At 62.4% G+C, this 56,820-nt stretch carries 55 protein-coding genes and 1 tRNA gene (1 of these 56 only partly in view); 25 read left to right on the top strand and 31 right to left on the bottom strand.

Annotated elements, in window-relative coordinates:
- Positions 1-102: the final stretch of a hypothetical protein gene (locus tag V6M87_RS23490; protein ID WP_332879097.1), read on the top strand. 369 nt of this gene lie to the left of the window's left edge; the window shows 102 of its 471 coding nt (coding positions 370-471); its start codon lies beyond the left edge, outside the window; its stop codon occupies positions 100-102.
- Here the strand turns inward: V6M87_RS23490 and V6M87_RS23485 are convergent.
- Complete coding sequence (locus tag V6M87_RS23485; RefSeq protein ID WP_332879096.1) at positions 99-563, bottom strand: cupin domain-containing protein; 465 nt, start codon at positions 561-563, stop codon at positions 99-101. The two genes, V6M87_RS23490 and V6M87_RS23485, sit on opposite strands and share 4 nt — an antisense overlap.
- A gap of 152 nt (positions 564-715) precedes the next feature.
- Here V6M87_RS23485 and V6M87_RS23480 point away from each other — a divergent pair.
- Positions 716-800, top strand: a tRNA-Leu gene (locus V6M87_RS23480).
- A gap of 559 nt (positions 801-1,359) precedes the next feature.
- Here V6M87_RS23480 and V6M87_RS23475 read toward each other — a convergent pair.
- The 5 genes from V6M87_RS23475 to leuE all read right to left on the bottom strand — a co-directional run bounded on the left by V6M87_RS23475 (position 1,360) and on the right by leuE (position 3,861).
- A complete protein-coding gene (locus V6M87_RS23475; RefSeq protein WP_332879095.1) occupies positions 1,360-1,701 on the bottom strand; it encodes a hypothetical protein in 342 nt (113 codons plus the stop codon).
- Entirely contained in the window at positions 1,698-2,177 is a 480-nt protein-coding gene (locus tag V6M87_RS23470; RefSeq protein ID WP_332879094.1) for a hypothetical protein, read from the bottom strand. The genes V6M87_RS23475 and V6M87_RS23470 overlap by 4 nt, the downstream gene beginning before the upstream one ends.
- A 142-nt stretch (positions 2,178-2,319) precedes the next feature.
- Positions 2,320-2,682 (bottom strand): STY0301 family protein, encoded by a 363-nt coding sequence (locus tag V6M87_RS23465; RefSeq protein ID WP_332879093.1) that lies wholly within the window; start codon positions 2,680-2,682, stop codon positions 2,320-2,322.
- Complete coding sequence (locus tag V6M87_RS23460; protein ID WP_332879092.1) at positions 2,679-3,086, bottom strand: BPSL0067 family protein; 408 nt, start codon at positions 3,084-3,086, stop codon at positions 2,679-2,681. The genes V6M87_RS23465 and V6M87_RS23460 overlap by 4 nt, the downstream gene beginning before the upstream one ends.
- A gap of 109 nt (positions 3,087-3,195) precedes the next feature.
- The gene (gene leuE, locus V6M87_RS23455) at positions 3,196-3,861 is read right to left on the bottom strand and encodes a leucine efflux protein LeuE (RefSeq protein WP_332879091.1); all 666 of its coding nucleotides are present in this window, start codon (positions 3,859-3,861) and stop codon (positions 3,196-3,198) included.
- Between the two features lie 390 nt (positions 3,862-4,251).
- Between leuE and V6M87_RS23450 the strand changes: the two genes are divergently transcribed.
- The 4 genes from V6M87_RS23450 to V6M87_RS23435 all read left to right on the top strand — a co-directional run bounded on the left by V6M87_RS23450 (position 4,252) and on the right by V6M87_RS23435 (position 8,920).
- Positions 4,252-5,511, top strand: a complete 1,260-nt coding sequence (locus tag V6M87_RS23450) for a hybrid sensor histidine kinase/response regulator (RefSeq protein ID WP_332879090.1) — start codon at positions 4,252-4,254, stop codon at positions 5,509-5,511.
- A gap of 39 nt (positions 5,512-5,550) precedes the next feature.
- Positions 5,551-5,955 carry a hypothetical protein gene (locus tag V6M87_RS23445; protein ID WP_332879089.1) on the top strand — a complete coding sequence of 135 codons (405 nt, stop codon included), beginning with the start codon at positions 5,551-5,553 and terminating at the stop codon, positions 5,953-5,955.
- Positions 5,952-7,397 carry an ATPase domain-containing protein gene (locus V6M87_RS23440; protein WP_332879088.1) on the top strand — a complete coding sequence of 482 codons (1,446 nt, stop codon included), beginning with the start codon at positions 5,952-5,954 and terminating at the stop codon, positions 7,395-7,397. The genes V6M87_RS23445 and V6M87_RS23440 overlap by 4 nt, the downstream gene beginning before the upstream one ends.
- A 116-nt stretch (positions 7,398-7,513) precedes the next feature.
- Entirely contained in the window at positions 7,514-8,920 is a 1,407-nt protein-coding gene (locus tag V6M87_RS23435) for an HD-GYP domain-containing protein (protein WP_332879087.1), read from the top strand.
- Positions 8,921-8,923: 3 nt separating this feature from the next.
- Here V6M87_RS23435 and V6M87_RS23430 read toward each other — a convergent pair whose 3' ends face one another.
- The 5 genes from V6M87_RS23430 to V6M87_RS23410 all read right to left on the bottom strand — a co-directional run bounded on the left by V6M87_RS23430 (position 8,924) and on the right by V6M87_RS23410 (position 15,557).
- The gene (locus V6M87_RS23430; RefSeq protein WP_332879086.1) at positions 8,924-9,706 is read right to left on the bottom strand and encodes a substrate-binding periplasmic protein; all 783 of its coding nucleotides are present in this window, start codon (positions 9,704-9,706) and stop codon (positions 8,924-8,926) included.
- A 39-nt stretch (positions 9,707-9,745) separates the two neighbouring features.
- Positions 9,746-10,891, bottom strand: a complete 1,146-nt coding sequence (locus V6M87_RS23425) for a glycosyltransferase family 4 protein (RefSeq protein ID WP_332879121.1) — start codon at positions 10,889-10,891, stop codon at positions 9,746-9,748.
- A gap of 62 nt (positions 10,892-10,953) precedes the next feature.
- The gene (locus V6M87_RS23420) at positions 10,954-11,913 is read right to left on the bottom strand and encodes a GDP-mannose 4,6-dehydratase (RefSeq protein ID WP_332879085.1); all 960 of its coding nucleotides are present in this window, start codon (positions 11,911-11,913) and stop codon (positions 10,954-10,956) included.
- Position 11,914: 1 nt separating this feature from the next.
- A complete protein-coding gene (gene gmd / locus V6M87_RS23415; RefSeq protein ID WP_332879120.1) occupies positions 11,915-12,958 on the bottom strand; it encodes a GDP-mannose 4,6-dehydratase in 1,044 nt (347 codons plus the stop codon).
- A gap of 283 nt (positions 12,959-13,241) precedes the next feature.
- Complete coding sequence (locus V6M87_RS23410) at positions 13,242-15,557, bottom strand: NADP-dependent malic enzyme (protein ID WP_332879084.1); 2,316 nt, start codon at positions 15,555-15,557, stop codon at positions 13,242-13,244.
- A 121-nt stretch (positions 15,558-15,678) separates the two neighbouring features.
- Between V6M87_RS23410 and thiL the strand changes: the two genes are divergently transcribed.
- Positions 15,679-16,650, top strand: coding sequence for a thiamine-phosphate kinase (gene thiL, locus V6M87_RS23405; RefSeq protein WP_332879083.1), 972 nt, complete (start codon positions 15,679-15,681; stop codon positions 16,648-16,650).
- Here thiL and V6M87_RS23400 read toward each other — a convergent pair.
- Positions 16,647-19,235, bottom strand: coding sequence for an EAL domain-containing protein (locus V6M87_RS23400; protein ID WP_332879082.1), 2,589 nt, complete (start codon positions 19,233-19,235; stop codon positions 16,647-16,649). The two genes, thiL and V6M87_RS23400, sit on opposite strands and share 4 nt — an antisense overlap.
- Before the next feature lie 284 nt (positions 19,236-19,519).
- Between V6M87_RS23400 and V6M87_RS23395 the strand changes: the two genes are divergently transcribed.
- The 5 genes from V6M87_RS23395 to V6M87_RS23375 all read left to right on the top strand — a co-directional run bounded on the left by V6M87_RS23395 (position 19,520) and on the right by V6M87_RS23375 (position 23,112).
- Positions 19,520-20,017, top strand: a complete 498-nt coding sequence (locus V6M87_RS23395; protein ID WP_332879081.1) for a CinA family protein — start codon at positions 19,520-19,522, stop codon at positions 20,015-20,017.
- Between the two features lie 37 nt (positions 20,018-20,054).
- A complete protein-coding gene (locus tag V6M87_RS23390; protein ID WP_332879080.1) occupies positions 20,055-20,885 on the top strand; it encodes a metallophosphoesterase family protein in 831 nt (276 codons plus the stop codon).
- Positions 20,886-20,905: 20 nt separating this feature from the next.
- Entirely contained in the window at positions 20,906-21,634 is a 729-nt protein-coding gene (locus V6M87_RS23385; RefSeq protein WP_332879079.1) for a hypothetical protein, read from the top strand.
- A gap of 5 nt (positions 21,635-21,639) precedes the next feature.
- Positions 21,640-22,086: a hypothetical protein gene (locus V6M87_RS23380; protein ID WP_332879078.1), complete on the top strand. Its 447-nt coding sequence runs from the start codon at positions 21,640-21,642 to the stop codon at positions 22,084-22,086.
- Positions 22,087-22,164: 78 nt separating this feature from the next.
- Positions 22,165-23,112, top strand: coding sequence for a cation diffusion facilitator family transporter (locus tag V6M87_RS23375; RefSeq protein ID WP_332879077.1), 948 nt, complete (start codon positions 22,165-22,167; stop codon positions 23,110-23,112).
- A gap of 21 nt (positions 23,113-23,133) precedes the next feature.
- Here the strand turns inward: V6M87_RS23375 and cysK are convergent, their stop codons facing one another.
- Genes cysK through tcdA form a run of 3 tightly spaced genes read right to left on the bottom strand, consistent with a single transcriptional unit; the run spans position 23,134 to position 25,436 of the window.
- Positions 23,134-24,066, bottom strand: coding sequence for a cysteine synthase A (gene cysK, locus V6M87_RS23370; protein WP_332879076.1), 933 nt, complete (start codon positions 24,064-24,066; stop codon positions 23,134-23,136).
- A gap of 31 nt (positions 24,067-24,097) precedes the next feature.
- Positions 24,098-24,538, bottom strand: a complete 441-nt coding sequence (locus V6M87_RS23365) for an FKBP-type peptidyl-prolyl cis-trans isomerase (protein ID WP_332879075.1) — start codon at positions 24,536-24,538, stop codon at positions 24,098-24,100.
- Between the two features lie 28 nt (positions 24,539-24,566).
- The gene (tcdA, locus tag V6M87_RS23360; RefSeq protein WP_332879074.1) at positions 24,567-25,436 is read right to left on the bottom strand and encodes a tRNA cyclic N6-threonylcarbamoyladenosine(37) synthase TcdA; all 870 of its coding nucleotides are present in this window, start codon (positions 25,434-25,436) and stop codon (positions 24,567-24,569) included.
- 90 nt (positions 25,437-25,526) lie between these two features.
- Between tcdA and pdxH the strand changes: the two genes are divergently transcribed.
- Positions 25,527-26,711, top strand: coding sequence for a pyridoxamine 5'-phosphate oxidase (gene pdxH, locus V6M87_RS23355; protein WP_332879073.1), 1,185 nt, complete (start codon positions 25,527-25,529; stop codon positions 26,709-26,711).
- 51 nt (positions 26,712-26,762) lie between these two features.
- On the top strand, positions 26,763-27,959 hold the full coding sequence (locus V6M87_RS23350; protein ID WP_332879072.1) for a cyclopropane-fatty-acyl-phospholipid synthase family protein: 1,197 nt from the start codon (positions 26,763-26,765) through the stop codon (positions 27,957-27,959).
- A 4-nt stretch (positions 27,960-27,963) separates the two neighbouring features.
- Here the strand turns inward: V6M87_RS23350 and msrA are convergent, their stop codons facing one another.
- Positions 27,964-28,506, bottom strand: coding sequence for a peptide-methionine (S)-S-oxide reductase MsrA (gene msrA / locus V6M87_RS23345; protein ID WP_332879071.1), 543 nt, complete (start codon positions 28,504-28,506; stop codon positions 27,964-27,966).
- Positions 28,507-28,623: 117 nt separating this feature from the next.
- On the opposite strand from msrA, the gene V6M87_RS23340 reads away from it, so the two are divergent.
- The 4 genes from V6M87_RS23340 to V6M87_RS23325 all read left to right on the top strand — a co-directional run bounded on the left by V6M87_RS23340 (position 28,624) and on the right by V6M87_RS23325 (position 32,398).
- A complete protein-coding gene (locus tag V6M87_RS23340) occupies positions 28,624-29,133 on the top strand; it encodes a flavin reductase family protein (protein WP_332879070.1) in 510 nt (169 codons plus the stop codon).
- A gap of 26 nt (positions 29,134-29,159) precedes the next feature.
- A complete protein-coding gene (locus tag V6M87_RS23335; protein WP_332879069.1) occupies positions 29,160-30,344 on the top strand; it encodes an acyl-CoA dehydrogenase in 1,185 nt (394 codons plus the stop codon).
- On the top strand, positions 30,344-31,222 hold the full coding sequence (locus V6M87_RS23330; RefSeq protein ID WP_332879068.1) for a PEP-CTERM sorting domain-containing protein: 879 nt from the start codon (positions 30,344-30,346) through the stop codon (positions 31,220-31,222). Before V6M87_RS23335 ends, V6M87_RS23330 begins: the two co-directional genes overlap by 1 nt.
- Before the next feature lie 120 nt (positions 31,223-31,342).
- Complete coding sequence (locus V6M87_RS23325) at positions 31,343-32,398, top strand: DUF3667 domain-containing protein (protein ID WP_332879067.1); 1,056 nt, start codon at positions 31,343-31,345, stop codon at positions 32,396-32,398.
- A 39-nt stretch (positions 32,399-32,437) separates the two neighbouring features.
- On the opposite strand, the gene V6M87_RS23320 is transcribed toward V6M87_RS23325, so the two are convergent.
- The 12 genes from V6M87_RS23320 to V6M87_RS23265 all read right to left on the bottom strand — a co-directional run bounded on the left by V6M87_RS23320 (position 32,438) and on the right by V6M87_RS23265 (position 44,507).
- A complete protein-coding gene (locus V6M87_RS23320) occupies positions 32,438-33,274 on the bottom strand; it encodes a DUF4262 domain-containing protein (RefSeq protein WP_332879066.1) in 837 nt (278 codons plus the stop codon).
- An 89-nt stretch (positions 33,275-33,363) separates the two neighbouring features.
- Positions 33,364-34,047: an OmpW/AlkL family protein gene (locus V6M87_RS23315; protein ID WP_332879065.1), complete on the bottom strand. Its 684-nt coding sequence runs from the start codon at positions 34,045-34,047 to the stop codon at positions 33,364-33,366.
- Between the two features lie 64 nt (positions 34,048-34,111).
- Positions 34,112-35,452, bottom strand: coding sequence for an SGNH/GDSL hydrolase family protein (locus V6M87_RS23310; protein ID WP_332879064.1), 1,341 nt, complete (start codon positions 35,450-35,452; stop codon positions 34,112-34,114).
- A gap of 261 nt (positions 35,453-35,713) precedes the next feature.
- Positions 35,714-36,742 carry an L-threonylcarbamoyladenylate synthase gene (locus V6M87_RS23305; protein ID WP_442920635.1) on the bottom strand — a complete coding sequence of 343 codons (1,029 nt, stop codon included), beginning with the start codon at positions 36,740-36,742 and terminating at the stop codon, positions 35,714-35,716.
- A complete protein-coding gene (locus V6M87_RS23300) occupies positions 36,742-37,950 on the bottom strand; it encodes a 5-(carboxyamino)imidazole ribonucleotide synthase (RefSeq protein ID WP_332879062.1) in 1,209 nt (402 codons plus the stop codon). Before V6M87_RS23300 ends, V6M87_RS23305 begins: the two co-directional genes overlap by 1 nt.
- The gene (purE, locus tag V6M87_RS23295) at positions 37,947-38,447 is read right to left on the bottom strand and encodes a 5-(carboxyamino)imidazole ribonucleotide mutase (RefSeq protein WP_332879061.1); all 501 of its coding nucleotides are present in this window, start codon (positions 38,445-38,447) and stop codon (positions 37,947-37,949) included. Before purE ends, V6M87_RS23300 begins: the two co-directional genes overlap by 4 nt.
- Positions 38,444-39,340: a phosphoribosylaminoimidazolesuccinocarboxamide synthase gene (locus V6M87_RS23290; protein WP_332879060.1), complete on the bottom strand. Its 897-nt coding sequence runs from the start codon at positions 39,338-39,340 to the stop codon at positions 38,444-38,446. The genes purE and V6M87_RS23290 overlap by 4 nt, the downstream gene beginning before the upstream one ends.
- Positions 39,341-39,578: 238 nt before the next feature.
- Positions 39,579-40,646 carry a class II fructose-bisphosphate aldolase gene (gene fba, locus V6M87_RS23285; RefSeq protein WP_332879059.1) on the bottom strand — a complete coding sequence of 356 codons (1,068 nt, stop codon included), beginning with the start codon at positions 40,644-40,646 and terminating at the stop codon, positions 39,579-39,581.
- A 27-nt stretch (positions 40,647-40,673) separates the two neighbouring features.
- Entirely contained in the window at positions 40,674-42,134 is a 1,461-nt protein-coding gene (pyk, locus tag V6M87_RS23280; RefSeq protein ID WP_332879058.1) for a pyruvate kinase, read from the bottom strand.
- Positions 42,135-42,182: 48 nt separating this feature from the next.
- Positions 42,183-43,388: a phosphoglycerate kinase gene (locus V6M87_RS23275; RefSeq protein ID WP_332879057.1), complete on the bottom strand. Its 1,206-nt coding sequence runs from the start codon at positions 43,386-43,388 to the stop codon at positions 42,183-42,185.
- 41 nt (positions 43,389-43,429) lie between these two features.
- Positions 43,430-43,774, bottom strand: a complete 345-nt coding sequence (locus tag V6M87_RS23270) for an AzlD domain-containing protein (RefSeq protein ID WP_332879056.1) — start codon at positions 43,772-43,774, stop codon at positions 43,430-43,432.
- Positions 43,767-44,507 carry an AzlC family ABC transporter permease gene (locus tag V6M87_RS23265; RefSeq protein WP_332879055.1) on the bottom strand — a complete coding sequence of 247 codons (741 nt, stop codon included), beginning with the start codon at positions 44,505-44,507 and terminating at the stop codon, positions 43,767-43,769. The genes V6M87_RS23270 and V6M87_RS23265 overlap by 8 nt, the downstream gene beginning before the upstream one ends.
- A 181-nt stretch (positions 44,508-44,688) precedes the next feature.
- Here V6M87_RS23265 and V6M87_RS23260 point away from each other — a divergent pair, with 181 nt between their 5' ends.
- From V6M87_RS23260 to V6M87_RS23240, 5 genes are all read left to right on the top strand, one after another.
- Positions 44,689-45,834 carry an ABC transporter substrate-binding protein gene (locus V6M87_RS23260; RefSeq protein ID WP_332879054.1) on the top strand — a complete coding sequence of 382 codons (1,146 nt, stop codon included), beginning with the start codon at positions 44,689-44,691 and terminating at the stop codon, positions 45,832-45,834.
- 232 nt (positions 45,835-46,066) lie between these two features.
- Positions 46,067-47,224: an ABC transporter substrate-binding protein gene (locus tag V6M87_RS23255; RefSeq protein WP_332879053.1), complete on the top strand. Its 1,158-nt coding sequence runs from the start codon at positions 46,067-46,069 to the stop codon at positions 47,222-47,224.
- Between the two features lie 59 nt (positions 47,225-47,283).
- Complete coding sequence (locus V6M87_RS23250) at positions 47,284-47,478, top strand: zinc-finger domain-containing protein (protein WP_332879052.1); 195 nt, start codon at positions 47,284-47,286, stop codon at positions 47,476-47,478.
- A gap of 6 nt (positions 47,479-47,484) precedes the next feature.
- Complete coding sequence (locus V6M87_RS23245; RefSeq protein ID WP_442920634.1) at positions 47,485-48,477, top strand: YheT family hydrolase; 993 nt, start codon at positions 47,485-47,487, stop codon at positions 48,475-48,477.
- The gene (locus tag V6M87_RS23240) at positions 48,470-49,057 is read left to right on the top strand and encodes a DUF2946 family protein (RefSeq protein WP_332879051.1); all 588 of its coding nucleotides are present in this window, start codon (positions 48,470-48,472) and stop codon (positions 49,055-49,057) included. The genes V6M87_RS23245 and V6M87_RS23240 overlap by 8 nt, the downstream gene beginning before the upstream one ends.
- Here V6M87_RS23240 and V6M87_RS23235 read toward each other — a convergent pair.
- Positions 49,054-50,634, bottom strand: coding sequence for a M48 family metalloprotease (locus V6M87_RS23235; RefSeq protein WP_332879050.1), 1,581 nt, complete (start codon positions 50,632-50,634; stop codon positions 49,054-49,056). The genes V6M87_RS23240 and V6M87_RS23235 overlap by 4 nt on opposite strands.
- Positions 50,635-50,702: 68 nt before the next feature.
- Between V6M87_RS23235 and moaC the strand changes: the two genes are divergently transcribed.
- Complete coding sequence (gene moaC, locus V6M87_RS23230; RefSeq protein WP_332879049.1) at positions 50,703-51,197, top strand: cyclic pyranopterin monophosphate synthase MoaC; 495 nt, start codon at positions 50,703-50,705, stop codon at positions 51,195-51,197.
- On the opposite strand, the gene V6M87_RS23225 is transcribed toward moaC, so the two are convergent.
- Entirely contained in the window at positions 51,198-52,970 is a 1,773-nt protein-coding gene (locus V6M87_RS23225; protein ID WP_332879048.1) for a hypothetical protein, read from the bottom strand.
- A gap of 68 nt (positions 52,971-53,038) precedes the next feature.
- Between V6M87_RS23225 and V6M87_RS23220 the strand changes: the two genes are divergently transcribed.
- Positions 53,039-55,102 carry a S9 family peptidase gene (locus V6M87_RS23220; protein ID WP_332879047.1) on the top strand — a complete coding sequence of 688 codons (2,064 nt, stop codon included), beginning with the start codon at positions 53,039-53,041 and terminating at the stop codon, positions 55,100-55,102.
- Positions 55,103-55,230: 128 nt separating this feature from the next.
- On the opposite strand, the gene V6M87_RS23215 is transcribed toward V6M87_RS23220, so the two are convergent.
- Positions 55,231-56,700: an O-antigen ligase family protein gene (locus V6M87_RS23215; protein WP_332879046.1), complete on the bottom strand. Its 1,470-nt coding sequence runs from the start codon at positions 56,698-56,700 to the stop codon at positions 55,231-55,233.
- Between the last annotated feature and the right edge of the window lie 120 nt (positions 56,701-56,820).

The following is a 56,820-nucleotide window of genomic DNA, read 5'->3' as shown; positions in this document are numbered from 1 at the left end:
GGCGCGACAGCCGACATTGCCGTCACCCTGCATCCGCACGCGGCCGACGTTGCCGGCCCGCTCGGCACACTGCGCGCCCTGCAACGCCAACTGGCCTGCTAGTCTTGCGGCGGATACGGGGTGCCGTTGCGGTGCAAGTAACCGGCGACGCCCGGCTCGCACAGCAGGTCGATATCCGGATACACCACACGGTCCAGTTCGCTGCGACCGCCCACCTCCAGGCAGATGGCCATGCTGCCACTGCGGTTGATGAGGTGATGGCCGTTCGGCGTATTCGCCGGAAACGCCGCGCAATCGCCAGCTTTTAATATTGCTTCCCCGTCGTCGGTCACCAGCACGACCTCGCCCGCCAGCACGCAGACGAATTCATCTTCGACGCTGTGCCAGTGGCGTTGCGACGACCACGAGCCGGAGGGTAGCTCGAGGCGGTTCACGCCGAACTGGGTGAGGCCGCCGGCGTCGCCAAGGCGCTGGCGCATGCGGGGCCCCGGCTCGATGCCATAGTCGGCAGGATAATTGGTGCCGCGGCGTGCGGCGATGCTGGACAGGTCGAGTTTCGGCATGGTGCGAGTCGGTCGTTGGGAGAGACCAAAAGTCTACCCCGATCTGCCGGCCGCGCCGCAATTTTCCGGGCTCTCGTCACCCGCACGCGTCCAGCTGCAAAAAATCTCGTTTTCTTGGCGCGTGTCGTCTATAATGCTGTCCTTGCGTGCATGCCTTGGTGGTGGAACTGGTAGACACAGCAGACTCAAAATCTGCCGCTTCGCGGCGTGCCGGTTCGATTCCGGCCCGAGGCACCATTCACGCAACTGAATACGAAAAACCCGGTAGCGCTTCAGGCGCTACCGGGTTTTTTTACGTCGATTCAGCGCGGACCTTTTTGTTGCGAAGATGCTGAGTTGGGCACTTCACCAACTGCGACTCATTCGTGATGTCCTGACTGCTGCGCCTTGACCGAGCGCCGCACATCACCGCCACCGACCATATTTGACTGCGAAAGTTCAAAAATGTCGGATTGCCGGACCTGACACCCTGCTTCAAAAATGTCGAATTGCCGGACCTGACACCCTGCTTCACGTTCGTGATGTCCTGACTGCTGCGCCTTGACGAGCGCCGCACACCACCGCCGCAGACCAAATTTGACTGCGAAAGTTCAAAAATGTCGGATTGCCGGGCCTGACACCCTGCTTCACATATATTGGCAAATTGGCAAAAACGAGACACGTGAAATGCTGGCCTGCATGAAAGTCCAAGCCAAACCCCTTCTCCAGCACGGCGCCTCTGAGCAATTAGAGGCTCCGCACCATCCTGCTGATGGGTGATGGCGCAAATCTCTGGGCGGTGGCCGGCTGCAGGTGATCAGCACTCCCCGCCATCGATGCTCTTGCCCGTTCGAAGGTCAAAGCCGAAGTAACATTCATACCCGCTACCCGGCAGGTAAAAGCACCACACGGTTCCCTTCCTGCGCTCACGATCGCCATTCTCGGTCGTGCAGCCAGCCTTCAGATCAGGGCCAATGGAATCGAAAATATCTTTCGCCGACTGCCCGGTGACATTAATCGATATTTTTCGGTCAGTCTTCGTCGGCGGCTTCTGTTCGCCCAGGTCGCCGGAATAAATAACGTAGTCGGCTTTGAGCGGCTTCGGCGCCGCGCTGGCCTGGCTGATCGCCGCTGCCAACACAAGGAGGATCGTTTTCACGCGCGCACCTCGACATGGAAGTGATTATCATGATTCTGCAGCGGGAATACGCCTGGTATCCTGCGGTCGTTGAAAAATACTTTCTTGACCAGCGCGTGCGAATTGAAGATGGCAATCAGCCGCGCGGTTGCGTCGCGGTCGTAGTCGGCCTGATTCCACTGCACGCCGACATGCTTGCCATCGCTCCTTACTGCGCGCACGTCAACCTGCAGGCCGTCCTTGTGCTTGGCGTGCGGGCGAAATTTCACGCCCTCGGCGCGACTGATGTTGCCGACGCCGAACTTGCGCGGATCCGTGGCTTGCCAGCGCTGCTCGACCCACAGGATCAGCGACATCAACGATGGATGCGCGAACTGGCCCAGGTGGCCTGTGCCCGGCACATCGTCCACATTCCCGTACCCGTAGTAACCGGCGCCCTCCGGCGCCTGTGGCAGCATGAAGTAGCCGCGCCCATCTTTCGGTTGGAAGATTCCCATAATTGCCCCCAATTGTTGGACAGGCAATTCTGCTGCGAAGGCGCTGGCGCGCGTTGGCGGGGATCAATTGGTCGGCGATTTACTGGCCGTATGAAAGTCTCCGCGACGAAGCTGGAAGTAGTGGTGGCGGGGCGCCGGTGATTTACTTGCATGCCACTGCAGCACTGGCGCGGCGCACTTTAGCCACGCACTCAGTCGTGGCGTCAGGCAGCTTCCGCAATAGCCGCGCATTGAGTCCGTAGCTGCAGTACGCCCACTTGGTTAGCGGCTCGGCGTAATCATTCAGCCCGGCGAAGCGCACCTCGTAGCCCGCCTCAGTTTTTTTCTCTGCGCCGCGCAGGTCGCCACGATTCTCGAGAGGGCCGACGATCACGCCAGCATCGCGCACGCGACCTCCTGGTGCTGAGCCTTGCGCGCCCCAGCCTTCCGGCGCCCACCGTTCCGGGCATCGGATTTCGACAGCATGCAGAGGCGCCGCCAGCAGGAGTAGCGAGATGAACTTCAATTGACGACGTAAAACATCTCAGCATTGTCCGAATCGTCATAAGTTAAGCCTATGGACAGCGACCTTGCCTTGGGGTAGATGCTGCGCGCAGAGACTTGGCCTTTTCCCGTCCATTGATCCATCACGACAATATACGCTGGCTTGCCTGTTTTCATGCTCCTCGGTCCGGAATAAAGATAGAACGCTGCGTGGTTTCCGGTATGGCGATTCGGATATCGGCCATCCTCAAACGTGGCAATCACCGTTCCCGGGGCAATGTTTAGGCTGTCCATGACGCGTGCCTGTGGTCGCCACTGGCTTGTATGCCCAACATTGGTGAGCTTCTGGACCAGCGCGACGCAGTTGCCATCACCGATCAAGGCGTGCTTTTCAAGCGAATTCACTTCGTGGTAAACGTGTGCCATATTTTGCCTCCTTGTTGAAGAGGCGATTTTGCTACGGCGGTGCCGGCGTGCGTTGCCATGGGTCAATTGGCCGGCGCTCTAGCGCGCTACCGGGTTTTTTCGTTTGCCACTACAGCGTCGCCGTCGCCAGCTTCACGCCAAAGCCCATGAACATGGCGCCGACGCCGGCCGCCAGTCCATTCGACAGGCGGCGCTGGCGCCGGAACGCTGCCGCCAGCCGTGTGCCAAGGAAAATCAGCACGGTCAGGTACGTAAAACTGAGAACCTGACACACCAGCCCCAGCATGGCGAACGACAGCAGCGACGAATGAAAGTGCGGATCGACGAACTGCACGAAGAACGAAATGAAGAACAGGATCCCTTTCGGATTCATCAGGCTGACCGCCAGCGCCTTGTTGAACGGATGGCTGTCGCGCGCCACCGGCACCGCAGTCGCCACCGCATCGCGGCCCGCACGCAGGCGGCGCCAGCAACCGAGCAGCATTTGCAGGCCGATCCAGCCAAGATAGGCCGCCCCGACATATTTGACCGCCATGAACAGCATCGGACTGGCTTTCAGCACCGAGGCCGCGCCGCAGGCGGACAGCACCATTAATATAAAATCGCCGAGAAACACGCCGCAGGCGCCGAGATAACCCTGGCGCACGCCGCGCTGGGCCGCAATGCTGAGCACGTACAGCGAGTTTGGACCTGGCAGCAGCACGATGAACAGCGTGCCCAGGAAATAAGTCCAGAAGTCGACAACGCCAAAGCTGGCAAGCATGAAGGAATTCATCACGGTATCCGGTGCGGAGATGGGTACGGATCTTAGCAGACCAGCAAGGGGCCGCGGCAACATGCAACCCGCGCCCCGGTTACCTGGCCCGGTTAAAAGAATGTGACGCCGCCTGTTGGTTCACGTCACTTTGTTTTCTATCCACACCGTCAGAAGGGACATGCCCGTAGTATGATGATGACTACATTGCATGGAACGGCGACCTGCATCGGTCACCCTCATCCTGCGCAATAGGCCACTCCGCACGGCGTTCCTTGTGGAGAATCGTTGCTTGAACACGTCGTACCAGCGTTCCAGATATCCACGTTGCACCCATCAGTTTGAAGTGACGCTGGACCGTCGCCTCACGGGCACCGACGGTCTGGGCATTTTGCCAAGGATCCCACGCGTATGCCGATCAAGATTCCCGTGCCGGAGCGGCCGGCGGGCAGCGACCACGACACGCTGATCGAACAAAATGCCATCCTGCGCAGCGCCAATCAAAACTTGCTGCTGGCGACGTTTGGCGCGGAAGACCTGCGCGACCAGGCCGAGGCAGCGCACCGGCGCCAGAACGAATTTCTCGCCATGCTGGCGCACGAGCTGCGCAACCCGCTCGCGCCGATCGGCATGGCCAGCGCGCTGCTGGGCAAAATGCCCAATCCTTCGCCCGAACTGCTCAACATCAAGACCATCATCGACCGCCAGGTAAGCCAGCTCGCGCGCCTGCTCGACGACCTGCTCGATGCCGCCCGCATCAGCAGCGGCAAGATCGAACTGCACAAGCGCCCGCTGCGCGTTGCCGACCAGCTCAACAATGCGCTGGAAACCGTCCAGGCGCGCCTGCTGGAACGCGGCCAGCAACTGATCCTCAATTTGCCCGAGGAAGACCTCTGGATTTCGGGCGATGCCGTGCGCCTGGCCCAGGTGTTTTCCAATTTGCTGGTCAACGCATCCAAATTCACGCAGAACGGCGGGCGCATCGTGCTGTCCGCTTCGGTGCTGGGCGAGAACGTGATGATCAAGGTGATCGACAACGGCACTGGCATCGCCAGCGACGTGCTGCCGACTATTTTTGCCCTGTTCTCGCAGGGACCGCGCACGCTGGCGCGCTCCGAGGGCGGCCTGGGCGTTGGCCTGAACATTGTGCGCAACGTCACTGAAATGCACGGCGGCAGCGTCACGGCGTCCAGCCTGGGCCTCGGCCACGGCACCGTGTTCACGGTCATGCTGCCGCTGCACGACGCCGCCGAACTGGACGTTCCGGGGCCGGCAGACACCATCCCAGGCCATGGGCGCCACATCCTGCTGGTCGAGGACAACGTCGACGCCAGCGAAATGCTGAAAATGGTACTCTGCTCCGAAGGTCATACGGTGGTGGCTGCGTTCGATGGCGTCACCGGTCTGGCCCTGGCCTGCTCGGGCGCCTTCGACGTGCTACTGTGCGACATTGGCCTGCCCGGCATGAGCGGCTACGACCTGGTGCGCAATATGCGCGTCAGTACCGGACTGACGGCGCCGTTTTGCGTGGCCGTGTCCGGCTACGGCCAGGTCGAGGACCGCACGATGGCCATGGAGGCCGGTTTCGACCAGCACCTGGTGAAGCCGGTCGACCTGGCTACCCTGCTGGCGCTGGTCGCGTCGGCGCCCTTGATCGTGCCGCATGATTGAACCCAAGCACGCCAGTCGACCCATCGCCAGGAATTTCCCATGACGGCCCCTCCCTCATTTCAGCGCCACCACCTGCGCGACCGTGCCATGCGCACACTCAACCGGCGCCAGCAATCGAGCCTGGTGCTATGGCAGTCGCTGGCGCTGGCGCTCGGCAAGATCATCGGCGAGCTGGGTTTTGAATCGCTGTTTTTTCGCTGCGCCTACCAGAGCCAGGCGGCTTACCCCTGGCTTGCCAGCAATGTCGACGCAAAAGCGATCGACCACCTGGCCGCCGGCCTTGCCACACGCGACCCGGCCGAGGCGGAACAGGTCAGCCTGGAACTGCTCAATCTTTTCACCGACACGCTGATCCTGTTGATCGGTGAACTCGTAACCAATCGCATCCTCCTCACCGCATGGGGGACGCTCGCCGTCGATGATGTACCGGAGTCACCACAATGAACAAAGTAGATATTCAACTGCTGGCCACCGGCATTCCCGGCTTCGACGAATTGCTGGGCGGCGGGGTGCCCGAGTTTTCGTTCAATCTGTTGGCCGGCACGCCCGGCAGCGGCAAGACGACCATGGCGCACCAGATCATGTTCTCCCTGGCCAGCCCGACCCGGCGTGCGCTTTTCTTCACGGTGCTGGGCGAGCCGCCCCTCAAAATGCTGCGCTACCAGCAGCAGTTCCCGTTTTTCGACGCCGATAAAATTGGCGAGTCGGTCAAGTTCGTCAACCTGGCCGCCGAACTGCTGGACGGGAACTTCGACGGCGTGCTGGCCCGCATCACCGAAGAAGTGCGCGCCTTCGGCCCCAGTTTGGTGTTCGTCGATTCGTTCCGCTCGGTGGCGCAGTCGGGGCGCGTCAACGATACCGCGCCGGACGGCTTGCAGCACTTCGTCCAGCAACTCGGCATGCAGATGACCAGCTGGCTGGCGACCACCTTCCTGATCGGCGAATACCTGGCGCCGGAAGCCGAGTCGAGCCCCGTGTTCACCGTGGCCGACGGCATCATCTGGCTGTCCCAACTGGTCCACCGCGACGCCCTGGTGCGCAAGATTCAAGTGGTCAAATTGCGTGGCCATGCGCAGAGCCTGGGGGTGCATTCGTTCCGCATCAACGACCAGGGTATCCAGATTTTCCCGCGCGCGGTGGTGAAATCGGCGCTGAACGCGCCGGTGCGCTTCAAGCCGACCGACCGCCTCTCGCTGGGTACGCCGGAACTCGACGCCCTGATCGGCGGCGGCCTGCCGGCCGGCTACTCGCTGCTGGTGGTCGGCCCGTCCGGCTCAGGGAAAACGGTGCTGTCCACCCAGTTCCTCGAAGCCGGCGCGCGGATCGGCGAGACCGGCATCATTGCCGCATTCGAAAAAAGTCCCAACCAGCTGCAAAGCCACCGGCTCGATGCCCTGGTCGAGGCCGGCAGCGTGGGCGTCATCAACACGCGCACGCTCGATTTGTCGCTCGACGAAGTGCTGCACGACCTGATCGAAATGATCATCAAAATGAAAGCCAAGCGCGTCGTCATCGATTCGCTGTCCGGCTTTGAAATGGCGCTCGCGTCCGTGTTCCGCGAAGATTTCCGCGAGTCGCTGTACCGGCTGGTGGCGTCGCTGACCTACCTGGGCGTGACGGTCCTGATGACCGCCGAAACCGAAGACCGCTATACCGACCTGCGCTTTTCGTCCTACGGCAACGCCTTCCTGGCCGATGCGATCCTGATGCAACGCTATATCGAGCTGAACGGTCGCCTGCGCCGGGTATTGTCGGTGGTAAAAGTGCGCGGCAGTGCCCATAGCGACCAGCTGCATTTTTTCGATATCAACGACGACGGCATCCACGTGCGCGATACCCTGGAAAACTACGAAGGCATCCTCACCGGGCATCCACGGCATTCCTGAGTAACAAAATCATGCCGCTGGCTGTAGCAGCTTCGCAGCTTATTTGGCGAACAAAAATACACCGAGGAAACATCTGCGTAGAATGAAGATATTGCGACTAGGAAATTAACCATTCCATGCAAATTGTTCACTCTACCCCTCCCGCCTTTCCGGGCGCCAGCGCGCTGCGCCTCAACGAGCTGATCGCCGCGCTCAGCCATGCCCTCGATATCACCGAGGGCCAGCCGGAAGGGCACTGCATCCGCTGTTGCTGGATCGGCATGCATGTCGGCCGCGAACTGGGCTTGTCCGATGACGCCATGTGGGACCTGTATTACACGCTGCTGCTCAAGGACCTGGGTTGCTCGAGCAATGCGGCGCGCATCTGCGAGCTGTACCTGACCGACGACCTCCACTTCAAGCGCGACTTCAAGACGGTGGGCGACAGCCTGCCGCAGGTACTGCACTTCGTCTTAAAACACACTGGCCTGAAAGCTGGCCTGGCCGAACGGTTCCGCAGCGTGCTGACCATCCTGCGCGACGGTCCGGCAATTGCGCAAAGCCTGATTGCGACCCGCTGCCAGCGCGGCGCCGACATTGCGCGCCTGCTGCGTTTTTCCGAAGCCGTGGCCGAAGGCATCTACAGCCTTGACGAGCACTACAATGGCCAGGGCAAGCCCGAGAAACTGGCCGGCGACGCCATTCCGATGTTCTCGCGCATTGCGCTGCTGGCCCAGGTGATCGACGTGTTCGTCATCGCCGACGGGCGCGCCGCCGCACTGAAGGAAGTGCAAAGCCGCGCCGGCACCTGGTTCGACCCCGCCCTGGTGGCCGCGTTCCAGAAAGTGGCCGCCAGCCCCGGGTTTTGGGCCACCTACGAATCGCCCCACCTGACCGAGGCCGTCCATGCGCTCGAGCCGGACAGCCGCGAAGTGGCGCTGGACGAAGATTATCTGGACGATATCGCGATTGCCTTTGGCCAGGTGGTCGACTCGAAAAGCCCGTACACCAGCGGGCACAGCGAACGGGTGGCGCTGTACACCGACATGATCGCCGAAACCATGGGGCTGTCACCGGAGCGGCGCCGCTGGCTCAAGCGCGGCGCGCTGCTGCACGACGTGGGCAAGCTGGGCGTGAGCAACAGCGTGCTGGACAAGGCCGGCAAGCTCGATATCGAGGAATGGGCCGAAGTCAAACTGCACGCCAGCTACACCGAAACCATCCTGGGCCGCATCAACGCGTTTGCCGAGCTGGCCAAAGTGGCAGCCGCGCACCATGAGCGGCTCGACGGCGGCGGCTATCCGCGCGGGTTGTCGGGCGACCAGATCAGCCTGGAGACGCGCATCATTACCTGCGCCGACATTTTCGATGCGATCACGGCCGAGCGGCCTTACCGCGCGGCCATTCCGGTGCCGAAAACGCTGGAGATCATGGCCGAGACGGTGGGCACCGCCATCGATGCCGCATGTTTTGACGCGCTCAAGCGGGCGATCGAAAAACTGTCGCAGAACGCGCTGGCGTCGGTGCAGGAAGTGTCGGCCTAGCGCCTATTTCGCTTTCGGCGCCTGCCAGGCGTCGTACTTGCGATCGATCTTTTTCATGGTCCCGTCCCGGTTCATCGCCTCGACCGCCGCATTCATGCGCGCCACCAGCGCGTCCGGCACCGAGACATGGCAGGCGAGATACAGGTCGACCTGCTTCATGCTCAGCACCGGCACAATCTTCGCGGTCCAGCCGTTTTGCTCCAGCACCATGCTGCCGCGGCGCGGGCTGGCTGCCCACAGGTCGATGCGGCCTAATAACAGTTTTTGTGGATTGGTCAAGTCGTCCTGCGCCGGATCGACGTTGAAACCGCGTTCGCGCAGGAAGGTATCGCGCGCGTCGCCGTTATAAGTGCCGATGCGCAGCTTGCGGGCATCTTCCAGGGTGGTCAACGCATAGTGCCGGTCGGCGCGTCCCAGCAGCAACCATTCGGTACGATCGATCGGGCCGATCCATTTGAACAGCGCTTCGCGCTCGGGCAAGCGGGTGGTGGAAAACACGCAGTGGTCAGCGCGTGTCAGCGCGGCCGTGTAGGCGCGCTTCCAGGGCTGCAGCTCGATGCTGTAGGCCACCCCGGCGCGGGCCATCAGTTCGCGCACCTTGTCGCTGCCGCTGCCCACCACGTTACCTGCGCCGTTGGCATGGCCGTCTTCCAGCATGCCGACCGGCGGCGCATGCTCGGTGAGAATGGTCAGCCGCACCGGCGCCGGTGCGGCCGGCAGGTCCGCGCCGGCGCTCGCGCCGGGCCACAGCATGACCGCCAGTAAAAAACCATGTCCGACACCCATGCCTGAAACCCCACTTGAACCGGTGATCGTGCGTTTGACTCAGTTGGCGTCGGCTGCCAGCGCGACGGCGGCATGGCGTGCCACCAATTCCTGATACAGCGCCGCGTAATTGGCGGCCATGCGCTCGGCAGTAAACAATTCTTCGTAGCGCAGGGCGGCCCGTTTGCCCATCGCTGCCGCCAGTGCAGGATTTTCCCACAAGGTACGCATGGCGGCGCCAAACGCCGGCGAATCGTCCGGCGGCACCACCAGGCCAGTGTCGCCATCGATGTTGATATACGTGGTGCCGGTACCGATTTCACTGGAAATCATGGGTTTGCCAAACATCGCGCCTTCCAGCAGCGAGATGCCAAAGGCTTCCGAGCGCAGGTGCGACGGGAACGCCATGGCGTAGCACAAGGTCAGCAATGCCACCTTGTCGGCATCGTCGAGCTGGCCGACGAACATCACGTGGGCCAGGCCCAGCCGTGCTGCATGGGCTTTCAGTTCGTTTTCGATCGGCCCGGCGCCCACGATCACGACAGGGTAGTCGGTATTGGCCACCGCATCGAGCAGCACATGCAAACCCTTGTAGTAGCGTAGCACACCCACGAACAAGAAAAATTTGATGCCGACTTTGTCGCGCCAGTACGCCAGCCGCTGCGCATCCGGCGCGGGATAGGTGCTCTTGTCGAGGCCGTAGGTGATGATGCGGGTCTTGTCGCGGTAGCGTTCCAGCACGGTCGACGAGGCCATGTAATTGGGCGAGGTGGCGACGATGGCATCGACGCTGCACAAAAACCGCTGCTTGAGGGGCGCATACAGGCGCAGCAGCATTTTCTGGCGCACGATATCCGAGTGATACGTCACCACGGTGGGTTTCGACACGCGCGCCAGGAAGTGGGCCAGGTCCATGAATGGCCATGGAAAATGGTAATGCACGACATCGCATTCGGCGGCCAGGCGCGCCAGCGCTGTCAACGCGGCGATCGAGAATCCATTCGATGCAATTTCGAAGTCGAGCGGCACCCGCACCACGGTATGGCCTTCGAAGCTGATCGGCTCGAGATCTTTGGCGCGCGACAGCGACAACACCACGTTGTGCATGCCCAGCCGGGTGGTACCGACTGCCAGCTGGCGGATCACCTGCTCGATACCGCCAACCGAATCGGGATAGTAGGTTTTATAGAAATGCAGGACGCGCAAGGTACTGCCCTTGCTCACCGGCTGCACGGCCGGCGCAATTTCATCCGGGATGGCCAGGTGGTTCACGCGCGGTACATCCAGCGCAGCGTATCGGCCAGCGTACACTGTTCGACGGCGCCGATGACCTGGTCGAGCTTGGCCCGGCTGCCGGTCAGGGTGAGCACATCGTTGCTGCGCACAAAAGCCGGGTTGACCCTCACCTCGATTTTGTAGCCGGCAATCTCTTCCATCATGGCGACCACGCTGCGCAGCGACGTGGAGTGGCCGGAGCAAACATTGAATGCCGGATTCGGCCCCAGCGCAGCCGGTGCCGCCGCCACCAGGGCGCGGTAGCTGCGCACCACCGAACGGACATCGGAGAAGTCGCGCGCGATGGCCAGGTTGCCCAATTCGATTTCGCGCGCGCCGCGGCGGAAATGGCTGACGATTTTGGGCAGCAGGAAATTCTCGGCCTGGCCGACGCCGGTGTAGTTGAACGGGCGCGCGAGGATGATCGGCAAGCGATCCATCCACAAGCGCGCCATGTATTCCATCGCCAGTTTGCTGACGGCGTAGTCGTTGGCCGGCGCCGGCGCCACGCTTTCGTCGATGACGGCGACGTCGGCGTTGCCGTAGATGTTCGCCGACGACGCCAGCAGCACGGCGCCGGGCCGGTGCGCCGACGCGGCCAGTGCCGCCAGCAGGTTGCGGCTGCCCACCACATTCACGGCATACATCAGGTCGACGTTGGCATGGGCCACAAAGGCGATACCGGCCAGGTGCAACACCACGTCCGGCCGCACCTGCCCGACGACTGCTGCCACGGCAGCCGCATCGCACAGGTCGACGGCAAACACGTCCTGCGCGTCAACGCCGCTTGCGGCCTGGTCGAAGCGCGTGCCCGGCATGACCGTGCCAAACACGCGGTAACCCGCCGCCGCCAGTTCCAGCGCCATGTAGTAACCGGTGAACCCCGCCAGGCCGGTGATCAAGGCGCGCTTGTCAGCGCCTTCGCGCCGTGGGGATGGTGCCGCGTGGGGCATCTTAGAACGAAAAACCGTGCTTGTTGCGGCGCAGGTCGGCATCGACCATCATCTGGCACAGCTGCTCGAGCGTGGTGGCAGGTTTCCAGCCCAGTTCGCGCGTGGCCTTGGCCGGGTCGCCAATGAGGAGCTCGACTTCGGCCGGACGGTAGAATTTCGGGCTGACACGCACCAGCTGCTTGCCGGTACGGGCGCAATGGCCGGTTTCGTTTTCCCCGCTGCCCTTCCATTCGATGGCAACGTCGGTGGCCTTGAATGCCATGGTGACGAAGTCGCGGACGGTTTCGGTGCGGTTGGTGGCCAGCACGAAGGTGTCAGGCTTGTCGGCCTGCAGCATGCGCCACATGCCCTCGACGTATTCCTTGGCGAAACCCCAGTCGCGTTTCGCGTCCATATTGCCCAGTTCCAGGACATCGAGCTTGCCGAGCTGGATCTTGGCGACCGAGTCGGTGATTTTGCGGGTGACGAATTCACGCCCGCGCAGCGGCGATTCGTGGTTGAACAGGATGCCGGAGGCGCCGAAAATATCGTACGACTCGCGGTAATTGACCGTCATCCAGTGCGCGTACAGCTTGGCCACACCATACGGGCTGCGTGGATAGAACGGGGTCGATTCGATTTGTGGCACGGCTTGCACCAGCCCGAACATTTCGGACGTGGACGCCTGGTAGAAGCGGATCTTCGGATTCACCGTGCGGATCGCTTCGAGCAGGTGCACCGGGCCGATACCAGTAATGGCCGCGGTGGCCAGCGGCTGGTCGAACGACACACCGACAAAACTTTGCGCCGCCAGGTTGTACACCTCGTCCGGCTGGACGTTCTGGATCAGGCGGATGCTCGAGGCCAGGTCGGTCAGGTCGTATTCGACCAGTGTCAGGTTGGGATGGGCCTGTACACCGAGCTCATCGATACGCCAGAAGTTGACCGAGCTCGAACGGCGGAAGGTACCGGTGACATGGTAACCCTTCGCCAGCAACAGTTCGGCAAGATAGGCGCCGTCCTGGCCGGTAATGCCCGTAATGAGGGCTTTCTTCGTCGCTTGCATAGTCGTCATGGGATAGTAAGTAAGGTGTGCGTCCACTGGACCGGACGGCAACCAGAAAGTCTACCAGACGGCGCCATCGTTTTAATTATCAAAAATGCACGATATATGGTGCAAATTTGTCTGAATATTGTCGCATTATCGCGGTGTCAACTGGCCGCGGCAGCCGTCCTTACCTATTGTTACGTCTGATAATGTGGCCGTGCGCGTGCATGTTGAACTTCATGACCGGTCTCAACCTGGCGTCAATTGGGGCGAACTTTGCGCTCGCCCCGGCCTTCACGATTTACGGACGCTGCGAGACCGCATCCACCACGCACAACGCCGTCATGTTGACGATGCGGCGCACCGTCGCCGACGGCGTCAGGATGTGCACAGGCTTGGCGCAACCGAGCAACACCGGGCCGATCGCGATGCCGTTGCCGGCAGCGGTTTTCAGCAGGTTGTACGAAATGTTGGCGGCATCCATATTCGGCATCACCAGCAAATTCGCGTCGTTTTTCAGCGTTGAGGTCGGCATCACCTTGTTGCGCAGCGCCGTATTCAGCGCCGCGTCGCCGTGCATCTCGCCATCGACTTCCAGGCCTGGCGCCTTTTGCTGCACCAGTGCCAGTGCGGCACGCATCTTTTTGGCCGATTCGCTGTTGGCCGAACCAAAGTTCGAGTGCGACAGCAAGGCGGCGTGCGGCTGGATGCCGAAGCGTTCCATTTCCTCGGCCGCCAGGATGGTGATGTCAGCCAGTTGCTCGGCGGTCGGGTTTTCGTTGACGTGGGTGTCGACCAGCGCCAGCTGGCGGTCCGGCATGATCAGGAAATTCATTGCCGCATATACATTCGCGCCCGGGCGCATGCCCAGCACCTGGTCGATGTAATGCAGGTGCAGGTTGGTGGTGCCGAAGGTGCCGCAAATCATGCCGTCAGCGTCGCCCTTGTGGATCATCATCGCGCCGATCAGCGTGTGGCGGCGGCGCATTTCCAGCTTGGCCATTTCCTGCGTCACACCTTTCCGGTTGGTGATGCCGAAATAGGTCTGCCAGTAGTCGCGGTAGCGCTCGTCGAAGTCCGGATTGATGACGTCGAAATGCTCGCCCATTTTGAGGCGCAGGCCGAATTTTTCGATGCGCGCGGCGAGCACGGCCGGACGGCCGACCAGGATCGGGCGCGCCAGTTTTTCGTCGACCACCACTTGCACGGCGCGCAGGATGCGTTCTTCTTCGCCTTCAGCGTAGACGATGCGCTTCATTTCCGGCGGCGCGGTCTTGGCGATCTGGAACAGCGGCTTCATGAAGGTGCCGCTGCGGTAGACAAATTGCTGCAGGCTCTCGGCGTAGGCTTCCAGGTCGGCGATCGGACGCGTTGCCACGCCCGAATCCTCGGCGGCCTTGGCCACCGCAGGCGCGATATGGATCAGCAGGCGCGGGTCAAACGGCATCGGGATCAGGTATTCCGGGCCGAACGACAGATTGGCGATGCCGTAGGTCGTGGCAACCACATCCGACTGCTCGGCGTGGGCCAGGGCGGCAATCGCGTGCACCACCGCAATTTCCATTTCGCGCGTGATGGTGGTGGCGCCGCAATCGAGGGCGCCGCGGAAAATGTAGGGGAAGCACAGGACGTTGTTGACCTGGTTCGGATAGTCCGAGCGCCCGGTGGCAATGATGGCATCGCTGCGCACGGCCTTGGCTTCTTCCGGCAAAATTTCCGGGTGCGGGTTGGCGAGGGCCATGATCAATGGATTCGGCGCCATCCCGATCACCATCTCTGGTTTCAGCACGCCGCCGGCGGACAGGCCGAGGAAAATATCGGCGCCCGGCATGACTTCGGCCAGGGAGCGCAGTGGTGTGTCCTGGGCGAAGCGGGCCTTGTCCGGATCCATCAGCTCGACGCGGCCGGTGTAGACCACGCCGGCCAGGTCGGTCACAAAGATGTTTTCGATCGGGAAGCCCAAGTCGACGATCAGGTCGAGGCAGGCCAGCGCCGCGGCGCCCGCGCCCGACACCACCAGCTTGCAGTTTTTGATATCCTTGTTGACAACTTTCATGCCGTTCAGGATGGCCGCGCCGACGATGATCGCGGTGCCGTGCTGGTCATCGTGGAAGACCGGAATTTTCATCCGCTCGCGCAACTGGCGCTCGATGTAGAAGCACTCCGGCGCCTTGATGTCTTCCAGATTGACGCCGCCAAAGGTCGGCTCCAGCGAGGCGATGATGTCGACCAGTTTATCCGGGTCGTTCTCGGCGATCTCGATGTCGAACACGTCGATGCCGGCAAACTTCTTGAACAGGACGCCCTTGCCTTCCATCACCGGCTTCGAGGCCAGCGGGCCGATGTTACCCAGGCCCAGCACGGCGGTGCCGTTGGTGATGACGGCGACCAGGTTGCCGCGCGCCGTATATTTATAGGCGTTGGCCGGGTCCTTGACGATTTCTTCGCATGGGGCAGCGACGCCCGGCGAGTACGCCAGGGCCAGGTCGCGCTGGTTCAGCAAGCCCTTGGTCGGCGTGACGCTGATCTTGCCAGGCGTAGGGAACTGGTGGTATTCGAGTGCTGCAACGCGCAACTGCTGGCGACGCTCTTCTTTTTTATCCGGTGACGAATCCATGCTTTGACAGCCTTCCTGAACCAAGGGGTGGGGTCTGCGATTTTATCAGACTGGAACTTTCATCCCGGTAGGTATTTTTACGAAGGTCGGGGCAAACGCTGCGCTGGCGTTAAAATCGGGCATGCTCTCCGAATTCGACCTCATCAAACAATACTTCCAGCGCCCCCGTCCTGGACACGCCAGCACCGTCCTCGGCATTGGCGACGATTGCGCCCTGCTGCAACCCACGCCGGGTCGCCAGATGGCCATTTCGTCAGACATGCTGGTGGAAGGCCGCCACTTCTTCGCCGGGGCCGACGCACGCATGCTGGGCCACAAAAGTCTGGCCGTGAACCTGTCCGACCTGGCCGCGATGGGCGCGCGTCCCACCGCCTTCACGCTGGCGCTGGCGCTGCCGGAAGCAAAGCGCGACTGGCTGGCCGGTTTTAGTGCCGGCCTGTTCGCCATCGCCGATGCATTCGGCTGTGAACTGATCGGCGGCGACACCACCAAGGGACCGCTGACCATCTGCATCACCGTGTTCGGCGAATTGTCTCCCGGCCAGGCGCTGCGGCGCGCAGCAGCGCAGGTGGGCGACGAGGTCTGGATCTCGGGCACGCTGGGCGACGCCCGCCTGGCGCTGGGCGCCTACTGGCACGAGCAGACGCTGACGCCGGAACAACTGGCCCTGGCCGCGCCGCGCATGCACATGCCAACGCCGCGCGTGGCGCTGGGCCGGTTGCTGGCCGAAGGCGGCCTGGCCCACGCGGCGCTGGATATCTCCGATGGCCTGATCGGCGATCTGGGCCACATCCTGGCGGCCTCGAACGTCGGCGCCACGCTCGACGCCGACGCGCTGCCGGCCGGCCCCGTGCTGGCCACGCAAGATCAGGCGCTGCGGCGCCGCTTCACGGTGGCCGGCGGCGACGACTATGAGCTGTGCTTCACGGCGCCACCGCACCAGCGCCAGGCCATCCTGCAGGCCGGCCTGGCCTGCGCCACGCCGGTCACGCGGGTGGGCACCATCGACGCCCTGCCCGGCCTGCGCTGGGTCGACAGCGCTGGCCGGGCACTTGACCTTGGCCTGCGCGGCTGGGACCACTTCACAAGTTAGGCCGCGGCCGGCGCCTCCAGCCGTGGCCGCTTGCGGTCGTCAAACGGATCGTGCACCGCCCAATAGTGCTGGAACGCCTGGCGCAGGTGTTCGCGCAGTTCGGCGTCGACCAGCGGCCTGGTGTAGAAGCGGTCGATGGCGCCGCGGTTGATGGCGTCGAGTACTTCGTCGATGCGGGTGTCGCCCGACAGGATGATGCGCACCGTGTCCGGATACATGTCCTTGACCTTGCTGAGCAATTCGGTGCCGCTCATGGCTGGCAGGCGCTGGTCGCACAGAATCACCTGCACCGGATACAGGGCCAGCAATTCGAAGGCCTCGGCGGGCGATGCGGCCGTCAGCACGCGGTAGCCGTCGCGCCGGAACAGGCGGTGCAGCGACGCCAGCACGCTCACGTCGTTGTCCACCACCAGCACCGTTTGCAGGTTGCCGTCGTTGGTGGCGGGCGCTTCGGGCCGTTCGGCGTTGTCGCGCACCAGGTGCGCCAGTTCGGCCGCCGGCAGCGCGCGCGAATAGTGAAAGCCCTGGATGTCGTCACAGCGGTTGCGGCGCAGATACGCCATCTGGGCGCGCGACTCGACGCCCTCGGCCACCACCTGCATGTGCAGGCTGTGCGCCATGCTGATGATGGCCAGCGCGATGGCGGCGTCGTCCGGGTTGGTGGTGATGTCGCGCACAAACGCGATATCGATTTTCAGCTTGTCGATCGGGAAGCGTTTTAAATACGCCAGCGACGAATAGCCGGTGCCGAAATCGTCGATGGCAATCGTGATGCCGAGTGCCTTCAAGCGCCCCAGCACTTCGATGGTGTGCTCGGCATGCGACATCAGCGCGCTTTCGGTCAGCTCCAGTTCCAGCATGCACGGGTCGATCTGGTGCCGCCCCAGCGCAGCGCGGATGGCGCCTTCCAGGTCACCCTCGACGAACTGGCGGCTCGACACGTTGACTGCCACGCGCAGGTCGGTCACGCCCTCCTTGCCCCAGGCGGCGATCTGGCGGCAAGCCGTATCGATGATCCAGTCGCCGACCCGCACCACCATGCCGGTTTCTTCCAGGATCGACACGAACTGGACCGGATAGACCAGGCCGTAGCCGGGCCGGTTCCAGCGCAGCAGCGCCTCGACGCCGCTGATGCGGCCGGTGTTCAGGTTCAGCTTGGGCTGGTAGTGCAGCACGAACTGGTCCAGCGCCAGCGCGTCGCGCAGCGCCAGTTCCAGGTCGAGCCGCGCCAGCACCTGCACGTTCATGCCGCTGGTAAAAAAGCGGTAACCGTCGCGGCCCGCTTCGCGTGCGCGCACCATGGCCGTGTCGGCATACTTGACGAGGGTGCCGGGATCGGTGGCGTCGTCCGGATACATGGCGATGCCGATCGAGGCGGTCAGCATGGCTTGCTGGCCGTGCAGGTCGAACGGCGCGCGCAGCGCGTCGCGCACTTCGTTGGCCACCTGCGCCGCTTCCTGCTGGTCGCGCGGCATCGTCAGGATGAGCGCAAATTCGTCGCCGCCCAGGCGCCCCACGGTGTCGCGCAGGTGCACGCAATTGACCAGCCGGGTGCTGAACTGGCGCAGCAATTCGTCGCCGGTTGCCGCACCCAGCGAATCGTTGATGCTCTTGAAGCGGTCGAGCGAGAGGAACAGCACGCCCACGCGCCAGTGCTTGTCCTGGGCCAGTTCGACGGCGTCGCGCAGGTTCTGGAAAAACAGGCGCCGGTTGGGCAAGCCGGTCAGGGCATCGTAACTGGCCAGGTGCTTCAGCCGCTGCTGGGCCTGCTGGCGCTCGCTGATGTCACGTGCCACGGCAATCAGCATGGCGCTGCCGGGCGCCGGTTGCAACTGCCAGCTGATTTCCACCGGCACCGCGCCAGTGCCGTCGGCGCGCAGCAATTCGGTCTCGATCACGTCCTGTTCGCGCAGCGGGCTGCGCGGACGCGCATGGCGTGCGAGCTCGTCGGGCTTGGCCATGCCGAGCTTGACCGGGTCGAGGCGCAGCAATTCGTCGCGCCGGTAGCCCAGCATGCGGCAGGCGCCCTCGCTGGCGTCGACGATGGCCATGCTGCGCGTGTCGATCAGGAAGATGGCGTCGGCGGTGGCGTCCATGGCGCCGCGAAAGCGCTCCAGCTCGGCCGTACGGTCGCGCACGGTCTGCTCCATGTGGGCGCCGTAATCGTGCGCTTCGCGGTGCAGCAGGCGCACTTCCAGCACATTGTGGACACGCGTGAGCACCTCTACCGGGTCGAAAGGCTTGTCGAGAAAATCGCGCGCCCCGGCTTCCACCGCCCGCTGCTTCAAGGCGGCATTTTGGGTGATCGCCAGCACCGGCAGCCAGGTGTGCAGGCCGGGTTCGCGCAAGGCGGCCATGACGGAGAAGCCATCGAAGCCGGGCAGGCCCAGGTCCAGGTCCAGATCGAGCACGATCAGGTCGAACGGCGTGGCACCATGCAGCGCGGCGACGGCGCGCCCGTCCCCCGTACCCGTGACGGCCACGTAGCCGCTCGCGCCCAACAACGCGGCCAACGACTGGCGCGCCGCAGCATCGGCATCGACCAGCAGGATGCGCGCCTGGTGGATGTCATTCTGGTCGATCATGTCCCGCCCTGAAACAAACTTCTTCACATGCAAACGCAGCTACCCGCATGTCGCTCCTAAATCATGGAAAAATGCACCGGCAGCGTGCCAGCGCCGGCAACTGCACGATAGCACCAGCGCGGGTAAATAGGGCGCACGTCTTGACAGGGAAGTTCTCATCGCTGGATTGCAAGCCATTGATTATATTCAACTCTTTTTATTGGGGACGGGTGGTGGATTCACTGGTAAAGTAGCTCTGAGGACAAGGCTTTTCGCCTTATTTCGCATCGAACAAGGAGCGCAGTGTGACTACCGAACAGACCACCAACGACATTTTTGACCTCGCCGCCAGCGCCGGGCAGGTGCTGCAGGCCACCGGCCAGGTGCTGGCCACGGCCGAATCGTGCACGGGCGGGGGCGTGTCCCAGGCCATCACCGACATCGCCGGCTCGACCAGCTGGTTCGACTGCGGTTTCGTCGTGTATTCGAACGCGTCGAAAACCGAATTGCTGGAGGTGCCGGACGCCCTGATCGCGCAATTCGGCTCGGTCAGCGAAGAAGTCGCCGCCGCCATGGCGCAAGGCGCGCTGCGCAACAGCAACGCCAGCGTCGCCTTGTCGACCACCGGCATTGCCGGCCCCACCGGCGCGGTCCCGGGCAAGCCGGTCGGCACCGTCTGTTTTGGCTGGGCGACGAAAAATGCGGTCCACACCGAGCGTCTGGTGTTTGCCGGCGACCGCCTGGCTGTGCGCGAACAATCGGTGCGCCACGCGCTGCAGGGTTTATTGCGCTTTGTGGCGTAGCGCCGTTGTTGCCGCCTGGCTGATCGGCGCGGCGCCCGTGAGCGCGACCACGTATACCATCTACGCAGCCGGCGACATCGCCCGCTGCGCCGGCCGGGATCCGCGCTGGTCGGGCGCGGCCGGCAGCGCCGACCTGGTGGCCGGCGCGCTGGCCCAGGACAGGAACGCCGCGGTGCTGACCCTGGGCGACCACACCTACCCGGTTGGCGCCGCGGGCGAATTTAGCGCCTGCTACGAGCCCACCTGGGGCCGCTTCAAGGAGCGCACCTGGCCCACGCCCGGTAACCACGAGTACGCCACGCCCGGCGCCCAAGCGTATTTCGACTATTTCGGCGCGCGCGCCGGACCCGGCCACTACAGCGTCGAACTGGGCAGCTGGCACGTGATTTCCCTGAACAGCCAGGTCACCGGCGCCGCGGCCGAGGCCCAGCTGGCGTGGCTGAAAGACGACCTGGCGCGCCATCCCGCACGCTGCACCCTCGCGTACTGGCACGTGCCCCTGTATAGTTCTGGTGGGCATCGTCCGGACCGGCGCATGCGCGCGGCGTGGCAACTGTTGTACGACGCCGGCGCCGAACTGGTGCTGTCCGGGCACGACCATGAATATGAGCGGTTTGCGCCGCAAGACGCCAACGGCAAGCTCGACCAGGCGCGTGGCATGCGCCAGTTCGTGGTCGGCACGGGCGGCGCCTATGCGACGCCGTTCATTTTTTTCCAGCCGCACAGCGAGGCGCGTGACAGCAACGTCACCGGCGTGCTGCGCGTGCGCCTGATGGACGACGGCTACGCCTGGACCTTCCTGCCGGCCGCGCGCGCGGGGCCGGACAACGGCGCCTTGCCCGATCACGGCACGGCCAGCTGTCATTAGCAATCAACTTCGGAGCAACGATGCACAACACGGTACATTTCATTTTGCAGGGCAAAGGCGGCATCGGCAAGACGCTGGTGTCGACCATCCTGGCCCAGTGGATGGCCGGCCAGGACACGCAGCCGCTGCGCTGCTACGACACCGACCAGGAAAACCCGACCTTCTCGCGCTACAAGGCCATGAACGTGCGCCACGTGCCCGTGATGACCGATACCCGCACCATCGATCCGAAGCGCTTCGACACCCTGATGATCGACCTGCTCGAAGAAGAGGGCAATTGCGTCATTGACAACGGCGCCAACACCTTCTCGCCGCTGATGGCGTATTTGCTGGAGAACGACTGCTTCGACATGCTCAAGGAAGCGGGCCGAAAAGTGTACATCCACGTGATCGTCGGCGGCGGCGACACCTTGCACGACACGGCCACCGGTTTCACCACCACCGCGAAAGCGACCAAGGTCCCGCTGGTGTTGTGGGAAAACCAGCATTTTGGCCTGTTGCAATCGGCCAGCGGCAAGCAATTCACCGACTCGCTGACCTACTCCGAGTACGCAGCGCGCGTGGTCGGCCGCGTGGTGCTCAGCCAGCGCAATGCCGACACCTTCGGCGCCGATATCAAGAAGATGAACATCGCACGATTGACGATGGAAGAAGTACGCGCCAGCGACAAGTTCAATGTCATGGAAAAACAGCGCATCAAGGTGGTGTTCCGCGACCTGTTCGAGCAGCTCGACAAGGTCAGCTGGTAAGCGCCATGGACCAGACTAAACTTCGCAACCTGGTGTTCGAAAAAACCGGTGTGCGCATCGATGTCGACGATCCGGTGTTCGCCCTGGTCGCCCTGAACGAAGCGGTACTGGAAGAAGCGGTGGAACGCCACATTGCGCTGATGCATGAAGCAAGTCGCCAGATTACCGGGCTGCCGGTGCAGCCGGGTGGGGCACCCGCGCCTGCTGCTGCGCCACTCATCCAGCGCCAGCATCCGGCCGTGCTGGGCGGCGCCGCCATGCTCGGCGCCGTACTGGTGCTGATCGGGCAGGTGCTGTTGTTTCGGCCGGCGCCGCAACGGGTGGTGGTGACCACGCCCTTGACGGCGGCACAAACCACGGCGCTGCGCGACGCTGAAAAATTGACGGCGGCAATCGAAAAGCTGGACAAAAAAACCCGCGCCAGCATCGCCGCCGAGATGGCCAAACCCTAGACTGGTGAGGCCAGCTGAAATGCAACATGCCAGTTTGCTCTATCATGGCCGCTCACGCAGCGTCTTTTGAAAGCATGTATGTCAGCACACGATCACAGCCACCACGACCACGATCATGGTCACCACGGCCACAGCCATGGTCACCACCACGCCTTGCCAACCGACCACGGGCGCGCGTTTGCGCTGGCCATCGGCATCAACTCCCTGTTCGTCGTCATTGAATTCGTCTACGGCTTCATCGCCAACTCGACGGCGCTGATGGCCGACGCCGGCCACAATCTGTCCGACGTGCTGGGCCTGGCCCTGGCCTGGGGCGCCGCCATCCTGGCCAAACGCGCGCCGAACAAGAATTACACCTATGGACTACGCGGCTCGTCGATCGTGGCCGCCCTGCTCAATGCCCTGCTGCTGATGCTCGCATGCGGAGCGATTGCCTGGGAAGCCGTGCAGCGCTTCTCGGCGCCGCCGGCGGTGGCTGGCATGACGGTGTCGGTGGTGGCCGCCATCGGCGTGGCGGTCAACGGCTTTTCGGCCTGGCTGTTCATGGCCGGCAGCAAGGGCGATCTGAATATCCGCGGCGCCTACCAGCACATGGCCGCCGACGCCGCCATCTCGCTGGGCGTGGTGATTTCCGGGATCGTCATCATGTACACCGGCTGGGCCTGGCTCGACCCGGCGGTCAGCCTGGTGATCGTGGCGATCATCGTGGTCAGCACCTGGTCGCTGCTGCGCGAATCGGTGCAACTGGTGCTGGCGGGCGTGCCGCCGAGTATCGACAGCACCGAAGTGAGCGCCTTTCTGGGCAAGCAGGAAGGCGTGTCGGAAGTGCACGATTTGCACATCTGGGCGATGAGCACCACCGAAACCGCGCTGACGGCGCACCTGGTCATGCCAGGCGGCTATCCAGGCGACGCGCGCGTGGACGCGATCGGGGCGAAGTTACGCGACGATTTTAAAATTGCGCACTGCACGCTGCAGGTGGAAGAAGGGACGACGGATCATGGGTGTGCCTTGCATCCTGTGTAACACTAAGGCACACTGATCCGGCTAACCGGCCAGATTGGCAAACAGCGCCGTACTCAAATACCGCTCCCCGAACGAGGCGATGATCACCACGATCAATTTGCCCGCGTTCTCGGGACGGCGCCCGACTTCCAACGCGGCCCACAGCGCCGCGCCGGACGAAATCCCGACCAGCAAGCCTTCATCCTTTGCCGCGGCACGCGCCGCGGCAAAGGCGTTCTCGTTGCTCACGCAAACGATTTCGTCGTAAATCGCGGTATTGAGCACCTTGGGCACGAAGCCGGCCCCGATACCTTGCAAGGGATGCGGTCCCTTCACGCCAGTGGACAGCATCGGCGACGCGGCCGGCTCGACCGCAATGATCTGCACGCCCGGCTTGCGCTCCTTGAGCACTTCGCCAACGCCCGTGATGGTGCCGCCGGTGCCCACGCCTGCCACGACGATATCGACGCGCCCGTCCGTATCGCGCCAGATTTCCTCGGCAGTCGTGCGCCTGTGTACGTCGGGGTTGGCGGGGTTATTGAATTGTTGCAGCATGAGGCAATGCGGATCGGCTTCGACCAGCTGCTCGGCCCTGGCGATGGCGCCGAGCATGCCTTCGCTGCCGGGCGTGAGCACCAGTTCGGCGCCGTAGGCGCGCAGCAGCATGCGCCGTTCATTGCTCATGGTGTCGGGCATGACCAGCTTGCATTTGTAGCCGCGCGCGGCGCACACCATGGCCAGCGCGATGCCGGTGTTGCCGCTGGTGGGCTCGACGATCACCGTGTCGGGCCCGATGCGGCCGGCCGCTTCGGCCGCCTCGATCATGGCCAGCCCGATCCGGTCCTTGACGCTGTGGGCCGGGTTGTAGAACTCGAGCTTGGCGACCACCTCGGCCGCCACGCCGGTCGCCATGCTGCGGATGCGCACCAGTGGCGTGTTACCAATCAACTCCGTGACATCGTTTGCAATTCTCATGCCGATCCCCCGCGTTGCTGAAAACCCTACCTTACTCCACCTTCATCAACTCCACATCGAAAATCAGGTCGGCATTTGGTGGAATGTCCGGCGGCGAGCCGCGCACGCCGTAGGCCAGGCTCGGTGGAATGACCAGCGTGCGCTTGCCGCCCACTTTCATGCCGGCAATGCCCTGCTCCCAACCTTTGATGACGCGCCCTGCACCCAGTTTGAAGTCGATCGGGGTGCGGCCGGCATCCAGCGATGAATCGAATTTCTTGCCGTGCTGCTTGGTGGCAAACGGTTTGAACAGCCAGCCGGTGTAGTTGACGTAGACAGTCTTGCCGATCTGCGCTTCCGTACCGGTGCCGGCTTTCACTTCGAGAACCTGGAGTTGCGGCGTCGCAGAGACGATCTGGGCCGGGGCTTCATCCTGGGCCTGGGCGCCAGCGCCGCACAACAGCATGGCGGCAAAGAGGGTACGACGAATCATGGGATGCTCTTTCTGTAAAAGTGACGGGCTATGATAACAAGTCGCCCGGCGCCGGGACAAGCGCGGGTGCGGGTGCTGGCGCCACGCTGGCCGCCAGCCGGTTCAGCACGTGGCTGGCCGCCACCATGCCGAAGGTCGCGGTGACCACCATGCTCGAGCCGAAGCCGGCACAATTGAGGCCGGTCACGCTGTGGCGCTCGTCGCCGTCGATGGAACAGGACGGGTCGTCTTCCGGGTAGCGCAGCGGCTCCATCGAAAACACCGCGTCGATATGGTATTTCGCCTTTTCGCCGCGCGCAAAGCCGTACTGCGCGCGCAGCAGCTTGCGCACTTTTTTCAGCAGCGGTTCCTGCTCGGTGCGGGCCAGGTCGCGCACTTCGATCCGGGTCGGGTCGACCTGGCCGCCGGCGCTGCCGATCATCACCAGGGGAATCGCATGGTCGCGGCAAAACGCTACCAGCGCCGCCTTGGCCGCGGCGCCGTCGATGGCGTCGACCACGTAATCAAAGCCCTGGTTGCCGATCAGCTCAGCGAGGTTGTCCGGCTCAATGAAATCTTCCACCAGCGTCACCTGGCAAAATGGATTGATGGCGCGGATGCGGTCATTCAGCGCGGCGATCTTGGCCTGGCCGATGGTCGAACTCAAGGCCTGGATCTGGCGGTTGATGTTCGATTCGGCCACGTTATCGAGGTCGATCAAGGTGAGTTTTCCAATCGCCGTGCGCGCCAGCGCTTCGACGATCCAGGAGCCCACGCCGCCCACGCCAACGACGCAAACGTGCGCCGCGCGGAAGCGTTCCAGCGCACTCTTACCGTAGAGTCTCGCCACGCCGCCGAAACGTCGTTCAAAGTCAATGTCCGCGTCGGCGGTGTCCAGTTGGGTATCGATGGTATTCATTCCGGCATTTTATATCTTTGGAACAAACCGGACGCGGCATCACAGAGGTTCTACAATGGGTGAACTATTGCTCTGCCTGGAAAATCGACCATGACCACCCCCATCCTTGACGCCGCGCCCGGTTTCGACCGTCCCATCGCCTTCCTGAAACACTGCCACGACCGTATCCGCAAGCAACTCGCGACGCTGGAAAAATTGCTCGCCCACCTGCCCGAAGCGGGCGCCGACGAACAGGCGCAGCAAGCGGCTGCCGCCGTCATCAAGTATTTCGATCAAGCCGCGCCGGTGCACCACGCCGATGAAGAAGAAAACCTGATCCCGATGCTGCGCGCCGTCGCCCAGGGCGAGGATGCGGCAACGCTGCAGGCGCTGGCGCCCGTCATTCTCGAGCAGCACCAGCAAATGGACGCGACCTGGGTGCAATTGCGCGAGCATCTGCACGCCATCGCCGGCGGCACCGATGCGTCGCTGTCCACAGCGGCCACGCAGCAATTCATCGAGGCCTACACGGCCCACATGGTGCGCGAAGAAAGCACACTGGCGCCGATGGCAATGCGTTTGTTCAGCCCGGTACAAATGACGCAACTGGGCGACGCCATGCGGGCGCGCCGCAATACCCGACCGAAAAAGGCCACCGGCAGCGCCGTGGCCGATTTGCGCAAGGACTACGGCCAGGCCAGCCTGGATGATGCCGACGTGCTGGACGACCCGGTCGCCCAGTTTACGCGCTGGTTCGACGAAGCCCTGCACGCCGAGGTGAACGAGCCGAACGCGATGAACGTCGCCACGGTGGATGCCGACGGCAAGCCCAGTTCGCGCATCGTCCTCATCAAACAGTTCGATGAACGCGGCTTTACCTGGTTCACCAACTACGCCAGCCGCAAGGGCGTCGAACTGGCCACCAACCCGCATGCGGCCATCCTGTTTTTCTGGAGCGAGCTGGAGCGGCAAGTGCGCATCGAAGGGCGCGTCGAGCGCGTCGATCCGGAAGAAAGCGAAAGCTATTTCCATACGCGGCCCCTGAAAAGCCGGCTGGCGGCGCTGGCGTCGCAGCAAAGCGCACCCATCGACAGCCGCGCCACACTCGAACACAACTACGACGCAGTGGCCAGCCAGTACGGTGAGCAGCCACCGCGTCCCGGCAACTGGGGCGGCTACCGTCTGGTGCCCGAGTACATCGAATTCTGGCAAGGCCGGCGTTCCCGTTTCCATGACCGCATCGTCTACACGCGGCAGGCCGACGGCACCTGGTCACGGCAACGCTTGCAACCGTAAGGGCGATGCCGGCCGCTCCTGCTTTTCCCTGTAAAAGTGAAGGAAGTGGTCATGTTCAATGAGATGAAACTGAGCGCCTGGAGCACCGGCGTGCGCAGTAAACTGACGGTCCCGGTCCGCATCGAATTGTGGAACGGGCGCCAGATCGATTTGTCGGGCGAGCCGCCGCGCGTCACCATCCGGTTACCCAAGCCGGCCACCCTGCGCTACCTGCTCTCGCCTTCGCCCTACAGCCTGGGCCGGGCCTATGTCGAAGGGGCCATCGAAGTACGCGGGCGCGGCGCCGACATGATTGCCGTGGCCAACACGCTGGCGACCAGTTTCAACCCCAAAAAAAGAACGCCGCTGCAGCGCTTCACGCGCCACACGCGCCACAAGGATCGTGAAGCGGTCCCCCTCCACTACGACGTCTCCAACGACTTTTATCGGGCCTGGCTCGATCCTGCGATGGTGTATTCGTGCGCCTATTTTGAAAACGGCGACGAAGACCTGGCCACGGCGCAGAGCAAGAAGATCGACCATATCCTGAGCAAGCTCGACCTGCGGCCCGGCCACACGCTGCTCGACATCGGCTGCGGCTGGGGCGCGCTGGCAATCCGCGCGGCCGGACGGTTTGGCGTGCGCTGCGTCGGCATCACCTTGTCCGAAAACCAGTGCCTGCTGGCGCGCGAGCGGGTCAAGCAAGCGGGACTGGACCACCTGGTCGAGATCCGCCGGCAGGATTACCGCGACGTCAAGGGACCGTTCGACCGCATCACCAGTGTTGGCATGTTCGAGCACGTCGGTCTGCAGTACCTGGACGCCTATTTCACCCGCGTGCAGGCGTTGCTGGCGCCGGGCGGCGTGGTCATGAATCAGGGCATCACCAGGACCCGTGCCGAGAACGGCGCCACGCCGTACTGCGGCGGCGACTTCATCGACGAATACGTGTTTCCGCAGGGGGAACTGGTGCACTTGTCGAGCGTCGTCAAAGCGATGCAGGTGGGTGGCCTCGAGGTGCGCGACGTGGAAAACCTGCGTCGCCACTATGCCCGCACCTGCATGTTATGGAACGAGAATTTTGAGCGCAATGCAACCTCGATTGCCTTCATGACCGACCCCAGGCGCTTTCGTATCTGGCGGCTCTACCTGGCCGGCTGCGCGTATGCGTTTCAACATGACTGGATCAGCTTGTACCAGGTGGTGTGCGGCAAGGCGGGCCAGTCGCCGGAGCAGATGGCATGGTCGCGCCGCGGCATGTACACCTGAAATATTATTTCGTTTTAGACGGAAAAGTTTCACGAAATTTCATGATCTTTGGCGCCACGACGAAGGCGCAGTACCCTTCAAACGGGTGCTGCACGAAATAATCCTGCTGGGCTGCTTCGGCTTTGTGCCAGGTGGCAGCTGGCGCCAGTTCGGTGACCAGGGGGCCATCCCAGACCGACGCCATTGCGGCCATCACATGGCGCGCCGTGTCCTGCTGGGCGGCATTCTCGTAAAAGATGACCGACCGGTATTGGGTGCCGACGTCATTGCCCTGGCGGTTCAGGGTGGTGGGATCGTGGATGGTGAAAAACACTTCGAGAATGTCGCGGTAGCTCGTCACGGCCGGGTCAAAGGTCAGGCGCACCACTTCGGCGTGACCGGTACTGCCGCTGCCGACCGCTTCGTCGCTGGGCTGCGGATCATGGCCACCCATGTAACCCGATTCGGCTTGCAGGATGCCGCGCATTTCCATGAAAACAGCATGGAGGCACCAAAAACATCCGCCGCCAAGAATCGCCACTTCGGTGTTGACCGCATTCGTATTCATCGCTTGCCTCGTCGGGAAATCACACCTTGTTCACTGTACCGCAAATGTCGCTGATTTGTCTGTGCGCAAGGCAGGCATTCGCTGTGTCGGGCAAGGCAAGGTGGCATAATGCTTCGCATGCATACTCGTTCCCCACGCGCTGAAACACGTCCATTCGACGCAGCCCACTTCCGCCAGGCCCTGTCGCAGTTCGCCACCGGGGTGACTATCATCACCACGCGGCTTGCCGACGGCACCTTCCGTGGCCTCACCGCCAGTTCGTTCAACTCGGTGTCGCTCGATCCGCCGCTGGTGTTGTGGAGCCTGGGCAGTGCGGCCAGCAGCATGCCCATCTTCACCGGCAATTCGCACTACGTGATCAATGTGCTGTCAAGCGGACAGCAGGATCTGGCCATGCGCTTTTCCAAGCGCAGCATCGCCAACCCGTTCGACGACGTGCCGTATGAACTGTCGCGCACCGGCCAGCCCATCCTGGCGGGCGTGTCGGCGTGGTTCGAATGCCACAACCGCAGCCGCTATCCGGAAGGCGACCACGTCATTTTTGTTGGCGAAGTCGAAGAATGCGCCGTGCATCCGCAGGCTGCGCTGTTGTTTCACGGCGGCCAGTTCGGCAGCACCGCCAAGTAACCCACACAAGTGACCAGGATCGCCACATGAATCGCCCCGCCAAAGCCCAATTCCACTGGGATGACCCATTGTTGCTGAACAATCAGCTGACGGAGGACGAACGCATGGTGCGCGAAGCCGCCGCCGCGTATTGCCAGGACAAGCTGCAGCCGCGCGTGCTGGAAGCCTTCCGCCACGAGCGCATGGACACGTCGATCTTCCGCGAAATGGGAGAACTGGGCCTGCTCGGCCCGACCATTCCCGAAGAATACGGCGGCCCCGGTCTGAACTACGTCAGCTATGGCCTGATCGCGCGCGAAATCGAACGGGTCGACTCCGGCTACCGGTCCATGGCCAGCGTGCAGTCGTCGCTCGTGATGGTGCCGATTTATGAATTCGGCACCGAAGCGCAGCGCCAGAAATATCTGCCGAAACTGGCCACCGGTGAATGGATCGGCTGCTTCGGTTTGACCGAGCCGAACCACGGCTCCGACCCCGGCTCGATGATCACGCGCGCGAAAAAAGTCGCAGGCGGCTACGCGCTCACCGGCGCGAAAATGTGGATCACCAATTCGCCGGTGGCCGACGTGTTCGTGGTCTGGGCCAAGGATGACGAAGGTGCAATTCGGGGCTTCGTTCTCGAGAAGGGCATGGCCGGTTTGAGCGCTCCCGCGATCCACGGCAAGTTCGGCCTGCGCGCTTCGGTGACCGGCGAAATCGTGATGGACAATGTGTTTTGTCCGGAAGAAAATGCTTTCCCCGACGTGCGTGGTTTGAAAGGGCCGTTCACCTGCCTGAACTCGGCGCGCTACGGCATTGCCTGGGGTGCGCTGGGCGCGGCCGAAGCGTGCTGGCACATCGCGCGCCAGTACACCATGGACCGCCAGCAATTCGGCAAACCGCTGGCCGCCAACCAGCTGATTCAGAAGAAACTGGCCGACATGCAGACCGAAATCACGCTCGGCCTGCAAGGTTGTTTGCAACTGGGCCGCATGAAAGATGACGGCACCGCCGCGCCGGAAATCACCTCGATGATGAAGCGTAATTCCTGCGGCAAGGCGCTGGACATCGCCCGGGTCGCGCGCGACATGTTGGGCGGAAACGGCATTTCCGACGAATTCGGTGTGATCCGCCACATGGTCAACCTGGAAGTGGTCAACACCTACGAAGGCACACACGACATCCATGCACTGATCCTGGGTCGGGCGCAGACCGGCATCGCCGCGTTCTGATGCGGCGCACCCTTGCCGCAATGACTTTGCTGGCCGTCTCCCTGTCGGCCAGCGCCACCTCGATCCTGTTCGTCGGCAACAGCTACACCTATGGCGACCCGGCCGGCGCGCCGCCTCTGGTCAAAAGCTACCGGCCCGACACCGTCACCGATCTAAACGGTTCCGGCATCGGTGGCGTCCCGGCCCTGTTCAAGGCAATGACCGTGACCGCCGGTCTGCAGTACGACGTGAGCCTGGAGACCGTGGCGGGTGCGGGTCTCGACCAGCACTACCGCGACAAATTCAGCACCATCGTCAAGCCCTTCGACGTGGTACTCCTGCAAAGCTACAGTACGCTCGACGCAAACAAACCCGGCGACCCGGCCACCCTGGTCAAGTACGCCGGCATGCTGGCCGAAGCATTCCACCGCGCCAATCCGAACGTGGTTGTGCGCCTGACCGCTACCTGGTCGCGCGCCGACCAGGCCTACACGAAACAGGGTCCGTGGTATGGCAAACCGATCGGCCAGATGGCGCTCGATGTACGGCGCGGCTACAACGCCGCCAAGGCCGCCTCGCCCCTGATCCGCAGCGTGATTCCTGTCGGCGAAGCCTGGAACCGGGCCTTCGCTGCCGCCCTGGCTGATGTCAATCCCTACGACGGCATCACGTACGGCCAGGTCAACCTGTGGGCGCCGGATGGACACCACGCCAGCGTGTATGGCTATTACCTGGAAGCGCTGACAATCTTCGGCAACGTCACCGGGCGCGATCCGCGCTCGCTGGGCGCCAGAGAAGGCATCGCGAAGGATCTCGGGATCGATGTGGCAACGGCCGGCGCCCTGCAGGATGTCGCGGCGCAGCAACTCGCGACGGAAAAGTCCGGCGCACCTGAGTAAGCCTCTACGGCGGTTTTTTATCAGGAATTGCATTAACGCAGATATTGACTGAAAATAACAAACAGCCGGTAACTGGATCCCTTGATCCTGCCCCGGTGTAATTTTCAAGGAGCAAGCGCCGTGACATCGAAGCTGCACCCAGTACGCGTTGATCCATCCTTATCCTGGCCTGCGACGCACTGTCCCAGCTGCCTTGCCGATGCCAGCGGCAATTTCTGCGCCACCTGTGGCGAGACGCTGCGTCCCCATTTGCCCAGTGCCGGCGAATTCGTCCATGAGTTCATCGGCCATTATGTGGCGCTCGAAGGCAAGCTGGCGCGCACCTTGAAACAGCTGCTGTTCATGCCAGGCCGGCTGACGGTCGATTACCTGCAAGGCCGGCGACTGCCAGCCATCGCGCCACTGCGCCTGTATTTGACGCTCAGCCTGGTTATGTTTGCCATGATCAAGTGGTGCGGCGTCGAATTGCCCCAGCTGCAACTGAAAAACAATGCCTATGGTGTCAGCTACACCCACACCTTTACCAGCGCCGTCAAGCCGGGCCGCACGGGCACCGCCACGGCGTATGTGCGCGCCTTTGACGGCGCCGACGACCCGACCGCCCTGGTCAATTTTACAACGCCGTCCGACCAGTCGGTGCCCGAGCAGATTCGCGCGGCGCTGGCGCTGCTTGGCAGCGTCAACCAGGCGTGGATGCAGAATGTGCAGGCATTCATGGCCGAGCCGCAGGAACAGCAGTCGCGCAAATTAAACCACGGTTTCCTGGCGAATTTGCCGTACATGCTCATTGGCGCGCTGCCGCTGTTTGCCGTGTATCTGAAAGTGCTCTACCGTGGCAGCCGGCGCAAGTATGGCGAACACCTGGTGTTTGCGCTGCATGCGAATGCCTTCGCGTTTTTGCTGGCCAGCGTGATGGTGGCACTGCCCGGAAATGTCGCCTGGCTGGTGATCGCCGCAGTCCAACATGAACTGCGCCTGGTGTCTCTCTGGGACTACCTGCAACTGCTGCCATTGGTATGGCTGCTGGCCTATTTACCGGTGGCGCTGCGGCGCGTGTATGGTGGCGCGCGCCTGGCCACGGCCGCAAAATGGGGCGTGCTGCTGACCGTCCATGTGCTGGTCATTGCGATGCTGACGGTGTGCGCCGAGTTGATCGGCGTGGCCGGGCATGGTTGAACAGGCACATACGATACTGGTCCTGGGCGGCGATGGTTTTCAAGAATCGTGCGGTGCTGCTGTGCCTGTGGACGCTGGCGCTGGCCGATCGGCCAGCAGCGGCTGGTAGTTCCTGAACCATGTACTTGCCTCTGGCTCCCAGGGCAATACACCGGCAGTACTCGGAAAAATGATCTGGTGCGCACGAAAATTGTTGCCTTCGTAAAGCCACAAGGCCCAGCCCATGTATTCCTTGAAGTGCACGGGATCGACCGCACCGATCACGCAGGTAAAGTCGCCGCTCAGCAGCTCGGTGACACCGACGCCGGGCGCGATCACCGTGCCGGCTTGCATCTGCTGGTAGCACGCATTGATCGCGTAGTGCGCCACGGCGCTCTTGAGCCCGATGACGATCAGTTCCGGCTGGCCCAGTGAGCGCTCGATCCCGATCGAGTAGGCAAATGGCGGCGCGTCGCCGTCGGCCATCACACTGATGATGTGCAAGCCGAACTTCTCGATATCGGCCAGCGCCTTTTGCTCGCCGGCAGCGGTATCGCACACGTGCTCATGGCCGGCTTCATCTTCATCCTCGTCTTCATCGCTGCACCAGCGTTCCCAGCGCGCGCCAACCGTCTCGCGCAAGGCGCACCAGCCGCGCGGCAGGTCACTGATCTGCGCCAGCGTGGCGTCGGACTCGAGGACGCATCCCAGGCATAGCAGCACCGGTTCGCCCGGCTCCTCCGTACTGTCATCGAGGAACTGCCAATCGCCGTTGCTGTCGTGCGACACCCGCAAGACCGGCAAGCGCCGTTGCGCGACATGGGTGGTGCAGAAAGCAGCCGTGCTCACTGCATCGTTGAACGGCCAATCGGGGAAGTCGTGCGTGTGCTCGGACATGGGCAACCGTTTCTTTTCAAGCCTATCGGCGTAACAGGATGAAAACCAAAAAAAACCCGCCGTAGCGGGTTTGATCATGCAGGGGAAACTTAAAACTTGTAACCCACGCCCAGGCTGATCGCCTGTGGATCGAGGCGAATGTCCTGGGTCTGACCGGTCGAGAAAGTGACCTTGGTTTTCAGGAATGTCTTGATCAGCGTGAGGTCGACGTACCACTTCTCGTTGATGTTGTAGGCGGTGCCCAGTTCGATGGCGCCGCCGACCTTGTTCTTCACCTTGAACGTGGTCGGAATGCTGCTGCCGATGTTGGTCAATGCCGTCATCTGCCCCGAACCGCGGGCTTTCTGGAAATAGGCGTAGGTCACGCCGACGCCCACGTACGGACGGAACTTGCTTTCCGGCGTGAAGAAGCGGTACTGCACGAACGCGGTCGGCGGCAACACTTCGACGCTACCCAGCTTGCCGGTGCCGGCGATGCCGTCGGCGCCATTGATATTGTGGCGATATGGCAGGCCCAGGTTCACCTCGGCGGCGATATTGTCCGTGAAGCTGTAGCCGATCACGAAAATCGGCTTGGTATCCGGATCGATGTCCGCTTTCGAATTCGGCAGGGCCGGGGCGGTGATGTTGCCGCTTTCTACTTTCGGGGTGATCGTGTTGATACCGACTTTGGCGGTCCATTGACCGGCCGATTGCGCCGATGCACCGGCGGCAGCGCCCAGGGCAGCCATCGCGAGCAGCACCTGGACGGCGCTATGCAAACGTACTTTCATTTTTTCTCCTGATTCTTATAAGTATGCGGCCCCACGCACGAGCGGGGCCGCGTCACGTTGCAGCTTACAGCCAGCCCTTGACCGTCATCTGCTCGGCCACGTACTTCGCCAGCAGCGAGTATTCGAATGGCGTCGGATGGACATCATCGGCAAACATGTAGTGGCTGACGTCACCCGCAATCACGTTGGTGCTGTTGCAAACCAGCGAGGTGGTGCCAAGCTTGTTGGCGCCGCACGCAGGCGTGCTGGTGTTGGTCAGGCCGTAGGGACCAGGATTGGTGACTTGGTCGTGGCTGATGGCGTACACGTCGACCAGCAGGATTTTGGGTTCGCTGGCGACGCCGGCTTTCAGCTGCGCGTTGAAAGCGTCGACCATCGCGGCGATCAGGGTTTGCGTCGAGGCGCTATTCGACTTGCCCGATGGCGTGTTGGCCACGTCCGGCACGTTGTTCACCACGACGTAGTTGGCGCCCTTGGCAACCAGCTGGGTCTTGATCATGGTGGCCAGTTCGGCGCCGGTGGCGGCCATCGATGCGACCAGCGATGGACCGGTGTCGGCGGCAAATTTGGCGCCTTCGGCGGCGCCGTCAGCCTGGGCCGCAGTGACGATCGCTTGCTGCACTTCCGGTGTCGTGATGCCAGGATAACCAGCCACGGCAGCGGCCTTGAACGCCTCCGTCGCGATGGTGGTACTGGTCGCGCCGGTGGCGGCAGCGGCGGTCTGGGCCGCCAGGCCGATCGACTGGCCAGCAGCGGTCGGGTTCGGCGAACCGGCGGCCAGACGTGTCACCAGCGAGGTGACAAATTTCTTCGAACCGGCGGCGGTGGAGTCAGCCTTCAACTGGGTCAGCAGGTTCAGCACGTCGTTACCGCCAGCCATCACGATGACCAGCTGGTCGCTGGCGAACTTGCCGCCGTTGATGACCAGGTGGCGCGCGATCTGGGTGGACACAGGCACCGTCAGTGCGCCCAGTGCCGAACCAGTAGCCTTGTTGCTGGTGCCAACCGGGTTCGACACACGGGAGCCGCCCTGGGCATAGCCGTAGCAGCCGGCGTTGTTGACGACCGGTACCGCGAAGCCCTGGCTGGCCAGGCCGTCGAGACCGGTTTGCGCAGGACATGGCGCCGGCAGGCCGAATTGGGCAGCCAGCAGCTCGGTGTAGTTTTTACCGGTCAGCGCAGGATTGGTGGCAGTGTTGTCGCCATTGATGGTGAACTTGCCGCCGCCCAGCGCCTTGACGGTGCCGACGTTGTAGGTGCCGACGTCGGAAAGGCTGTCGCCAAAGGTGATCTGGGCACTGAATTTGGTCCGGAGGGTTTGATCGCCGCCGGAGCTGCCGGTGCCGCCGCAAGCGGCCAGAACGGCCGCTGTCAGCAGCGCGAGGGCGAATTTGGTATGACGCATTGTGTCTCCTAGGATAAATATAATTTTTTTGACTTAAACGAACGCCCGTGCTATTCGTCGCGCCACTAATATGCCAGTGTTCAAACCGCTTGTATAGAAAAAATGTACGGTGCGCGTCTAAACATGGCAACAATCGGGTAGTCCGGCATGCATCAGATTGCCGGCGGACTTGCTTGTTGGGCGAGATTATAGCGCTGGGGCAACGCAACTATTGCTTAAATTTGTATCTTGACGAGAACGCAACGCCGTGGCAAATACGGGTTACGGCAGCGCGCTATTGAGCAGTCCGTGCACGATGCCGTGCGAACCGTGCGCGGCGCGGCGCAGGCGGTCGTTGACGCCGAGCCAGTCGGCGCCTTGTGGTGGCGCCTCGACCAGAATGACATCGGCGCCGCGGCCGTCCATTTCGCGCAAGGCCGCGTACAGGGCATACGCAAAGCCGTCCGGGTCGGCCGGCATGCGCAGCGAGGCGAACACCTCGGCAAATTCGGCGATGTGGATCAGCGCAACTTTGTGCGCCGTTTGCGACAACTGCGCCAGGGTCGCGGCGAGCGTGGCGCCATCCTGCATGGCTACCGGCGTATGCGGCGCGTAGTGCGATTCCAGCGTGCCGGAGGCGCGTGGTGCGGCTGCATCGGCCGCCTGCGGGCGCTGACCGATCACCGCTTCGATGGCGTCGGCACTGATTTGCCCGGGGCGCAGCAAGACTGGTCCGTGGGTTGCCAGGCGTGACAAATCGACGATGGTCGATTCGATGCCGACCCGGGATGGCCCGCCATCGAGGACCATGGCGACCGTGTTGTCGGCTGCGAATTCCTCGCGCACGTGCTGCGCCAGGGTCGGGCTGACGTGGCCGAATTTATTTGCCGAGGGCGCCGCGATGCCGCCCTGCCCGCCCTTGAAGGCGTTCAATAAAGCGATGGCGACCGGGTGCGCCGGGCAGCGCAGGCCGACCGTGTCCTGGCCACCGCTGACGGCATCCGGAATGTTGGCCGCGCGTTTTAAAATCAGCGTCAGCGGACCGGGCCAGAAGGCGGCGGCCAGCATGTGGGCTTGTTCGGGAATCTCGGCGGCCCAGTGCGAAAGCATCGCGCCGGGCGCCAGGTGCACGATCACCGGATGGTCTTGCGGGCGGCCCTTGGCGGCGTAGATGGCCGCAACTGCCGCCGGGTTTTCGGCATCCGCACCGAGGCCATACACGGTCTCGGTGGGAAAGGCGACCAGCTGGCCAGCGGCCAGCGCGGCTGCCGCCTGCGCAATCGTGTCCTCACTGAGCAAGCAATTCACCATTACAGCGTGATCCGCAGGATGGTGCAGGCGGCGCGCAGCTGGGCTGTCGCCTCGGCCAGCGTCGGCGCGATCAGGGTCAGGTGACCCATCTTGCGGCCCGGGCGTGGGTCGTCCTTGCCATACAGATGCAAACACGCGCCCGGCAGCGCCAGCACGGCGGCCCAGTCGGGCTCGTGAACCGGGCTTGCGTCACCCGTCTCGGCATCGAACCAGAGGTCGCCCAACAAATTGAGCATAACCGCCGGCGAATGCTGGCGCACGTCGCCCAGCGGCACCCGCGCGGTCGCGCGCACCTGCTGTGCGAACTGGCTGGTGACGCAGGCATCCATCGTGTAGTGGCCGCTGTTGTGCGGGCGCGGCGCCATTTCGTTGACCACCAGGCTACCGTCGGTCAGCACGAAAAATTCGATGCACAGCACGCCGACATAACCGAGCCGTTCGACGATCACGCGCGCCGCGGCCTGGGCCTGCTCCGCGCACGCGCTTGACACATTCGGGCCCGGCACGGTGGTGGTGAACAGGATGCCGTCGCGGTGGACGTTTTCGGCGATCGGGTAGACCACCGTTGCGCCATCCGCGCCGCGTGCCGTCAGCACCGAGACCTCGTAGGCCAGCGGCAGCATTTTTTCCAGCACGCAGGTGACGCCGCCCATGGCCTTGAACGCGGTCTCGACCTCGAGGCGGGTGTTGACGCGCGCTTGCCCCTTGCCGTCGTAACCCATGCGCACGGTTTTCAGGATGCCTGGCAGCAGTACGTCGGGCACCGCGCTGATGTCGTGCAGGCCGGTGATGGCCAGGTGCGGCGCCGGACCCACGCCCGCGTGCGGCGCGCAATCGACAAAGAATTTCTTTTCCAGAATGCGATCCTGCGCGATCGACACGCACTGGCTCGACGGCGCCACGAAGGTGGTCTCCGCCAATGCCGCCATGCTGGAACTTGGCACGTTTTCAAATTCGGTGGTCACCGCCGCGCACTGTCCGGCCAGCTGCGCCAGGGCAGCCGCGTCGGTGTACGGCGCGTTGATCAGGTACTCGGCGGCATGGCCGGCCGGACAATCGGCGGCCGGCTCGAGCACCGCCACCTGGTAACCCATGGCTTGCGCCGCGTGGGCGAACATGCGGCCGAGCTGGCCGCCCCCCATCACGCCCAACACGGTGGGTGGATGGGCAGTCGGAATGGCAGCTGGTTTTTTTGTGCTGGTCATCATGCTGGCGGCAGCACCATGGCCTGGGCGGCCGCGGTCTGGGTACGGCGGAATTGTTCGAGCAAGCCCGCCAGGTTCTCGTCGTGGGCAGCCAGGATGGCCACTGCCGTCAGCGCCGCATTGGCCGCACCGGCTTCACCAATGGCAAACGTCGCCACCGGCACGCCCTTGGGCATCTGCACGATCGACAGCAGCGAGTCTTCCCCGCGCAGGTATTTCGATGGCACCGGCACGCCCAGCACCGGCACGATGGTCTTGGCGGCGATCATGCCCGGCAAGTGGGCCGCGCCGCCGGCGCCGGCGATGATGGCGCGTAAACCCCGGCTGCGCGCGCCTTCCGCGTAGGCGAACATTTCGTCCGGCATGCGGTGCGCCGAGATGACCAGCGCTTCGTGCGGCACGCCGAATTGGGTCAGGATGTCGACCGCGTGCTTCATGACGTCCCAGTCGGACGACGAACCCATGACGACGCCGACAACAGGCTTGGCTTGATCGCTCATGCTTTCAGCTTCTCGCCGGTCAGGCGCTCGATGGCTTCGAAGTACTTGGCCTGGGTTTTGTTGATGACATCTGCCGGCAGGGCTGGCGCCGGGGCGGTCTTCGGCCACTCGGTCAGCGTTTCCAGGTAGTCGCGCACGAACTGCTTGTCGAAGGACGGTGGCGAGATGCCCGGACGATACGAATCGGCCGGCCAGAAGCGCGACGAATCGGCGGTCAGCACTTCGTCCATCAGGTGCAGCACGTTGTTGCTGTCCAGCCCAAATTCGAACTTGGTATCGGCAATGATGATGCCTTTGGTGGCGGCGTATTCGGCCGCGCGCTGGTACAGGGCGATGCTGATGGTACGCATGCGACCGGCCAGCTCGGCACCGATACGCTGTTCCATGTCGGCGAAGCTGATGTTCTCGTCGTGCTCACCCAGGTCGGCTTTCGCGGCCGGGGTAAAAATTGGCTCGGGCAATTTGTCGGCTTGCTGCAAGCCGGCCGGCAAGGTGATGCCGCACACCGCGCCGGTGGCCTGGTAATCCTTCCAGCCGGAACCAATCAGGTAACCGCGCACGACTGCTTCGACCATGATCGGCTGCAGGCGTTTCGCCACGACCGCGCGGCCGCGTACCTGCTCCACTTCAGCGGCGCTGACGACGCTTTCAGGAGATACACCGGTCAGGTGGTTCGGCACGATATCGCCGAGCTTCTCGAACCAGAAATCGGTCATCTGGTTCAGGACCATGCCCTTGCCGGGAATTGGCTCGTTCATGACGACGTCAAATGCAGATAAACGGTCGGTGGTGACGATGAGGATCTTGTCGTCGCCGACGGCATAGTTGTCGCGCACCTTGCCGCGGCCCAGCAGTGGCAGGGAATCGATGGTGGATTGGTAGAGGCTGTTCATAGAAGAGGTACCGGAAAGCGAAACCGGCGGGTTGCCCCCGCCGGTGTAGAAAGTCGGACTGCAGGCAGTCCGCGCGAACGTGATTCTAATGCGGCATTTTACCACTGCCCTCAAACGTCATCCCCGCGAAGGCGAGGACCCATAGCACGTATCTGCAACCGCACAGTTCGCGGCGAAGCAATCTCAGTATGGGCCCCGATTTTCATCGGGGTGACGGTATTGCGGCTAACGATACTGCTTACGCCTTGACGATCTGCGACAACTCACCCGATTGATAACGCGCCGCCATTTTTTCAAGTGGAATCGGGTTGATGCGCGACGCCATGCCTTCGCAACCGAAGGCCTGGAAGCGCGCCTTGCAAACCATCATGGCGGCTTCGCGCGCCGGCTTCAAATAATCGCGCGGGTCGAATTTCGACGGGTTCTCGAACAGGTACTTGCGAATCGCCGCCGTCATGGCCAGGCGGATATCGGTGTCGATATTGATCTTGCGAACGCCGTGACGGATGCCTTCCTGGATTTCTTCAACCGGCACGCCATAGGTTTCTTTCATGTCACCGCCGAATTCGCGGATGATCGCCAGCAATTCCTGCGGCACCGAGGACGAACCGTGCATCACCAGGTGGGTGTTCGGGATGCGCGCGTGGATTTCCTTGATGCGGTCGATGGCGAGAATGTCGCCGGTCGGCTTGCGGGTAAATTTGTAGGCGCCGTGCGAAGTGCCGATGGCAATGGCCAGCGCGTCGCACTGGGTGCGCGCGACGAAGTCGGCGGCTTGCGCCACGTCGGTGAGCAATTGCTCGCGGGTCATCAGGCCGTCGGCGCCGTGGCCGTCTTCCTTGTCGCCCTTCATGGTTTCCAGCGAACCGAGCACGCCCAGTTCGGCTTCGACGGTCACGCCGATCGAGTGCGAAAACTTGACGACTTCACGCGAGGTTTCGACGTTGTATTCGTAGCTGGCAACGCTCTTGCCGTCGGCTTCGAGCGAACCGTCCATCATGACGGACGTAAAACCGGAGCGGATGGCCGCCATGCAGACGGCCGGAGACTGGCCGTGGTCCTGGTGCATGACGACCGGGATGTGCGGGTAGGCTTCGACGGCGGCGTCGATCAGGTGGCGCAGGAACGGCTCGCCGGCATATTTGCGCGCGCCGGCCGAGGCCTGCATGATGACCGGGCTGCCGGTTTGATCGGCGGCCATCATGATGGCGGTAACCTGTTCCAGGTTGTTGACGTTAAAGGCCGGCAGGCCGTAGCCGTGTTCGGCAGCGTGGTCCAGCAGTTGACGCAATGAGACGAGTGCCATGGTAATACTCCAAACAATAGTAATGAATTAGTTAGATGGTAGTTCGAATTCGCCGACGCGCACGATTTTGAGCGCGTTGGTGCCACCGGCCTGCCCCATCGGCGAGCCCCAGGTCACCACGATCATGTCACCCTTTTGTACGACCCCTTTACTCTCCAGCAGTTCCTCGGCTGCGCGCAATACTGCGTGGCTGCCGCCGTCCTGCTGCAAATAGTAAGCCTGCACATTGCGGTACAGCGACGCCTTGCGCTGCGTGGTGCGCGACGGCGTCAGGGCGAAGATCGGCGTATCGATACTGTGCCGGCTCATCCACAAGGCGGTCGAGCCGGACTCGGTCAGCGCCACGATCGCCTTGACGCGCAAATGGTGGGCGGTGAACAGGGTGCCGTAGGCAATTGACTGGTCGATGCGGGTGAACTGCACATTCAAAAAGTCGGCGTCGAGCTTGTTGTATTCGGACTGCTCGGCTTCGGCGCAAATGGCCGCCATCATCTCGACCGTTTCAATCGGGTAACGGCCGGAGGCGGTTTCGGCCGACGTCATGACGGCATCGGTGCCATCTAGCACGGCGTTGGCCACATCGGACACTTCGGCGCGCGTCGGCACGGCGTTGACGATCATCGACTCCATCATCTGGGTGGCCGTGATGGCGAGCTTGTTCGAATTGCGCGCCATGCGGATCATGCGTTTTTGCAGCGCCGGCACGGCCGCGTTGCCCACTTCCACCGCCAGGTCGCCGCGCGCGACCATGATGCCGTCGGAGGCGTCGAGGATTTCCTGGAGCACCGGAATGGCCTCGGCACGCTCGATCTTGGCGATCATCATCGGCTTGTGGTGATATGCCTCACCCGCGATATTGGCCAGTTGACGTGCCATTTCCATATCAGTGGCGCTTTTTGGGAAGGAAATGGCGAGATAGTCGGCCTGAAAACTCATGGCCGTCTTGATGTCTTCCATATCTTTGGCCGTCAGCGCCGGCGCGGTCAGGCCGCCACCCTGGCGGTTGATGCCCTTGTTGTTCGACAACTCTCCGCCCACTTTGACGGTGGTGAAAATTTCGTGGCCGACGATGCGGTCGACCACCAGCACGATCAGGCCGTCGTTGAGCAACAGGCGGTCGTGCGGGCGCACGTCACGCGGCAGCGCTTTGTAGTCGAGGCCGACGCGTTCCTGGTTGCCCAGTTCGCCGTTGTCGCCCCACTTGGCATCCAGGATGAAAGTTTCGCCATTGTTCAGGTAAATCTTGCCATCTTCGAACTTGCCGACGCGGATCTTGGGACCCTGCATGTCGGCCATGATCGCCACTTCCTTGCCACACTCGGCGGCCGCGCGGCGCACCAGGGTGGCGCGGTCGATATGGTCCTGGGCCTTGCCGTGCGAAAAATTCAGGCGCACGACATCGACGCCGGCGCGGATCATCCGCACTAAGGTGTCGAAATCGGACGATGCCGGGCCGATGGTTGCAACGATCTTGGTGCCACGGTACATAAATAATCCTTGGAATAAAAAGCGCAGCCCGGTTGGCTGCGCTGGATTTTATTTATTAAAACGCTGCTGCAGGATCTCCACTGCAGGCAACGTTTTGCCTTCCAAAAACTCGAGGAAGGCGCCGCCTCCCGTCGAGATATAGCCGATTTTATCGGTAATGTCGTATTTTGCAATCGCGGCGAGCGTGTCGCCGCCGCCGGCGATCGAGAAGGCTTTGGCGTCGGCAATGGCGTGCGCCAGTGTCTTGGTGCCATTGGCAAACTGCTCGAATTCGAACACGCCAACCGGGCCGTTCCAGACGATGGTGCCGGCCTCGCCGATCTGCGCGGCCAGCGTGGCGGCCGTTTGCGGGCCGATGTCGAGGATCATGTCGTCGTCTTCGACGTCGGCGACGGCCTTCACGGTGGCGCCCGCCGAGGCAGAAAATTCTTTCGCGCACACCACGTCGACGGGAATCGGCACCGTGGCGCCGCGCGCGGCCATCATGTCGATGATGGCTTTCGCTTCAACGACGAGGTCGGCTTCGACCAGCGACTTGCCGACGTTCAGGCCGACCGCTTTCATGAAAGTGTTGGCAATGCCGCCGCCGACGATCAGGTTGTCGACTTTATCGGCCAGCGCTTTCAGGATCGACAGTTTGGACGAGACTTTCGAGCCGGCGACAATGGCCAGCAGCGGCCGCGCCGGCGCGCCCAGCGCGCGGCCCAAAGCGTCGAGTTCGGCAGACAGCAAGGGGCCGGCGCACGCGATCGGGGCGAATTTGGCGATGCCGTAGGTGGTCGCTTCGGCGCGGTGGGCGGTGCCGAAGGCATCGTTGACGTAGACGTCGCACAGCTTGGCCATTTTTTGCGCCAGCGCGTCGTCGTTTTTCTTTTCGCCGACGTTCACCCGGCAGTTTTCCAGCAGCACCACCTGGCCCGGGGCGACATCGACGCCGTCGACCCAGTTCTGCTTCAGTTCGACCGGCTGACCGAGCAATTCGGCCAGCCGCACGGCCACCGGCGCCAGCGTATCGGCCGGCTTGAACGCGCCCTCGGTCGGGCGGCCCAGGTGCGAGGTCACCATGACGGCAGCGCCGGCAGCGAGCGCGGCGCGAATGGCCGGCACCGAAGCGCGGATGCGCGTGTCTTCGGTAATATTGCCAGCATCGTCTTGCGGCACATTCAGGTCGGCGCGAATGAACACGCGCTTGCCCTGCAGCGCATTGGTATCGATGAGGTCTTGCAAGCGGGTGAAATTGCGCACAGCATCCATGGCGGGTCGTTGGTTGAAGATTGAAAGAACGTTATTCTACATTAGGCAACGGCGCCAAAAACATGAAAGACACGCAACAGTGTAAAGGCCGCCATGCCCACCACGATGGTTTGCAACATGCTGCGCCGCCACAGGTAAAACAGCAGCGCCGCCAGGCCCGCCAGCAAGCGCGGATTGGCCGCCGTCAACTGCAATGTCTGCCCGCCGGCGAATGCCAGGTCGGGGCCGACGATGGCTGCCAGCGCGCAGGCCGGCGCATAACGCAGCACCTCGAGCATGCGCGGCGGAATCGTCACTTTGTGCCCCACCATCCAGAACGTGCTGCGCGTCAGGGCCGTGGACAAGGCCAGCAGGCCGATCACGGCCCAGATTTCCCATTCAGCCATGACGTTGGCTCCAGCGCAGCTGCGTTTCTTCCACCGCCATGGCGCTGAGCATACCCAGCAACACGGCCAGCAACAGGCCCAGCTTATAAGGCAGGCCGTGCGCGGCGATGGCCACGGCGCCGGCTACCAGCACGCCGCACAGCGCGGCCCGGTTGACCACCAGCGGTATCATCACGCACAAAATTGCCAGCGTTCCGGCAAAGCCCAGCCCCCAGGCCGCCGGCACGGCGCTGCCGAGAAAGATACCGGCCAGCGAGCCGATCTGCCACGCGCACCAGTTCGGGATCATCAAGCCCTGCATGTAAGAAAACTTGCCGGGCGCCGGCGCGTAGTCGGGATAGCGCTGCAAGAACAGCGCGACCGACATGTCCCCCGATATATAACCATATAGAAGGCGCCGCGGCCACGGCAGGTGCATGAAATGGGGCGCCAGCAGGGCCGAAAAGATCACGAAGCGCAAGTTGACCACCAGCGCCGTGGCGAAAATCACCCACACCGGCGCGGCGGCGGCAATGAGCGGCAACGCCGCCAGCTGGGACGAGCCGCCAAACACCAGCAAGGTCATGCCGCAAGCCTGGGCCAGCGTCAGGCCACTTTTGACCATGGCCACGCCCACCACCATGCCCCAGGCGCCGATGCCGAATAGTGTCGGCAGTCCGGCAGTAAAGCCGGCGCGCAGGGCGACCGGGTCATGGCGCTCCAGCGCCATATTGAAAGAAGGTCGATCTGTCATGGAAGTGGCAACTCGGTATGCAAAAAATAATGGATGAACGAAAAAACGACAATGTGTGACTATTTGTCAAAAGTAATTTCCCATTGGAAATATAACCACGCATAATCACGCCAAATACGGTGCGTATTGACGCTCGGGCAGTTGATGCGCTGGAATTCCCTCTTAAGATTGGTTTGTTGATATGTTGAAGCACGCTTTGCGCTGGCCGTCGGCCGTCCTGTTCACACTGCTCGCTGCCGCCCTCCCGGCTGGCGCGACACCCGGCGTCACGGCCAACACGATTGTACTGGGCCAGTCGGCGGCTCTGACCGGGCCCTCCGCCCAACTCGGCATTGAAATGCGCGACGGGGCGCAGGCCTGGTTCGATCATATCAACAGCAAAGGCGGCGTGGCAGGCCGCAAGATCGTCCTGAAGACCCTCGACGATGGTTACGATGCGGCGCAGGCGGTCAAGAACACCCAGCAACTGGTTCATAACGATAACGTCTTCGCGCTGTTCGGCTATGTCGGCCAGGCCACATCGACGGCCTCGATGCGCTCGGTGGAGAAGGAAGACGTGCCGTTTTTTGCGCCATTGGCAGGGGGCGAATCGTTGCACGGGCAATTCCGGCCGAACGTTTTTAATATCCGCGCCGGCAATGTACTCGAGATGGAAAAGATCATCGAGAACCTGAAAGGCATGGGCGCCAAGAAAATCGCCGCTGTGTATTACAACGACGCCCCCGGCAAAGCCATTTTCGACGTGTTCGAGCGCACGCTGAAAACGCACAACCTGGCGTTGCTGGGCTCGGCCACCGTCGAGCGCAACAGCACCGACGTGAGCGCCGCGGTCGCCAAGCTGCGGCCCTTGCAGGCGACCGCCGTGTTGATCATCACGGCCTATCCGGCCAGCGCCGCCTTTATTCGCGGCATGCGCAAGGACGCCATCTCGGTGCCTTTTTTCTGGAACCTGTCGTTTACCGGCAGCCAGGGCCTGGCCAGTGCGCTTGGCAAAGATGCGGCCGGCGTCATGATTTCCCAGGTCATGCCGTCGCCATGGAATAAGAATATGGCGCTGAACAAGGAGTACACCAAGCTTTACCTGAACAAACCGGGCAGCGCGCCGGGTTTCAGCAGCCTGGAAGGATTTATTGCCGCCAAAGCATTCGTGAAAGGGCTGGAACGCGCCGGCAAGAATTTGACGCGGGCCAGTTTCCGCGAAGGGGTCGAAGGGCTCAACGGCACCGACCTGGGCGGATTCACGCTCAAATTCAGCCCCACCAACCACGAGGCGTCCAGTTATGTGGAGCTGACCGTGATCCGCAACGATGGCACCTTCCTGTATTGACAAGCCTGGCAAGCGGCTTGCGTGCGCGTGGCGGCTCAACAACATGGTGGCCGCGCAGCCGCGTACAGTGCGCTGAAACATTAAAAGATCGTTATCGTTTGGAGGAAAACGCCACACCGTCGGCCAAATATATTACTGCCTAGAAATAAATCCGTGGATAATTGCATCAGCACATGACTTTGCCTGCTTGTGTATTTTTTCGCGTCTTCTTTTCAAATGATAGGGTTGTGATATGAGCAAGCATGCTTCGCGCTGGCCTTCGGCAGTATTGTTCACTTTGATGGCTGCGCTGGCAGCGGCCATACCGGCCCGCGCGGCCGTGCCTGGGGTCACGCCGACCACCGTCACCATTGGCCAGTCATCTGCCCTGTCGGGTCCGGCGGCCAAATTGGGCGCCGAGATGCGCGACGGTGCCCTGGCGTATTTCGACTACGTCAACAGCAAGGGCGGCGTCAACGGCCGCAAAATTGTCCTGAAAAGCCTGGACGATGGCTATGAGCCGGACCGCGCCGCCGCCAATACCAAGCAACTGATCGACAAAGACAATGTGTTCGCGCTGTTCGGCTATGTCGGCACGCCGACGTCAAATGCCGCCCTGCCGCTGGTCGCCAAGGAAAACCTGCCGTTTTTTGCGCCGCTGACGGGCGCCCAATCGCTGCGCGCGCCGTTCCAGCCGAACGTTTTCAATATTCGCGCCGGCTATGTGCGCGAAATGGAAAAAATTGTCGAGAACCTGGAAGGCATGGGCATGAAGCAAGTTGCCGTGTTTTACCAGGATGACGCCTACGGCCAGGCCGGCCTGGATGCGGTGCAAATGGCCCTGAAAAAGCACAGACTCACCGTCATGGGCACCGTGACCATCGAGCGCAACAGCGTCAACGTGGCTGCCGCCGTGACCAAGATGCGCGCCATGAACCCGCCGGCCATCATCATCGTCACACCGTACGCGGCCAGCGCGGCGTTCATTCAGGCCATGCGCAAGGATGCCACCTCGCTGCCCTATTTCTGGAACATTTCGTTCGTGGGCAGCCAGTCGCTGGCCGAAGCGCTCGGCAAAGGCGCGCCCGGCGTGATGATTTCGCAGGTCATGCCGTCGCCCTGGAATGACAAGCTGGCGCTGATCAGGGAATACAAAAAACTGTACATGGTGAAACCGGGCCGCCAGCCTGGCTTTGTCAGCCTGGAAGGCTTTATTGCCGCCAAAGCGTTCGTGGAAGGCCTGGAAAATGCCGGCAACAACCTGACGCGCGCCAGTTTCAACAAAGGCGTCGAAAGCATGGGGCATTTCGACCTGGGCGGCTTTGTGCTCAAGTTCAGCCCATCGAACCATAATGCGTCCGATTATGTCGAGCTGACGGTGATTCGCAATGACGGCACTTTTATGTACTAATGCATGTCGTGAATCCGCTAAAATCTGTCTTTGCTTAATTTAGCCAGACGGAGAAACGCATGAATGACAAAATGATGGCGGTAGTGGAACTGGAAGCGAAAGACCTGCCGGCCCATTGCCCGAACCCGGCCATGCCACTGTGGTCCAGCCACCCGCGTGTGTTCCTCGACTTCGCCGCCCATGGCGAAGCGCGCTGCCCGTACTGCGGCACCCGCTATGCACTCAAGGCGGGCACCGTCGTCGGTCATCATTAAGTTTTAATGGGGATCGACTACCAGCCTCCCCTGTGGCTGCCTGGCGGCCACCTGCAAACCGTCTACCCCGCCACAGTCGCGCGCACACCACGCGTGCGCTACCGGCGCGAGCGCTGGGAGGTGCACGCACAGGACGATTTCATCGATGTCGATTTCGTCGACGGCCAGCCCGGCCAGCCCTTCGTGGTGCTGTTTCACGGCCTGGAAGGTGGTTCAGACAGCCACTACGCGCGCGCCCTGATGGCGACACTGGCCGCGCGCGGCTGGTCCGGCGCGGTGCCGCACTTTCGCGGCTGCTCGGGCGAACCGAACCGCGCACCCCGTTTTTATCATTCCGGCGACGCCGCCGAGATCGACTGGATCGTGCGCCGTCTGCGGCCGCGCGCGAGCGGCGACTTTTTCGCCGCCGGCGTCTCGCTGGGCGGCAACGCCTTGCTGCGCTGGCTGGGCGAATGGCAGCACGGCGCCGGCATCGTCGACGCTGCCTGCGCCATTTCCGCCCCACTCGACCTGGCGCGCGGCGGCGCCGCCCTCGGCACCGGCTTCAACATGCTCTACACGCGCATGTTCCTGCAAACCCTGAAACCGAAGTGCCTGGCCAAGCTGGACCAGTTTCCCGGCCTGTTCGACCGCGACGCCCTGCTGCAAGCGCGCGACCTGTACGCGTTCGATAACATCGTCACCGCGCCCCTGCACGGCTACCGCGACACCGACGACTACTGGCACCGCGCCAGCGCCCGCCACGTGCTGCACGACATCACGGTGCCGACCCTGGTGCTCAACGCGCGCAACGATCCATTTTTGCCGGGCCAACATTTACCGACCAGTGCGTCGGCCGCGGTCACGCTCGACTACCCGGCCCAGGGCGGCCACGTGGGCTTCAGCGCGGATGGTACGAATACGTGGCTGGCGCGGCGAATACTGGCGTTTTTCGACCAGCATGTGCACGCGCGTGCGACAGCGTCGGCGCAAACCTGCGAAGCTGCGCCTCATGGATGACATCGTAAAACAGGCAATGGCCAAATGGCCCGACGTGCCGCACTGCTACGGCTGGCTGGCACTCGACGCGCGCGGCGGCTGGCGCATGCGCGACGAACATGCGCAACAGGCAAACCTTCCGGGCGACCGGCTGGGCAATGCCGCCCTGCTCGCTTTTATCAACCGCAATTACGCCGCCGACGCGCGCGGCTGCTGGTATTTCCAGAATGGTCCGCAGCGCGTGTACGTGAACCTGGAAACGACGCCGTACGTGGCGCGCACCGATCCGGCCCAGGGGCTGGTGCTGCAGACAGGCGAAGCGCTCGGGCACATCGACAAAGCGTACATGACGGCAGCCGGTGCGCTGATCGTGCAAGCCGGCGGCAAGCTGGCGCAGGTCGATGACCGGGACGTGGCGCAATTGCTTGCCACCATGGAGAGGAACGGCGCGGCGGTCGATGATGACGCGTTGCTGGCGTGGCTGGAAGCCGGATCAGGCACCGTGTCGCTGCGTTTGCACGACGCGCGCGTCGACGTGGAGCGGCTGCCAGACGGCGACCTGGGCGCACGCTTCGGCTTTGTCGCCAACCCACACGCCTAGTTCTCTTTCTTTTCCTTCTTTTCTTCTTTCTGGCGCGCCTGCAATTCGCGTTCGCGCGCATCGATCACGGCCTGGTCGTAAAACGACACATCTTTCGATTTGCGGGCAAAATTCAACTGGTCGACGGCGGCCGGCAGCGCGCCCGTGAGCACATACGATTCGGCCAGCGCCATGTGCTGCAGCGCCAGTTTGCCCTGCGCCGCATAGGTTTTGGCAAGCTGGTCATACAGTTTCGGCTCTTCGCGGTATTGCTGCACCTGCTCGCGCAGGAACACGGCGGCCTCCTCGAGCTTGCCGGCCGTAATCAATGCCTCGGCGTACTGGCGCGCGATGCTGCGCGAGAGTGGATAGCGCTGGTGCGCCGCATCGGCATCCTTGACCGTTTGCTGCACGATGGCCGCCGATTGTCCCGGCGCCAGATCGATTTCGAGGGCCAGGCCGGCAAACATGGCGCCGCCGTCGGACGTGCTCTGGCCGGTAGAAAATACGGGGCCTTCGCGCGGCTTCATGGTCGTGCGCGCTTTGGCGAGCCAGCTGCGCGCCTTGGTCACATCGCCCTGCTTGAGCGACAGGAAGGCCATGCCGTATTGTCCGGCGGCTTGCTGCTGGCGGCTTTGCATGCCGAGCTGGGTTTCGAAGGCGGTGCGGGCGTCGATGCGGCCCTGCGCGGTTTCGTCCTGCAGGACGCGGGCGCGCGAGCGGACCAGGAAAAACTCGAGGCTGTCGACGCGCTGGCGGTACGGCATTTCGCGGATGCGCGCCTGGATATCGGCAATGCGCTCGCCCGTCAGCGGGTGGCTGCTGAGAAACGCCGGCAGCTCGGTGTACGAGCGCGACGCCGTTTGCAGGCGCTTGAAAAACGCCACCATCCCCGAGGTATCGTAACCGGCCGCGCCCATGATCTCGAAGCCGACGCGGTCGGCCTCGCGTTCTGCGTTGCGGGTAAAACTGAGCTGGCGCTGCACGGCCAGCCCCTGCCCGCCCATCAGCACGCCGATGGCGGCATCGCCCCCCAGTTTCGACGCCAACGCCGCCAGGATCAATGACGCCAGCGGCAGCAGCACATCCTGTTTCTGCTGGCCCAGCATGCGCGCGATGTGGCGCTGGCTGACGTGGCCAATTTCATGCGACAGCACCGACGCCAGTTCCGATTCCGTCTGCGCGGCAATCAACAGCGCCGAATGGACGGCGATGAACCCGCCAGGCAAGGCAAACGCGTTGAGTATCGGATCGCGCACCGCAAAAAAGTAAAAATCGGCATTCGTTTCGCCGCGCGCATTCGGCACCGAATTGACCAGGCCCGCGCCGAAGCTGTTCAGGTAGTCGAGGATCGGGTCATCGTCGAGGAAATCGCGGTCGCGCCGGATGTCGCGCATGATCTCCTCACCCAGCTTGCGCTCGATAATCGGCGACAGGTCTTCGCGCACCGGGTCGCCCAGCGTCGGCAGGCGCGAATTGTCGGGCAATTGTTTCAGCGGCACGGGCGCCGCCTGCACGGGAGCGGTGGCGACGGAAGTGGCGAGGCACAGTGTCAGCAGAAGGCGGCCCCAGCGGCGCGGGACAGAGTCTTGGGTCATTTTCACGGTGCTATCATACCCGTATCCGGGGCCGTTTTGCCCCCCAGCCCAGCCAGTGATTTTTCTCCATGTCCACATCCCCATCCGACCACCTGACCCATTTCGACAGCACCGGCCAGGCCCACATGGTCGACGTCACCGCCAAGACCGAAACCCACCGCATTGCAGTTGCCGCCGGCACCATCCGGATGAAGCCGGAAACCTTGCAGCTGGTGCTGTCCGGTACCGCAAAGAAAGGCGACGTGCTGGGCATTGCGCGCATCGCGGCCATCATGGCCTCCAAGCGCACCAGCGACCTGATTCCGCTATGCCATCCGCTGGCACTGACGCGCGTCGCCGTCGATTTCGAGACGGATGCCGCGACGTCCAGTGTGCACTGCCGCGCGCAGGTGGAGACCGTCGGCAAGACCGGCGTCGAGATGGAGGCGTTGACGGCCGTGCAAGTTGGCTTGCTGACGATTTACGATATGTGCAAGGCGGTGGATCGGGGCATGGTGATGACCAATGTGCGGGTGCTGGAAAAGCATGGCGGCAAGTCGGGGGGCTGGTCAGCCGAACTCTGATCAGATCCCGAACACCTTCATTACCGCATCCGTCAGGCCTTCAAGGCCGCGCGAAAAAAAACCGCCAGTCTTGCCGAAGCGCGGGGTTTCGTCGTAGACGTAGTAGCCGTTTGCGCCATCGAATTTATCCTGCAACAGCGGCGTTTTGTTTTGGTAATACGGCCAGAACGTTTCACTGCGCACGGTGGCGTAGTGCAGGTGCGATGAAAAACCCAGGGTCGCAAACTGGCTGATGACGCGGCCCTGCCCTGCCGGCTCGACCCGCACGCCGCGCGTCCCTTTCACGATCAGTGTCACCGGGCCGCGGAAAATCAGATAGCGTAGCTGCAAGGTCAGCCAGGCATGGGCGCTGAACAGGCGCCAGCGTCGGGTGATTTTCAGCGGTGTCGCGGATGGATAGATGACGCCGACCAGGCCGTGCGGCTGAAAAACCATTGCCGCACCCAGTGGGATGGTCACCAGGGTGAGTTCGCTGACGGCGTCGACATCCGAGGACACGACCACGGGATCGACACGGCTGCTGGTGCGCAAGCGGGTCAGCATCACCATGCCGGAAATGATGCTGGTCCACAGGCACGACCAGTCCAGTACCGGCTTGGTGTCCTTGCGAGCGCCTGTCGAGACACTCTGCAGATAGCCGGGCAAGATCAAGAGTTCTTCGCCGGGTTCGAGATGGATATTCTGAGAGACAGCAGACGCGCTGGCCTGCACACTCTGCACTGCCGGCGCCGCTTCAAGCTGAATCGGTTTGCGCCGCGCAGCCAGTGGCGCGAGCACGAAATAAAACAGCAGCTTGATGAACAAGTGGGCGACGATAGACGACAGCAGGACAGCCAGAGCGAGAGGCAGAACGTGGATAACAGGGCTGACGTAGCGGGCCACCCAGTTTGTGCTGACGGCAGTGCGCGCTTGGGCGAGGCGGTCGGCCATGTCCTTGGTGACGGCGTCTAGCGCTTGCTGGTCGACTGCAAAGGTCGGGCGCTGCGGCAGCGCGCTGAAGTGGTCGACCGCCCTTTTTTGAATTTCATAATTGGCAAGGGCACTATCGTAATTTTTCTTCGCCTGAGTGACCTGCCTTTGGACGCGCTCCAATTTTTCGCCGAACATTGGTGCGATTAAAATGAACTCACGGGCAAATTCAGGTGCGATTTTGTCACGATTATTCTGAAGCAGCAGCAATACTTCGAGTGCTTGATTGGACTTGATGGCGAGTTTTCTGCGCTCTCGATAGGCATTCTCCCGACCCGAGACGGCAATAAGGTATGCGCGGAATTTTTGAAGATATTCCAGCTCAAGCGTCGCAAACTTCACAGCAAGTCTGTTTTTGTAATGCGCCTGCATTTTCTCAAGTGCCTCCGCTGGCCCGAGTATCAGGAGCGTAGAACGCGCAACTTCGGTCTCAGTGCCCTGCTGTCGCAATGTCGCGTCCGCTATGAGCTTGTCGATTTCGGGGATCGAATATTTCTGCGCCTGCACCATTTTCGCCTGCAAAAGGGCGGTGGTGTTCTCCCTGTATTTCGCCAGGCTCGCGGTTGCAGTGCTTAGCGTCTGCAAGTCACCACTCGACGACCGAAGCACGCGTCCCTCGTCGAGCAGGAAACGCCCGCCGACCAGTACGACTGCAATAGCCAGCAAGGATAAAAGCGTGCGAAAAACAAATCGGACTAGGGACGTGAGGGCAGATTGCAAAATAGTAAACTTATCAAAAAAAAGTTGTCTTATTAGAACATAGTTACTTTGCACTGCTTGATCTATTTCTGTATCGCTTCCCATGGTAAATTGCTGCCCTTGCATGCGGCGACCGGCCCGTGCTTCTGTATGTACGAGCTCATGAGGATCGAATGAAATTACGTTTGCTGATGTTGGGAACGGCGCTGGTCGCCAGTGGTGCGATCGCGAGGGCTGACACCTTGCGCGGCTTTACCGTGGAAGATATGGTCAGTATGGAACGCGTCGGCAGCCCGGCCGTGTCGCCGGACGCCACGCGCGTCGTCTACACCGTGCGCGACACCGACCTGGCCAAGAACCGCGGCCATACCGAATTGTGGATGGTCGACTTGCGCGCAGCCAAACCGGTGCCGCAGCGCCTGACCAGCAATGCCGCCAGCAGCAGCGATCCGGAATGGTCCGCCAGCGGCGATGCGGTGTATTTCCTGTCCAGCCGCTCCGGCTCGTCGCAGGTGTGGCGTCTGCCCATCAATGGCGGCGAAGCGACGCGCGTGACCGATCTGGCCCTCGACGTCGATAATTTCCGCGTTGCACCCAACGGCGAACGGATTGCCCTCTCCATGGCCGTGTTCCGCGATTGCCCTGACCTGGCTTGCACCAAAACCCGCCTCGAGAAACCGGCGCAGGACAAGACCTCTGGCAAAGTCTATGACCGCCTGTTCGTGCGCCACTGGGATACCTGGTCCGACGGCCGCAACGCGGTGCTGTTCTCGGCGCCGCTTGATAGCAACGGCCGCGTCAGCACGGCACCGGTCAGCCTGTCCGGTTCGCTCGACGGCGATGTGCCATCCAAACCGTTCGGCGACCGTGAAGAATATCGCTTCAGCCCGGACGGCAAGACCATCGTGTTTTCGGTGCGCATCGCCGGCAAGACCGAAGCCTGGTCGACCAATTTCGATTTATTCAGCGTGCCGGCCGCCGGCGGCGCCGCGCCGCGCAACCTGACGCCCGACAATCCGGCCTGGGATGCCAAGGCAAGTTACTCGCCGGATGGCCGCACCATCGCTTACCTGGCCATGGCCCGGCCCGGCTTTGAAGCGGACCGCTACCAGATCATGTTGATGGACGTGGCCAGCGGCGCGAAGCGCAAGCTGGCGCAGGACTGGGACCGCTCGCCGGGCAGCATCGCCTGGTCGGCCGACGGCAAGACCATCGTGGCCGACGCCGAAGATGTGGGCAACCACCGCTTGTTCGCCATCGACGCCGCCAACGGCAAAGTACGCGCGTTGACCGACCAGGGCGCCATCGGCGGCTTTGACGTGCGCCGCGATACGGTCGTGTATGCACTGTCGAACCTGCAATCGGGCGCGCAATTGTTCAGCCAAAAACTGGCCGGTGGCAAGCCTGTGCAATTGACGCAGCAAAACGTCGACAAGCTGAAAGACGTGAAGTTCGGCGAATTCGAACAGTTTTCGTTCGCCGGCGCGAATGGCGACACTGTGCACGGCTACGTGATGAAACCGTGGAATGCGACGCCAGGCGCGAAGTATCCGATCGCTTTCCTGGTCCACGGCGGCCCGCAAGGCAGTTTCGGCAATGGCTGGAGTTACCGCTGGAATCCGCAAGTGTACGCGGGTGCAGGTTATGCGACCGTGTTCATCGATTTCCACGGCTCGACCGGATACGGCCAGAAATTTACCGACAGCATCAGCGGCGACTGGGGCGGCAAGCCATTGGAAGATCTGCAGAAAGGCCTGGCAGCGGCCGTAGCGAAATATTCCTGGCTGGACCGCGAGCGCAGCTGCGCGCTGGGTGCGTCGTACGGCGGCTACATGATGAACTGGATCGAGGGCAACTGGCCAGACGGTTTCAAGTGCATCGTCAACCATGATGGCGTATTCGATACGCGCGGCATGGCGTACTCCTCGGAAGAGCAGTGGTTCACCGACTGGGAAAGCGGCGGCCCCTACTATGCTGTGCCAGAGAACCACGAGCGCTTTAACCCGGTCAACTTCGTGACCAAATGGAAGACGCCGATGCTGGTCGTGCAAGGCGACCTGGACTTCCGCATCCCGACAGCGCAGGCGCTGGGGACGTTCACGGCACTGCAACGGCGCGGCATCGAAAGCAAGTTGCTGGTGTTCCCGGACGAGAACCACTGGGTGCTGAAACCTGGTAATTCGCTGCTGTGGCACCACACGGTGCTGGGCTGGCTGAACCAGCATTTGAAGCCATAGTGGCGTTGCACTGAACCAGGGCCCGCCTCGCACGCGGGCTTTTTTTGTGCTTGAGCGCAATGGCGCAAGTCAAAACGCGGTCAACGTACGAGCCGTTCTTAGAGGCAAGGCATCAGACTGTATGAAACCTAGAAAAATCCGGCTAGCCACATGCGGGACCACTGTGTCGCAGGATTTACGGCCAATTCTGCCGGCGTAAGCGTGTCACCCCGCGCGCGCGCAGGGATATCCGGCCAAGCCGACCACAGCAATCCGTAGCATCCGGCAACCAGCAGCGCAATAAAAATGGCACGCGCAAGCGACGACGGAACCGGTGCGACGCGCTCCACGCCACCAATTTGCAGGCGAACCCACGCACACGCGAATCCAAGCACGAGTACGATAGCGAGCTGGCTCTGCGGCATGACGATCACGCCCGACAGCAGCCCATCGGCGAATATTGCTGTACAGGTGACCAGCAGGCAGGCGAACGTACTCTGGTTCACCAGATCCGAATCGGCAACGCGCGCGCCGGTGCGTAGGAGGGTTCGCGCCGCGAAAGCGATGGTGCCCAATGCGCACAGCAACGCCGGGATGCCCCATTCCGCCGCAATTTGCAATATCCAGTTGTGCGGGTGTGCCCCCGCATACAGCTTGGCGCCCTCATGAGCAAAATGTTGCGGACCCACACCGAGCCACGGGTGTGCGGCAATCAGATCCAATGCGAGTTTCCACAACAGAAGGCGGTCAGAAGCCGGATTGGCCACCGTCCGTGCCACAACATTCGACAGCGAGCCGACAGGCTGCAGGCCGAACAGCAGAGGCAGGAGGAGAAATATCACCGCATACAGGACAATGCCGGCGAGCGCTGTTTTTGTCATCATTGCCAGAACCGGGCGTGCGTGCGCGCGGCGCAACCCGAAGGCGATGGCGCAGCCGACGGCCAGCGCCAGCACGCTGGCGCGCGCTTCTGTCACGAACAAGATTGCCCACCAAAAAGCTGCCAACACGAACCATGCTTTGCGCCAGCGGTCCGTCATCGGCACCGTCACGCACAACAGGATAATCAGCGGCATGAGCGCAGTCTGCGTGTGGTTGAGGAACCGGTAATTGGAAAATCCAACCGACAACACGAAGCCGTCAGGTTGAAATCCGCTGGCAAGGGCCATCAAATAGACAACCATGACCAGCAAGGAATACAGGGCGCAGGTGATGCCTATCCATCGAAGAACGCCATGCAGACGTTTGCTGTTTCCGGCCAGCTCGTCCGCAATGGCAAACACCAGAAGCAGTAACAGCAACAGAGTCGACCATTCATTGACAGCGTGACGCAAGGATAGCGCAGTCGCGACCGATGCCAGCCCCAGTGCCACGAAGGCCAGTAAGGGAATGCCGACCGATATCGGTACTGCGGGCATCTTGCCTCTGGCAATGCGCACGAGCGCGATCATCGCAATCACGCACAGCGCCACGATTTCGATGCAGCGCTGTTGGTCATGTCCGTAGGCGATCAGGAAATTGGCAGCAAGCGCGCACAGCACGGTCAGCGTGATGAAAGAACCATCGCCGGGGAACGCGAGATGTGATCGTGGCAAAACAAGGTGCGGGGAAGAAGGCATGGCGGATCGCGGAAGTTGGTACTGAATACAAAAAAGCCGCCCTAGGGCGGCTTTCGATATTACTACAGAGTATTACGAACCGAAGGTGTTCTTCTCGAAGGCGGCTTTTACAGCGGCGTT

Source organism: Massilia sp. S19_KUP03_FR1 (assembly GCF_036688685.1).
Taxonomy (GTDB): Bacteria; Pseudomonadota; Gammaproteobacteria; order Burkholderiales; family Burkholderiaceae_D; genus JALYUM01.
This window is presented reverse-complemented; position numbering and strand designations above follow the sequence as displayed.

Coding starts and splice junctions, on each gene's coding strand:
- V6M87_RS23365 (WP_332879075.1), bottom strand. CDS start 24,538: ATGATTCGTCGTACCCTCTTTGCCGCCATGCTGTTGTGCGGCGCTGGC.
- V6M87_RS23240 (WP_332879051.1), top strand. CDS start 48,470: ATGGATGACATCGTAAAACAGGCAATGGCCAAATGGCCCGACGTGCCG.
- V6M87_RS23245 (WP_442920634.1), top strand. CDS start 47,485: ATGGGGATCGACTACCAGCCTCCCCTGTGGCTGCCTGGCGGCCACCTG.
- V6M87_RS23340 (WP_332879070.1), top strand. CDS start 28,624: ATGCATACTCGTTCCCCACGCGCTGAAACACGTCCATTCGACGCAGCC.
- pyk (WP_332879058.1), bottom strand. CDS start 42,134: ATGTACCGTGGCACCAAGATCGTTGCAACCATCGGCCCGGCATCGTCC.
- V6M87_RS23300 (WP_332879062.1), bottom strand. CDS start 37,950: ATGATGACCAGCACAAAAAAACCAGCTGCCATTCCGACTGCCCATCCA.
- tcdA (WP_332879074.1), bottom strand. CDS start 25,436: ATGAATACCATCGATACCCAACTGGACACCGCCGACGCGGACATTGAC.
- V6M87_RS23275 (WP_332879057.1), bottom strand. CDS start 43,388: ATGGATGCTGTGCGCAATTTCACCCGCTTGCAAGACCTCATCGATACC.
- V6M87_RS23215 (WP_332879046.1), bottom strand. CDS start 56,700: ATGCCTTCTTCCCCGCACCTTGTTTTGCCACGATCACATCTCGCGTTC.
- V6M87_RS23350 (WP_332879072.1), top strand. CDS start 26,763: ATGTTCAATGAGATGAAACTGAGCGCCTGGAGCACCGGCGTGCGCAGT.
- pdxH (WP_332879073.1), top strand. CDS start 25,527: ATGACCACCCCCATCCTTGACGCCGCGCCCGGTTTCGACCGTCCCATC.
- V6M87_RS23335 (WP_332879069.1), top strand. CDS start 29,160: ATGAATCGCCCCGCCAAAGCCCAATTCCACTGGGATGACCCATTGTTG.
- cysK (WP_332879076.1), bottom strand. CDS start 24,066: ATGAGAATTGCAAACGATGTCACGGAGTTGATTGGTAACACGCCACTG.
- fba (WP_332879059.1), bottom strand. CDS start 40,646: ATGGCACTCGTCTCATTGCGTCAACTGCTGGACCACGCTGCCGAACAC.
- V6M87_RS23220 (WP_332879047.1), top strand. CDS start 53,039: ATGAAATTACGTTTGCTGATGTTGGGAACGGCGCTGGTCGCCAGTGGT.
- V6M87_RS23265 (WP_332879055.1), bottom strand. CDS start 44,507: ATGACAGATCGACCTTCTTTCAATATGGCGCTGGAGCGCCATGACCCG.
- V6M87_RS23430 (WP_332879086.1), bottom strand. CDS start 9,706: ATGGGTGTCGGACATGGTTTTTTACTGGCGGTCATGCTGTGGCCCGGC.
- V6M87_RS23440 (WP_332879088.1), top strand. CDS start 5,952: ATGAACAAAGTAGATATTCAACTGCTGGCCACCGGCATTCCCGGCTTC.
- V6M87_RS23400 (WP_332879082.1), bottom strand. CDS start 19,235: ATGATCGACCAGAATGACATCCACCAGGCGCGCATCCTGCTGGTCGAT.
- V6M87_RS23255 (WP_332879053.1), top strand. CDS start 46,067: ATGAGCAAGCATGCTTCGCGCTGGCCTTCGGCAGTATTGTTCACTTTG.
- V6M87_RS23270 (WP_332879056.1), bottom strand. CDS start 43,774: ATGGCTGAATGGGAAATCTGGGCCGTGATCGGCCTGCTGGCCTTGTCC.
- V6M87_RS23250 (WP_332879052.1), top strand. CDS start 47,284: ATGAATGACAAAATGATGGCGGTAGTGGAACTGGAAGCGAAAGACCTG.
- moaC (WP_332879049.1), top strand. CDS start 50,703: ATGTCCACATCCCCATCCGACCACCTGACCCATTTCGACAGCACCGGC.
- V6M87_RS23260 (WP_332879054.1), top strand. CDS start 44,689: ATGTTGAAGCACGCTTTGCGCTGGCCGTCGGCCGTCCTGTTCACACTG.
- V6M87_RS23375 (WP_332879077.1), top strand. CDS start 22,165: ATGTCAGCACACGATCACAGCCACCACGACCACGATCATGGTCACCAC.
- V6M87_RS23460 (WP_332879092.1), bottom strand. CDS start 3,086: ATGGCACACGTTTACCACGAAGTGAATTCGCTTGAAAAGCACGCCTTG.
- V6M87_RS23410 (WP_332879084.1), bottom strand. CDS start 15,557: ATGGATTCGTCACCGGATAAAAAAGAAGAGCGTCGCCAGCAGTTGCGC.
- V6M87_RS23385 (WP_332879079.1), top strand. CDS start 20,906: ATGCACAACACGGTACATTTCATTTTGCAGGGCAAAGGCGGCATCGGC.
- V6M87_RS23485 (WP_332879096.1), bottom strand. CDS start 563: ATGCCGAAACTCGACCTGTCCAGCATCGCCGCACGCCGCGGCACCAAT.
- V6M87_RS23420 (WP_332879085.1), bottom strand. CDS start 11,913: ATGCCCCACGCGGCACCATCCCCACGGCGCGAAGGCGCTGACAAGCGC.
- V6M87_RS23235 (WP_332879050.1), bottom strand. CDS start 50,634: ATGACCCAAGACTCTGTCCCGCGCCGCTGGGGCCGCCTTCTGCTGACA.
- leuE (WP_332879091.1), bottom strand. CDS start 3,861: ATGAATTCCTTCATGCTTGCCAGCTTTGGCGTTGTCGACTTCTGGACT.
- V6M87_RS23320 (WP_332879066.1), bottom strand. CDS start 33,274: ATGTCCGAGCACACGCACGACTTCCCCGATTGGCCGTTCAACGATGCA.
- thiL (WP_332879083.1), top strand. CDS start 15,679: ATGCTCTCCGAATTCGACCTCATCAAACAATACTTCCAGCGCCCCCGT.
- V6M87_RS23445 (WP_332879089.1), top strand. CDS start 5,551: ATGACGGCCCCTCCCTCATTTCAGCGCCACCACCTGCGCGACCGTGCC.
- V6M87_RS23435 (WP_332879087.1), top strand. CDS start 7,514: ATGCAAATTGTTCACTCTACCCCTCCCGCCTTTCCGGGCGCCAGCGCG.
- V6M87_RS23310 (WP_332879064.1), bottom strand. CDS start 35,452: ATGCGTCATACCAAATTCGCCCTCGCGCTGCTGACAGCGGCCGTTCTG.
- V6M87_RS23450 (WP_332879090.1), top strand. CDS start 4,252: ATGCCGATCAAGATTCCCGTGCCGGAGCGGCCGGCGGGCAGCGACCAC.
- msrA (WP_332879071.1), bottom strand. CDS start 28,506: ATGAATACGAATGCGGTCAACACCGAAGTGGCGATTCTTGGCGGCGGA.
- purE (WP_332879061.1), bottom strand. CDS start 38,447: ATGAGCGATCAAGCCAAGCCTGTTGTCGGCGTCGTCATGGGTTCGTCG.
- V6M87_RS23225 (WP_332879048.1), bottom strand. CDS start 52,970: ATGGGAAGCGATACAGAAATAGATCAAGCAGTGCAAAGTAACTATGTT.
- V6M87_RS23290 (WP_332879060.1), bottom strand. CDS start 39,340: ATGAACAGCCTCTACCAATCCACCATCGATTCCCTGCCACTGCTGGGC.
- V6M87_RS23315 (WP_332879065.1), bottom strand. CDS start 34,047: ATGAAAGTACGTTTGCATAGCGCCGTCCAGGTGCTGCTCGCGATGGCT.
- V6M87_RS23305 (WP_442920635.1), bottom strand. CDS start 36,742: ATGGTGAATTGCTTGCTCAGTGAGGACACGATTGCGCAGGCGGCAGCC.
- gmd (WP_332879120.1), bottom strand. CDS start 12,958: ATGCAAGCGACGAAGAAAGCCCTCATTACGGGCATTACCGGCCAGGAC.
- V6M87_RS23330 (WP_332879068.1), top strand. CDS start 30,344: ATGCGGCGCACCCTTGCCGCAATGACTTTGCTGGCCGTCTCCCTGTCG.
- V6M87_RS23380 (WP_332879078.1), top strand. CDS start 21,640: ATGGACCAGACTAAACTTCGCAACCTGGTGTTCGAAAAAACCGGTGTG.
- V6M87_RS23470 (WP_332879094.1), bottom strand. CDS start 2,177: ATGGGAATCTTCCAACCGAAAGATGGGCGCGGCTACTTCATGCTGCCA.